Below are 57,064 nucleotides of genomic sequence, written 5' to 3'. Positions count from 1 at the left end.
CTAACTGGATCGGCAGTTTTGACAAAAACGCGCAGGTTCACGATAGCTACCGTATCCCCGGAGAAAATGGTGAACTCAGCCATGTCATCATTCCTCCCGAAGTGAAAGACGTCCTGAATTCCATTCACACGATTCCGGGCCGGCGGGTGGCCGGTAGCGAAGCGCTTTCGTTTGTTCGCAACCCTTATACCTTCCTGGGTGAGGATGCCGCCAGTGTTATTGCCCCTGAAGAACATGAACAGGCATTGTTTGATGCCCATATTTTCTTTCATCATTTCAGGCTTCATCCTCATTTGAATGATGAGAATAAGATAAAGGCTATCACGCTGGTACTGGAACCTGTCTCGCCGGTGCCGCAGCCAGACGTAACCTTCCGCTTCTGCGCCCCTTGGGAGCTGGAAAAATTTGTTCAGGCTCTGGGTGTCAGTGTTGCCGCAAAAATGCCCGCAGGCGCATGGCAAGGTTATGAACTTGAGCTGAGTCAATTTACTGAACAACAATGGCGCGATTGCCTGTCATTACTGACACGATGGCAACAGGAAATCGAAGGTAAAGAGTTCACCGATGTTCTGGATATTGCGAAATATGGCGATCGCGTTATCGGCATTGGTGAGTTTGAAAAAATAACTTCTCCCTGGCTGTCTAAAGCGCAAAGCGAAAACTGGCTTCCCGATGACATCGATTGTTCCGCATTTTCGGTGGAAACGCTGACTGGCTGGCAGCCTGAAAACTACCAACATTTCGATGAACTGCAAGAAAGAATTATCCAGGCTGAAGCTACGGGGGAAACGCATATTACCTCTCCCTGGAATGACGCTGAATTACCATTGGATGCGGCTAAAACTCTCCATAACCACTGGGAAAAACAGCAGAATACGGTAAATGAATCGAAGGGCAATGTTGCTGATAAAACAGCCCGGGCCGTACTTAAAATTGAACAGAATATTGAAGAGGCGGCTTATATCAAGCAACGTCGTGATTCGCTCCTCAATGCGCGTCACGTAGAAGCTGAAATTCCACTCAGTCTCAAGGAACACATCCGGCTTAAAGATCATCAACGCGAGGGTGTAGCCTGGCTGCAACAACTTTTTCTTCGTTCACCTCAGGAAACGGCAGGTTGCTTGCTGGCGGATGATATGGGCCTTGGGAAAACGCTACAAATTTTGAGCTTCCTGGTATGGTTTATTGAAAAATTTCCGCAAGAACCGCCAAGCCTCATTGTGGCCCCTGTCTCTCTTTTAGATAATTGGGAACGAGAGCTGGATAATTTTTTCTATACCGCGGGTATTCCGGTGTTGAAATTATATGGCGAAACCATCAAAGCGGTGAAATACCCTAAACAAGCTATTCCGGCGCAGCTACAGTCGCAGGGGATTAAAAATCTGCTCAAGCCCGGCTGGCAAGGTGACGCAAAAATTATTCTGACAACCTACGAAACGCTTCGCGATCAGGAGTTTTCACTTGCACGTCAGCCATGGTCAATCATGGTGTGCGATGAGGCACAAAAAATAAAGAACCCGGCTGCATTGATCACCCATGCGGCCAATGCAGTCCAGGCCCGGTTTAAAGTCGCCTGTACTGGTACACCTGTTGAAAATACCCTCGTAGATCTGTGGAGCCTGTTTGATTTCGCTCAGCCAGGTCTATTAGGGGCGCTTAATGAATTTGGCAAACATTATGTTCGTCCTATTGAGAACGAAGCGAGCCGTGATACGCAACGTTTGGAAAGTTTGAGGGCGTTAATTGAGCCGCAGACATTACGCCGTACTAAAGAAGAGGTCGCGCGTGATTTACCGCAAAAAATTGAAGTCGCCAGCTGTAAACAACTGCCACTTTCCGATCCTCAAAAACAGCTCTATCTTTCTTCAATTGCTAACTGGCAACAGCAGCAATCACTAAGCGAAGGAATGCAACAAGCAGGTGCGGGAATGCTGGGCTTATTACATCGGCTCAAACTCATTTGCGCGCACCCGGCAGTGATTAACCCAGATCCGCGTTATCGGGAAGCATCACCCAAGCTTAACTGGATGTTAAAAACGCTGGATGAAATTAAACATACCAGTAAAGACAAGGTGATCATCTTTACTGAATTGCGAGATCTTCAGCGCGAGATCCAGCACGCTATCCAGCAGCGATTTGGGTTTCGCCCAGTGATTATTAATGGCGATACCAGCACGAAAAGCCAGAGCCACAATAGCCGCCAGCGATTGATTGATGATTTTCAGAGCCAACCGGGATTTGGCGTGATTATTCTCTCCACGGTCGCAGTTGGTTTTGGGGTTAATGTTCAGAAAGCTAACCACGTTATTCATTACACTCGCTGCTGGAACCCGGCAAAAGAGGATCAGGCGACCGATCGTGCTTATCGTATCGGTCAGACAAAGGATGTTTATGTGTATTATCCCACGGTAAAAGACAATGCTATTACAACGTTTGAAGAAACACTGGATGCATTACTGAATCGCCGGCGCGCGCTGGCAAGAGATATGCTTTGTGCATCCCCGGATTTAAACGGCGCGGATTTTGAAGCTGTGTTCAAGGGGGCATGAGTAATATTTTTACTCTGTTTACTGCCCGGCACGATAAATTTAAAGAGGTAACATTGTGATTTATCGATACAGAAAGATCACAATTTTATCGCTTCTCTTAGCTGGCAAAGCGTTCCTGCTCGATTTATTCATTCACTCTCTTAAATTTGCCAAGCAAAAGACACAGAGTACAGCATTGAGTGGTAAAAAGATTGCGGCCCCGGACAAGGATACTGGAACGCCGCGGTTTACAGGCTGTAGCGAGGAAACGGTGAGGATAATTTCGAGTGATTGCCCGATTCTACTGGCGTTAAGCGGTCTGCGTTGTAAGCCAACTGAATCAACGAGGCTTAATTACCTGCGGTTTATCAATAACAAATCAGCGCGAGGGCAAGTCATTTAAAAAAGCGAGTATAAGAATTAAAATTCTGGTGGCCCGGTAAAGCCGGAGCCTTAATTCTGCTGCAACCATTAAAAAGATAAGTCTCAACGGTGGGAGTAGCAACCTTCATTGTTACTCCCTTTAACCAGTCTTCTTATTTCGAAATATTAGACTTCTCGAAAGCTTTAAAACCATCTTCAATAGTAGGGATAATCTCTACCATTTCAAAATAAGGTTTGGTTATAAGTTCCGAGTCCCTTAGCCGTTCAATGGCAAAATAAAATGCCTGCATATCTTCTGCCTGGAACATAGCGACATCAGTACATTTTGTGGTAAACGCCTCGGCGTCGAACATTCTTAGCGTTACGCTATTATCGGGCAAAACGGTAGATAATACGCTATCGGCAATCCGGTTTCTTTCAGCACGCTCCAGACGGAGCCATTCCTTTGTCGTCTTAAGTAAAACAAAAACGGTTATCATAAGTACCTCATGTATGGACTATTTATAACGTTATCAGGTTTTTGTTCAGGAAATTAATTTTATGTTTACCCTTTTAGTAACAAAAGCTTATTGAAAACCCAGGCGGCGCAGAAAATACCGTTCTGTTAATTGTCACACCGGGTAACGAAGTGCGGGGACCAGGCGCAGTTCATCGAACGCGCGGGACAAATTGACAGTCCGGTCCGGCTCCCCGGAGGTAACCATTAATGTCTTTATACTGACCGGCATGGTCGGTCAGTCCGAACGAACCGCATCAGAATCAAGTTATGAGCGCAGAGAACGACAAAGGCGGATAAAGCATTAACTGCTTTTTTATAAAAGACATTTGTCACGTGAGTGCGCAGGCCATCGACAAGGTCGTTCGTCGGTTTTATGCCGCGAGGATTATCCCGGAGGGCCAGGCACTGCCGGCCCTTCTCTTTTACTTCACAGGTTTAATAAGCTGCCCGGCGTAGTCTTCATAGCCGCGCTTTGTTCGTATTAATGAAGTTGCGCAGGTGGCAGACTAAATCAAACAGCAGGCCGGTGAGCCGCTTCGCCAGTTCCGGCGTTAAGGGCGGCTCAGCAGCGCCGTATTCAGCGCCCGGCAGTAGCCAGAATTGGCTCCTCGCTGCCGATGCATCAGGGCAGTTCGGGTGAAAGATCGGTGGTCAGTGACGGATAAAGGTGGACGGGAATGGGCCGATCTAGTGCCGCTGACAATGCTTCCAGCGCGCAGGCAAGCCTGCCCACAAGCGCCAGAGACAGCGTGACGTCATGGCATTCCAGCAGTTCGCTTATCAGTTTTCGCAAAGCGTGGCGAGGCTGAAAAAATCCATTTCTGAGGCGAGCGCCCTTCCAAAGCGAGGCTATTTCCAGTAAATCCTCTGCGGGCAGCGTTGCGGCCTGTGACGTCGCGTACAGATTGGGAAACGGGCGGTTAATTTCAGGGCAAGCGGGAGTGTTACTATTGATATTAGCCATAGCGTTATTCCTCTTAACGTTTGTGGTCAGAGGCCCGGAAGTGTTGCTGCACTTTCGGGCCTCGATTAATGAGCACGGTTGCTCAGATAACGTCCAGAGCACGCTTTGTGGTTATAATGGCTATTTCCAGGTTTGTCTTATTAAAGATATCGCCAGGATTAGATTAAAATTAACCCCTTCGTGAATGATTAGAAAAGCATCTCCATAACTACAGTTACACTTTAGCAATTACATCAGCATATCCAGTCCAGGCTGGATTGTAACGTTTATCAATTATAAAAGAGGGTTCTTCATGCAGGATACAGATGTTTGAAATATTTATAATATCGAACGTTCTAAACTCTGGAAAATCTTTTTCTGAATCTGTAGCACCTGATGTTTGTACAATATGAACTTTTATAGATTTAGAGGTGTCTTTTCTCGTTATAGTATAAATCGCATGGGTATTGCCATATCTTTTCCCATGGACTTTACCGGGTTTATTATATTCGAATGAGATAGGTTTTTTTTGCTCAATAGCTTGCTGTAATAGTTGCAGCTTCATACATCTTCCTTAATCGTTGCTTATCTATATTCCACAAAATAATTACATATATAGCGAAATTGAGCTTAAATGGCTATGCTAATAAAAACATTGATCTAAACACTGGAAACAAGAAAACATTCAATCCATGTTTTTAATAAAAAAACAATAATTAAGTTAAGATAAGAAAGCAGGTTTATGAAACTAAAAATCCTTCACGTCTTTGATGACCAAAGTACCAATGCTATTTACAACATTAACTTATGCATGAAAGTGCTAGCTACCTACTACTAGCTATCACGCGTAGCGATCCGGAATTAAGCTAATCCAGATTATCTTCTGATAAACTTTTAACACCGATTTTATCGATTTAAGGATGCTCACTATAAGTTGCTATAGGTTTTGAATGCCTGAATGCAAGATTACTTTATAGCATTGCAAGCCATACATGACATGAATTATTAAAATTAAAAGATAAATACAAAAAATTAGTGCTACCTCGGGAATGCTTCATTTTGTGAGAAGAATCACAAGCCATTATAAACATTGAGAAAGCGGCTTTACATAATATTAATAATGGGATTAGTCTGAATACGTACTTTTATACAGATTAATAAGTTACATTCCCAAGGAGTTCAAAGTTATGAGACTACAATTTGATATTGATATTGAAGATGAAATAGAACTAGCCAGCATAATTGGTTGTGAAAATGATGAACTGAGTACTAAAGTAAGTTCATTTGGAAAAGCCAGTATAATTGAATATCTTGAAATGATCCAGGGCGTCAAGGTATTCAAAAGAGGTAGCGATATTCTAGAATACAGATTATTCCTTTTGGTTAATCACGTTTTCGATGGAAAAATACCTGATGAGCAAGTCATAAGTAAATTATTTCAAGCTACCGCAACTGAAAGCAGAGGATATCTGAGATCTATAATTTCTAAATATCAATATCAATTAAAATCAGCCATTGATGATACAATCAAAGAAATTCTTTCTAATGCAGAAGCACAAAGTATTTCCGGCCCTTATAATATTACATTAAATAGCATGAATGTTATTGAGGAATTGAATAAAAAACTAACAGCTATAGACGGTACATTAGCCCCAGTTTCAAAGAAGCGAGGCAGTGTTTCTACTTATGAAGTAACCAAATCATCATACGAAAAATTATGCCAATCTCTAGAAGTTCAACCTGTGCAATACGTTGAAAATGAGTGATGAAATAGCAGTCGCCAGCTTATTGATGGCTATCATAGCAATCTTATATGGTGCCTGGTATCCTGAAATTGTCAAAGCTGTTAATCTGGATATTCCAAAGCACGATAAAGCCATAAATTTTGGTCTAGCCAAAAATACTCTGCGAGGTAAGTGCTTGCCTTTACTAGCTTTATCTGTACTCACTGCTGCGGTTTTTACACCTAGTTTGATATCAATAATAAGTGATTCATTATCAATAATTAGGATTTACGGTACTGACTCATTGTTCAAATATAGTGCTGTTAAAACTGCCTTTTGTTTAGTGATTGCATCATATTTTCTTATCAGTTTACAAATGATTTATCTAACCATTAGCCTGCTCAAGAAATATAAGAAGCTTAATCAAAATTAGATTTATTACGGTTTATAATATATAAGCATTTAAAATCAATGTCTTTATCATATTATTGAACATATGAGATTATAATTTTCGTCGAAAAAAGAAGGCAAAAACTTCATTGAGAAGCAAAGTAAAGATAAGCTAATTTTCACATTAACTGGTGCCGGTAATAGGAATAAATATCATCATAAATAACAACTTAAATCAACTAGTTACAGCAAAAAAGACTATAGATGCCCCCAAAAATGCCCCCATACTTACCTTTCTATAGTGGGATAGCTGGAGGCCGGGTATTTTTCAAGAAGTTATGACCTGTAATCCGATATACTCCTCAAAAATTTAGGGTTTGAATACTTTACAAAATTCTTCGTATTGCTGAAAAGCTTCACGCTCATCTCCGATTGAAATTTTTAAAATTAATTCTAGAGTCCAGACGCTCATAGGCTGTACGGAGTTGATATCAAAATTCTCAGGATATGCTTCGGGATCAATAGCCATATCTAAATTCTCAAACCACCACAATTCAATTTTATTAAGCAGCTTCAACATATCACTAAGCTTAATATTTATATTTTCAACATCCCTTGTAAGAAGCAGTTCATACATTTCATGAGCAATTTTATTTCTTGTTCCCTTAAGCTCATTAAAAAGTTCAATATCATTAGCGTCTATGGCCTCCATGGCTTGAAGCCATAATAAAGATGCATATAATTTACTTTTACTTTTAGACAAAACCTTCTTTTCATAATCAGCATTACAAGATTCATCATCGAAAGGCCCGGTAAAAAAGAACTGCGTTTTGTCTATGATTACATTTTTTAAAAGCTCAAATGCCGTAACATAGATAGAAAAAGAAATTATTTTCTCTTTAAGCTTTGTAGGATTCAAAACTCTTTCCCACGAACTAAAAAAATCATTATTACTCATTTACTTACCCCTAAAAGCATTCACGTAATTAATTAAATTTTGATCTTTAAAGTTTATTGGGGCTTTATATAAACAGACACCTTCATTAGAGTATATTTTTTGTTTTCCTGTGCTGATGGTTTTGTAAAAATTGTTTAATTTGATATACTCACTATTAACAAGGTCTGTTATATCACCCAATCCAACCTTTCTAAACTTACCAAAGAACATTAACCAAATAACATCAAAAACAGAATCCTTTTCTGAAGAATATTCTATATCGCCCTTTATTTTCTCTTTGATGAAATCTTTCAGCTCCGGATGGGACTTATGGTATTTCATATAAAGACAGTCAATTACTGATAATACAATACTCATTATCTTCTCAGACTTTCTTTTCATCAAAAACAAAAAACTGATAACCTTTTTTATTTCTTTAAACCTCTTTGACTTTAGTTTAGAAAATCTAATTTTAAGCTCATCACCGGAGAACAGCTCCGAAAGAAACTTTTCAAGTATACTAGTTCCGGGATAATTCTTATGTATATTTAGAGCAATAAGAGCTGTATTCTCAAACTGTTTAAAAGTAATTATTTTATATTCAGCCAATGAATTAGGGTAATATTTAATGCTATGCTCACGATATAGCCCCTCTGGCAGCTCCGTAACTTTGGTTTTAGATTCATTTATGCTTAGGTTAAAATTCGCCAGCTCATCTGATATTGTCTTCATAATTAATTTAGAATCTGATTCTGAATTACAAAGAACCCTATAATCATCCTTAAAACGAACACCAATAAAATCTTTTCCTTTAAGTTTTTTAGTTATTTCCCTATCAATTCTAGCAAGAACTATTTCTGCAATCAGGTCGCTCAATGCAGATCCTACTGATATCCCATTTGTCTTAGTATCATTTGAATATTGCATTAATTTGTCTATTTTATTACCCAATAAAGAATAATATTTATCTGCACGCGCTTGAGATTTCCCATGCAATGCCCAAGGAATACTATGAGTGTAAATAGAGCCATAAAAATTAGTTATATCCGTTCTAACTAAGTATTTAAAATTAACAGCATCAACTATTAAATCTTTTTCAGCCATTTCTATCCATTCATAAATCATCCTCCCCGACCTGATTGATGAGATCTCCCCTTCTTCCTGTTTTGTCAGCGGTATAGGGAAACTATAAGAATATATTTTTGTTTCCTCATTGAATATATGATTAACTACAAAGTCCCATTCATTGATAAGCCAATAAACAATATCATGATAATACTTTGGGCTTTGTATACCAAAAACCCTGTTGGTTAAATATGATTTTGGATATGAGACTGTTGTAACAAATGTAGGCTTTAGCCCCGCAATATTAGTAAAGTAGGGTTTATCCTGAAAAATAAAATTCGAAACACAAAAACAAGGGGGCAATACATATTGCTCTGGATAAAACCCATCATTCAAAAGCCAGTTTGCGACATTTTTGGAGTCGACTTTTGTTAATAAATCTTTGGTTTTTTTAAAGTGTTCATGAATAAGCATGATAAATATGCCCTGATAGTTCCCTTTTGAAAATGATGTTTTTTATTACCATATTTTTCAAGCTAAAATCTGCCAAAACACAAAAAAAGCACTACACCGCACCCGCCTGCACGTTTCGGATCGCATAAATTTTTCAGTTTTGATTTTTTACAGACGGTATCGTCAGCCGGCGCCGGTACTGGGCTTGTGCGAGAAAAACCAAACTGAAAAAGTTGAAAAGATTTTCATCTTTTTTCAGTTCGCCAGATTTGAGCGCCTGACGAAACCAAATGTAACCTATTGATTTATATAATCAATATCAACTTTTTGTGACTTACTGGCATGAGTCAGGCACGGTTGAGGATTTACAGGCTTTTGAAAACTAGCAGATTTATAAGAGGTGGTACTGAAAACCACTGACACTCAGAATGCTGTGCCGGGCATAATTTTTTAAGGCCCGGCCCTTGTTGCTAACGCTTTTCCTCAGCCGCCTGTAACAGCGCCAGCGCCTTTTTGCGTTCATTTTCTCCCAGCGAATCTATCAGCTCTTTTATCCTGCCCTGCCCGGCCAGCGCGCTGGGGCTGATGGTGTGAGAGAACGAAACATTCATTACAAAAGTGTGTCCACATTCCATATTACTGCACTGGCAGTACACATCAGCCAGCTGGGGATGTTTCCGGTTGGTCTTGCGTATCTTCGCTTCTGCCAGACATGCCGGGCAGGTCATTTTCATTATCCGCATGGTTATTCCTTTAAAAACAGGCCCGCCAGAAATAAGGCTCACGGGCATGGCGCTTTCTGTCAGGGACGTGTAACAGTGGCAACACAGGTAACATCGTTGATTTATAAAGATAAATACCGTTACCACTGCTGTATTTACTGTGGTAACACAAGGTAACAGGCTGCTTTCCGTTACCAGTGTTACCACTCATGTTTTATGACTGGTAACAGCGGCAGGCCGCATAAACACAGGCTGTTACCTCTGTTACCAGTGTTACCTCAGATAAATAAGGCTCACGCGATTTAAACCGGGTCGGCGCTGCCCAGCACCTGACTGTTAAACTGATATACCCGTTTGAGTCCTATTTCTGGCAGGCGGACGTTGGTCTGTGTACGCCCCTCGCTGCCCGGCTCCAGCCATCCGGCTGCCACGCACAGCCGCGCCACCTTACGGGCATCAAACCCCTTACAGATTTCCTTCCAGCCGGACGGCAGCACATAAAAAGTGGTTACCGGCTCGCTGTCATTACCGCCTTTATCCACCTTACGGAAACCCATCATTGCAGCAGGCCGGTTGCGCTCGTCATGCCAGTCGGCAAAGCGGCTGAACTGGTTGCGGGTCATAAAATCGCAGACCTGTTCCAGCGCGGCTTTATCCTCCTGATTGGCCGCATGGCCACGGTCTGCCATCCACGACGCCAGACAGCGTTCTGCTGCCCTGAAGGCTTCACCTTCCGGCCACCCGGTGATACCGGCACGGGTGGCCAGTTCCCCGGCCATCGCCACCAGGGCAAAGCGCGTGACTGCACGCCCGACCTGATTCCCGGCATCCTGCGGCGTCAGCCTGCGGGTGAACTCCTTCAGCATGGCTTTCGCCTGGCTGGTCATTTCCGGTAAATTTTGGGTGATGTGATGCAGCCAGTCACGGAACGGTGCGCCATGATGCTGCGTCACTGCCTGCTCAAGATGCTCCGCCAGCGCCTTACCGCCGCTGAAGCCGTGCAGCTCTTCAAAGACGCCGTACCGGCCTGAATCGCTGGGGATCTGGATCATCCTGACCTCAACACCGGCATAGGTGCGTTCTCCGGCACTGGCGGCGTGCTCAACCAGTGACAGCTCGCCGGTGGACAGAAACAGCAGGTTCCAGCGGTTGGTTTCCCGTACGGAACCGTCTGTTCTGGCTCTGGCCTTTCCCTGCCCGTTCGCCAGCATATAGGCGATGTTTCCCGCCTCGCGCCCGTCCACCTCGCGGATTTCGTCCAGCATCAGCGTGGCGTCGTTGCGGCGGCTGGCCGTGCCTTCCAGCGCGTTACCGGTGGCGCGCCACGTATGCCAGAAGTCCGTTCCCCCACAGACAGACGCGGCCACCTTCATGGTGGTGGTTTTGCCGTCCGTGGATTCGCCCTTGAGGTGATAGCCGCCCCCACTCATACCCACCAGTTGCAACAGCGGTGCGGCAAATGCCAGGCTGACGGCAAAAGCCACCCGCGCATTCCCCACGCAATAGCGGCTTATCTGTTCGCGCCATTCGTCTGCCGTGCCGTTCACCCGGAAGTCACGGCCCTGCACGCTGCTGGTCTGCAAAATCACAGACTGCGCGTCACGACCTATCACTTCATCCTGAAGCACATAGACGCCGCCGTGCCAGCCGGTTTTGTTCACGCAGGTCACTTTTCTGTCGGGTTTGCACAGTGAGATATATTCCATCAGGTGCGCACGCGCCATGCCATTGATATTGATATAGGAAAGCCCGTTAACCAGCAGCACGCGCCGCAGCTCTTCCCCGCTGCCGCCAAGTAATTCCATCGGCATGGCCCATTTGCGGCTGTTTCCGTTGGTGTCCTCCCACTCCAGCAGACGGCCATAATTACTGCCGTCTGCATCACTGGTAATGGCCGTAACACGCAGGGGGCTGCAAATCTTGATGTTGCGGATTTCCGTATCGCCGTCTGATTTGTTTACCTGCTTGTCATACCACAGGTATTCCTTTGTCAGCCGGAACCCCTGCGGCAGACGGGTAAGCCCCCTGCCGTGCAGCGTCATTTCCTCCATAAACGCTTCGCGGGCACGCCGCTCGCCCTGTTCACGACGAAAATCATCCCAGTCCGCTTTATGGCGGGTTGGCGGCAGGGTTACCCAGCCGTCAACGGCCTGCGCCGCCTTTTCCGCCTGAATGCGCCCGGTATTGTCTTTACCGTCCAGCAAATCGTTATCCCCGGCCAGAACGATGCGCACTTCAGGCCAGCGCTGGCGCACCTGCTGCGCCACTTTCAGCAGATTACCGGCAGCCACCGCCGCCAGTATCAGCCCGTCAGCCAGCCCGCTGACAGTCAGGCCTGTGGCATAACCTTCGGTGATGATGACCTGCACGGGCGGCTCTGCTGACGCGCCGGACACATGAATAAATGCCCCGGAAAGCTGGCTGCCCGGCAGCAGGCATTTTTCACCGTCAGGGCTGATAAGCTGACCGCCCGTGATATTCCCGGCCATATCCGTGAGGGGAAGCAGTACAGAGCCGGGCGCAAACGTAAGCCCCGCCACGCTGACAGGCTGCTCCAGCAGGGAAAGCGTATGCCCGTGCAGCCCCCGCGCCGTCAGATAGGCGCTTTCACCCTGTCGGGTCTGCTGCTGAAGCTGTGCGAAACGCGCCCGCCCCGCATTCCCGTCCGTGGCCTTATTTCTGGCAGGCAATACGGGCTGGTTGCTTACGTCGGGTAATGACAGCGCCCCGGCTACCATGGCAGAAACCGCTTTCACATCCTGCCCGGTAGCTAGACGAACCAGATCCAGCCCGTCACCATTTCCGCAATGGTTACAGAACCACGTGCCGCGCCCCTCCCTGTCGTCCAGACGAAAGCGATCCTTACCGCCACATACGGGGCAGGCTCCGTGCCGTTTTGCCGCCGGAACGCGGATACCCAGCGCAGAAAGAATATGTGGCCAGCGGCCACGCGCTGCTGTTGCTACAGAACTGACAGATTGTGCTTTCACAGATAAGCCTCCCCGTCTTCCGGTGACACAAAAGCATATCCCGGCGGCAGCTCGCCATCCGGCGCGCCGAAAATAATATCCCGGTACACTTCCCGCAGCTCCGTCACGCCGGTAAGGGAAAGGCGCAGGTTTTCACCTGCAAAACCCGGTGCCAGCATCTGCTCAAGCGCTTCGGCAGCCAGCCGGCTGCCTTCTTCCGCGCCAAATTCTTCCCGCCAGGGCGTTTCGATATGGAACAGAATGTTCAGCGCCACTTTTTCGGGGGTGAGCGGGATGCACTCACCCTCTTCGGCATAGACAGCCTCGCCGTTAACACGGGTCATAAGTGCAATGAAAGCATCAGCAATATAACGGCGCAGCAGCGCCGTACGGAATGACGGGGAACGGAGGGTGCTGTCATTTATCATGGCGCTCTCCCTTCATCAGACTGCTTTCCCGGATTACGCCATCAAGCTGTTCCGCAATGCAGGCAAACAGGGCGGCGGCCCCTTCCGCAGATACTTCCCTGCCGTCGGAAGCACAGGAGCCGGACAGGACCTCAGCAAGAAATTCGCTGACCATGGCCGCACGCAACAGGCGGCTTTCTCCTTTTTCGGAAAGAGTACAGGCGGGCTGCTGATACGTTTTCATGGCTGTACCTCCCCGCGCAGGCTGACGGGAAGCCTTCCGGCAAAACACAACACATAATCAGCGGTCAACTGCGCACGGGCAGCACGCTCATTGTAAGCATTAACGCGCACGGCACAGGGCTGCGCGGAGCGGTCAGCACGGTGAACGGCAAGAAAGAGAAAGGTAAATTCAGGGTGTGATAAAGCGGAGACAGTAGCCATGGCGGCAACCTCCTTCAGATAGCGGGTAACGCTACCACCGGAGTTTCCACGCTCACTGGTGGTAGCCCAGACGGGGGTGGAAATACCGGCTCTGAAGGATACCGGCCTGACCGAAGTCAGCCCCGCCTGAGCCACCATTACACGATAGCCACAACGGCAAAGAAACCGCAGTGCAAGTAACAGATGCGCAAAGGCAATGACACAAAAAAAGACGCATGGCGCGTCTCGTGTCGCCTCCAGATAACACGGGTTTCCACGCCCGGCTGCCGATTTTGCGACAGCGGGAAAACTATAGCCCGTGCCTTCGTTCAGGCGCAAGGGTTTTATAACCGAATTTTGTTGATTGATTATGCAGTTACGTCCTGCCATTCTGTAATTCCTCCGGCGTAGTGCCAGACGTTACGGGGATTTCCTGAGTAAGTTTCCATCCGGCCCGCTGAATCTCAGCGGGCTTTTTTATGCCTGTTAAACCAGGGTGATGGCGCTTTCATCAACAGCGGCATAAAGCTCAGGATTACCCAGCGCATAGCCCTCATTACGCAGACAGGAGCGCACGTATTCAGCGTTTTCCTCGTCAAATTCGGCCCGGAAATAGCGGGTATTCGCCTGCGTGTAGATATGCAGATTGCTCAGTGTGGTGACAGCCAGACGTTTACCGGGCATAAATGGCGGGACAAAGGCAAAGCGTCCGGCCACTGAACTGCCGGCCAGCTGGGCCGCGCTGATATCAGCCGGGCGGTCTGCTGCACTGAACAGCTTCAGCCGCTGCTGTGCGGCAAGTTCTGCCCCCACCAGAACAACCAGACGCGGGTTCTCGCGGAACGGCTCAGCAATCATTTCAGTAATAAGGTGATTAGCGAGCAGGTCTATATTTTTCCATTCGCCTGTATCGCCCAGCGTGAGAGGGTCAGCCATAATCTGCTTACCTTTCTCATACTCTTTCGCCAGCGCATGCCAGCCAATATTTACATCCTCCCCTTTTTTGTGTGTTTCCGGGTCGGTGGTATCAGCGATGGCCGTTCCGTTGAAACCAATACGCAGCATATCCAGCGCAAGCGCCTCAGCAAAAAAAGCATCCATTGCTTTATCAAAATCGCCCGCCTCGCCAAGGTTATAAATATCTGCCATTTCGCCGTAACTGATACTGGCGCAGGTATCCGTTTCTGACAGCCAGAATTCAGTGCCATTAATGGCAACTCTTTTGCGAAAACGTCCGCCCGCCGTCCTGCCGGTATGAAGTTCACTGGCACCAATATTAATGGCATTACCTGACTGCGCATTAATATCCCGCAGTGTGATGTTATTCATCATCCAGCCAGATTCGAGAATGGCAGCGCGCAGCATATTTTCAGCAGGCGCAGCTAAAGCAAAGCGACGGTTTTCACCCTCCCTGTAAGCGGTGTCTTTAGTCAGTTTTTTATGATAACGGGCAGCCGCATCCGGCTTCTGGAATTTAAAAGCAAACATTATTATTAACCTGATTTATTAACGGGAGAAAAGTTTATTTTTGAGTTCGTCAGCTTTGCTGTAAGCCGCCATATAATCTGCATAATCCTGGTCACTGATAATCGCACGTAAAAGCGCGTTCTCTGCCCGGTAATATTTACGGTAAGCCTCAGTGCGACTTTTTCCGCCATTATTCAGCAAATACCTGTCAGTAGGGTAAGAGCAAAGCCGGATAATTGCCCGCATTGCAGCAGTCAGGGCATTAAGGCCGTCTGTGAAATCAATAATGATATTGCGCATAACGGTATCGGTAAAAAGCTCTGTCACCCCGGACGGGATACGCAGCGTGCGCGGAAAGGTATTCAGTAAGCGGGTATTGATACCTTTCCCGATATATTCCGCCTCCGCTGATAACAGGCCGGGTAATGACCTGACCAGTTCCAGCCGGGACTGCTGCACTGTCTGGCGCGTCAGGGCTGCCTGATAACGGCGTTCTGCATCGGCCCGTTCCATACTGCTGCCTCTGCGGGTTCGCGCTTCAGACACCGTGTTACTTTTTCCGCTTGCCTGATTCATGACTGCCAGCGCCTCTGCGGCTTCGCGCTGGCGGAAAGAAAATTCATCTTCTTCCCGGCGGCAAATCTTCACGCAGCGGGCAACAAGTGCATTTATTTCTTCAGCCACCGCTTCAGTATCAGGAACCGTCAGCCCTGTAAGGGAAAAAAGCGTCTCTCCCTCTTCCCGCAGTTTATTAAGCGTGTGGATTTCAATAATACGCGCTACGCATGCCGCATCACAGCCATTCTCGGCAAAAGGAATAACTTTATATGCCTGAAGCGTTGCAACGTTATTGTTTTTTAGTGACGGAAGGGCAAGAGAATGCCCTCCCGTGATAATGGGTTTATTCATATGGTACTCCGCAATTTTATAAGACCAGAATATATATCTATTAAAACACCAGGCTTATTCCGCAGAAACTGAATGACTATCACGCCAAGCGTAATAATCCGCAGCACGCCAGCGAGACATGCGCCCAAGTTTTATCGGTTTCGGGAAACGCCCCTGCGATATTAATTTGTAAATCCATTTATTTGACAGCAGACAATCTTTAGTAATGAATTTCATATCAATCATTGCGTCAGGACTGGGACGCCCATGATCTTCATAAAGGAACTCATTGGCCATTTCACCACCTTTTATGCTAAACCATCAACTGAAGTCTATTGGGGTCAACTGGCAGGAATTAAAGCATCGAATGTGATATTGGAAAATGGCTGTAAAATAAAATTTTTTACTGCCATTTTTGTTAAAGGATTGTTAAGAACCAAATTTTAAGCTATCTGAAATTAACTTTTTTATTGTTTCATATTCAAGCGGTGGTGATTTCTCTTCCGGCCAATATATATGTGCCCTGTCGAATAAAGTATCAGTCAATTTTGTCACGGTACAATTCAGATAAGAGATATCACTGCGCATTATGGAAATAACAGCCTGAAGAATTTCGACTCTAGGCTTTGCACGCCTTTCTTGTTGAGAAAGAGATTGCGCAGATTTCATTTGCGGACTTTGAAGGTATTTTCTTTTTAGTTTATCAAAATCTCTGCCTGATAAGTCAGCAGTTCCGCTAATCATATAATCAATATCATCTTCGTAAACCGGAATAGCTTTTATAAAATTGCAATCTTCATTTGGGGCTATATCAGGAGAAAAATAAGTTGGCCACTCTTCTTCATCTCCGCCTGCGTCATATATAATAAATACATGTTTATCATCAAAATTCCAGTAGCCCTTCAAATACGCATAAAAATAGCGCCCTTCGCTATCAAATAAAATAGAATCGCTTATCACCTCGATATACGAACCACCTGAGATATGGCGATCTCCATTTATATTAGAACGAGCAGAAATCAACCAATGATTGAATTCATCTTCATTCCTTACATAAATTTTACTTTTAAATGTATAGGACTTACTTCTTTCATCAAATATTGCCCCTAATTTTATCTCTCCTTTATAAGCAAGGTAATAAATGTCTCCACTGGAAATGCCTAATAATTTCTCAACATCTGATAATGAATAAAACTCTCTTGTAATCATTTATACACTCCCCATGAAGCTATCAAGATAGTCTGCATACCATTGCATCATTTTTCTTCGGCCATCAATATATTGCGCATGATTATAAATACCGCGTATAGAGTTTTTATCAGTATGGGCTAGTTGAGTTTCAATCCAAGCGCTATCAAAACCTTGTTCATGGAGAATGGTACTCATCGTATGCCTGAAGCCGTGGCCAGTAACACGACCACCATAACCAACCCGCTTAAAAATTTGGTTGATACTGGCTTCGCTCATGCACTTATTGTGATCATTACGCCCGGGGAAAATTAAAGGGAAAGCACCAGTTAACGCTTTCAGCTTTTTAAGGTGTTCTAAGGCTTGTCTCGATAACGGTACGAGGTGAGCGCGACGCATTTTCATACGTTGTTTCGGTATTTCCCACAAAGCGTTATCGAAATCGATCTCGCGCCATTCTGCTGCGCGTAACTCTCCTGTCCTTAATCCGGTAAGGATAAGCAAATACGCTCCCATTAAAACAATTGGGCTTCCTGTATAAGATTTAAGTACAGAAAAGAATTCAGGTAGCTCATTCGCTCTAAGAAACGGGTAATGTACACTTTCGTAACCTTGCATCGCGCTGGCAAGATCTGGTGCTGGGTTATAGGTGGCGCGACCTGTCACTACTGCATACCGAAAGACTTCTCCGCACCGCTGGCGTACTTTCTTCGCCTTTTCTAGCGCTCCTCTTGCTTCTATCAGACGCAATACTTCCAATAGTTCTAATGGTTTTATATCGGCAATAGGACGCAAACCAATGTGAGGGAAGATATCTTTTTCAAAAGCCTCCATGATATCTGAAGCATACCCTGCAGACCATTTAGGCGACTTAAGACGATGCCATTCTAATGCTACTTCTTTGAATGGATTAAGCACCACACCAGCGGAATTAGAAGCCAGTTTTTTGGCTTTTTTTACCTCTCCCGGATCGTCGCCAGCAGCAAGAACCTTTTTAGCGTCATCGCGCTTTTGCCTTGCTTCAGCAAGCGTAACAGCAGGGTAAACCCCAAAGGACAAACGTTTTTCTTTACCACCGAAGCGGTATTTCATGCGCCAGTAGCGTGAGCCATTTGGTTCAACCTGAAGGTATAAACCACCGCCATCTGAGAGCTTATAGGTTTTTTCCTTTCCTTTGGCAGTGTCAACCTTTTTGGCGTTAAGCATCATGGGGGCACATTTCCTAGACCGAACGAACATGCCCCTGATTGTGCCCCCAACAGCTTGTTGATTTCAAGCGATATGGGTTGACGTCAAATGACTAAGGATGGGATTTTATAGTTGATAATTAAGGCTTTTATTGACTTGTGTTGACTTGAGATTACTTGCTGATGGTGCCGGTAATAGGAGTCGAACCTACGACCTTCGCATTACGAATGCGCTGCTCTACCAACTGAGCTATACCGGCCCTGAGAGAGGTGTTCACGAACGTGAAGCACGGTGTAAAAGGGTAAGCAAAAGCGGGTGATGCGTCAATACGGTATGGTTTCAACCGCCTGTTTTTGCATCACCCTGCCCTTAGTTAAGCACGAATGGTATCGTCGCCAAAGCCAATCCACTTGTAGGTGGTCAGCGCTTCCAGGCCCATCGGGCCGCGGGCGTGCAGCTTCTGCGTGCTCACCGCCACCTCGGCGCCCAGGCCAAACTGCGCGCCGTCGGTAAAGCGGGTGGAGGCGTTCACATACACCGCCGAGGAATCCACTTCGTTCACAAAGCGGTTGGCGTTGCGCAGCGTGCGGGTGAGGATGGCGTCCGAATGCTGGGTGCCGTGCTCGCGAATATGCTCAATCGCCCCGTCAATATCGCTCACCAGCTTCACGTTCAGGTCCAGCGAAAGCCATTCGTCGTCGAAGTTCTCCGCCTGCACCGCCACCGCTTTTGCCGGGCCATTGCTTAACAGCGCGAGTGAACGCTCGTCCGCGTGCAGCGTTACGCCGCGCTCGCTCATCGCGTTGCTGAGTTCCGGCAGGAAACGATCCGCAATCGCTTCGTGCACCAGCAGCGTCTCAACGGTGTTGCAGGTGCTCGGGCGCTGGGTTTTAGCGTTAGCGATAATGTCCAGCGCCGGGGCGAACTCCGCTGTATCGTCGACAAAAATATGGCACACGCCTATGCCGCCGGTGATCACCGGAATGGTGGACTGTTCGCGGCACAGCTTGTGCAGCCCTGCCCCGCCGCGCGGGATCAGCATGTCGATGTACTTGTCCATGCGCAGCATCTCGTTCACCAGCGCGCGGTCCGGGCTTTCAATCGCCTGTACGGCGGCGGCGGGCAAGCCGCACTCTTCCAGCGCGCGTTGAATCACTTTTACCGTGGCGGCGTTGGTGCGCCAGGTCTCTTTGCCGCCTCTGAGAATGGCGGCGTTGCCGGTTTTCAGGCACAGGGAAGCAACATCGACCGTCACGTTCGGGCGCGCTTCGTAAATCACCCCTACTACGCCCAGCGGCACGCGGCGGCGTTCAATGCGCAGGCCGCTCTCCAGCAGCCCGCCGTCTATCACCTGCCCTACCGGGTCGGCCAGGTTGCAGACCTGGCGCACGTCGCTCGCGATGGCGTGCAGGCGCTGCGGGTTAAGGGCCAGGCGATCCAGTAACGCCTCGCTCAGGCCGTTGCGGCGCGCTTCCAGCAGATCCTGCTCGTTGGCAAGCAGGATTTCTTGCGCCTGCGCTTCTAAATAATCGGCGATTTTCTCCAGCACGCGGTTTTTCTCGCGCGAGGAAAGCAGCGCCATCTGGTAAGAAGCCGCTTTGGCGGCTTTGCCCATCTGTTCAAGCATTGCTGGCTCCTTAGCTGATGATCATGTCGTCGCGATGGACGGCTACCGGGCCATACTCATAGCCAAGAATAGCGTCAATCTGTTGTGAGTGATGCCCGGCAATGCGGCGTAATGCGTCGCTGTTGTAGCGGCTCACGCCGTGGGCGATGTCGCGCCCGTCGAGGCTGCGAATGCGGATCACTTCGCCGCGCGAAAAGTTGCCGGAAACGCTCTTAATGCCTTTGGGCAGCAGCGAGCTGCCGCGCGCCTGAATGGCCGCCTGCGCCCCTTCGTCCACGGTAATTTCGCCTGCGGGCGGCGCGCCGAAGATCCAGCGCTTGCGGTTCTCCAGCGGCGACTGTTGCGGGTGGAAGCGCGTGCCCACCGGCAACCCTTCCATCACATCGCCAATCACGCCCGGCTTGCTGCCCGCGGCGATAACGGTCTCGATGCCTGCGCGGCCTGCCACATCGGCGGCCTGAAGCTTGGTGCCCATGCCGCCGGTGCCAAGGCCGGAGATGCTGTCGCCCGCGATGGCGCGAAGCGCGTCGTCAATGCCGTAGACGTCCTGAATCAGCTCTGCCTCCGGGTTGCTGCGCGGGTCGGCGGTGAACAGCCCCTGCTGGTCGGTGAGCAGCAGCAGTTTGTCGGCGCCCGCAAGAATAGCCGCCAGCGCCGAGAGGTTGTCGTTGTCGCCTACTTTAATTTCGGCAGTGGCGACAGCGTCGTTTTCGTTGATGACCGGCACGATGCGGTTATCGAGCAGCGCGGTGAGCGTGTCGCGGGCGTTGAGGAAGCGCTCGCGGTCTTCCATATCGGCGCGCGTCAGCAGCATCTGCCCGATGTGAATGCCGTAAATTGAGAAAAGCTGTTCCCAGAGCTGGATTAAACGGCTCTGCCCTACCGCCGCCAGCAGCTGCTTGGAGGCGATGGTCGCCGGGAGTTCCGGGTAGCCCAGGTGCTCGCGTCCGGCGGCAATCGCCCCGGAGGTGACGATAACAATACGGTGCCCGGCGGCGTGAAGCTGGGCGCACTGGCGCACCAGTTCGACAATGTGGGCGCGGTTCAGGCGGCGCGATCCGCCGGTTAAGACACTGGTCCCCAGTTTGACCACCAGGGTCTGGCTGTCACTCATGATTCTCTGCCGTTTCAACGAAAATGGAAAAATTCAACCCAAAGAGACGTTGTAACAGGCGCGGCCTCTCTTGCCAACTGCTGCCCCGGAAAAGCGCACCGGAAGTTGCGCGGGATCGGCAAGCGTAACGGTGCCGATTGACATTTTTATGACGTTTACATTTTTTTAAGCGAATTTAAAATTTTTCTTAATCTGTAATAAATCTTTCATTTTGAACCGTTAAAACGCTCCTTGTTTTTTCACAGGTCTTCGGGCCCGCGAATATTAGCGCGTTTTACTTATCGGGATTTCAAAATGAAAAAGAGTACTCTGGCATTAGTGATCACTGGCGTAATGGCTGCCGCCTCTGCACAGGCTGCTGAAGTTTATAACAAGAACGGAAATAAACTGGATTTATACGGCCGCGTAAAAGCTGAACATTATTTCACCGATAATGATTCTTCTGACGGCGACCAGTCTTATATTCGTTTAGGTTTTAAAGGCGCCACGCAAATTACTGACCAGTTGACCGGTTATGGCCAGTGGGAATATCAGGTTGCCGCTAACCGTGCGGAAGGCGATAACTCTTCTGGCGTGACCAAAACCCGTCTGGCCTTTGCCGGCCTGAAATTCCAGGATCTCGGCTCCATCGACTACGGCCGTAACTACGGCATCCTGTACGATGTCGGCGCTTACACCGATATGATCCCGGAATTCGGCGACGACGCTTACATCAAAACCGATAACTTCATGACCGGGCGCACCACCGGCGTGGCCACCTACCGCAATACCGACTTCTTCGGCCTGGTTGATGGTCTGAAATTCGGCCTGCAATACCAGGGCAAAAACGAAAACGATGGCCGCGCCGCGAACAAAGGCAATGGCGACGGCTTCGGCGCTTCTGTGAACTACGCTATCGGCGACAGCGGCGTGAGCATTGGCGGCGCGTACACCAAATCCAACCGTCTGCAAACCCAGCGCGCCGCCGCGCTTGGCAAAGGCGATAACGCTGAAGCCTGGGCAACCGGCCTGAAGTATGACGCTAACAACCTTTACCTCGCTGCGACGTATGCCGAAACCCGCAACATGACCCCGATTACGGGCGGCTACGCGAACAAAAACCAGGGCTTTGAAGTGGTCGCGCAGTACCAGTTCGACTTCGGCCTGCGCCCGTCCATCGGCTACGTGCAGTCCAAAGCCAAAGATGTTGAAAACGGCATCGGCGACGTGGATCTGGTGAAATATGTCGACGTGGCGGCAACCTACTATTTCAACAAAAACATGTCTGCGTTTGTTGATTACAAAATTAACCAGCTGGACGATGACAACGCGCTTAATATCAACAACGATGACGTTGTGGCTTTAGGCGTGGTTTACCAGTTCTGATTACTACCCCGAACGTCCTTCATAAAGGGCGTTCAAAATAAATCGTGTGGCTACGATAAAAAATTAACCCCGCTCAGTGGCGGGGTTAGTGTTTTATTCGGGCGCGTATTATGCAGTTCTTTTCAGCAGTTGCTCGCTGAAATTCTCGGCAGGCTCCAGCGTTAATTCCAGAGAAGCTAACAGCTGATGCAGCCTTTCATGGAAATTCTGCAACGTCTGCTCAAGCTTCGCGTTCACTTCCGTGTCTTTAATCACACCAGGAACCCATTTGCCTTCTTTATCAAACAGCCCGAAATGCCAGCTGTAGGTAAAGCCGGTTTCATGGCCTTCCAGCTCCATCCACCATCCCCAGAACTCACGCTTCTCCGGCGCAGGCTTCACGTTAACGCAAACGGCCAGGCAGTCAAAAAAGAAGCGGTTACCTTCACACTGCTCTTCCCGGATGTACGGCCCCAGGGCAGTAAATTTCTTAACCAATCGGCTTCTCGGGTGTCCACTCGGTAACGTCATTGCGATCTCCTTTTGTGAAGCAACTGTTTTACCAAACTAATGGAATTTAGCAATCAATTAACGCAGTTTATGAATTATCCACCCGGTAATTTCCGTGAGCGCCTTGTCAAAGTTGCTATACACCGGCCGGGAGGCAATCTCCAGCAGTTTGCCCTCAGCAGATGACGAGGCGATTAAACGTGATTCCTCTTCCGGGCTGAACGGATCGTTTTTCCAGAAGCCGGAGAGCATCGGCGTTGGGCAGCGGCGGCCGAGCAGTCCCTGGGTTTTCAGCGAATAGCGGTTAAGCTCCACGCGCAGCGCGCTGTCAGAGGCGTCATACATGCCAAGGCGGCTTGCCAGCACATCCATATACATCTCCGGCACCTGCCCCTGGCGCGACGGGTCGCTTAACAGCTGGTGCACCACCGGCCCAAGACAGGCCACCGCTTTAAGGCGCGACGCCTCAAGGTAGGCCAGCCGCACCGCCACATTCGCGCCAAAGCGAAAGCCAAACGCCGCCACCCGGGTGTGATCGACCCAGGGCAGCTCCTCAAGCTTTTTCAGCACGTGTTGATGCAGCAGGCTGGAATCCTGGGTGAGCTTCCATTTAGAAGAGAAGCCGACGGAAGGCATGTCGATGGTGAGCATGGCGAGGCCGCGCGGCGCCAGATAGTGTTCAAAGAGGTGATAATAGTCGCTTTGCAGCGAATCGAGCCCGCCGCAGATAAGCACCGTCGGGAACGGGCCGCTGCCGCCTTTGGGCAGATGCAAAAAGCCGTTTATCGGCGCGCCGCCAGGAATAGCGAACTCCAGCTCGCGCAGCTCGCCGGAAAGGCGCGTGGCGGCCTCTTCGTAAGCGCGGTTCGCCAGCACCTGCGCCTGCTCCGCCAGCTCATCGCCTTTCAGGTGCGGGTAAGCGGCGATGCTGTAAAGGTTCGCGGCTTTCAGCCAGGCTTTGCCGATAAGCGCTTCGTCGGTCTCCTGCGCGGCGCGCTGCTGCCAGTTCATCGCCTGCTTCGACCACTCGTAGATCCAGTTGCCGCCGCGATAGCCGATAACCGTGTCGTACTGCGCCGGATCGGTACGCTCGGCGTCGCTCAGCACAATGCGCGACTGCACATCGAGAATTTCCAGCGGGTCGACGCCGCGCCAGACCCACATCACGCGGTTTATCATGCGATACCAGTGCGGCACCGTATTGCCTTCGAGCATGGATTCAATGTGCGGCGCGGGGGCGTGCTGAACGCGGCGCACCAGCGTAGAGGTTTCGGGGTGTTTAAAACGCGGCTTAAACAGGGTTTCGCTAAGGTTGGCCTGCGGCATAGCTTTCTGGCTCCATGAAAACAACAGGAACCCTAATTGTACTCGCCCGCCCGTCAAAAAAACAAAACGCCCGGCAATGCCGGGCGTAAAACATCGTAAGGATGGCGATTAACGGCCAGACAGCGGCGGCACAAACACCACGCCCATGTCCCACGGCTGCTCAATCCAGGTGTCCTGCGGAATGTCGATCACGTAGTCATCCACCAGCGGCTTGCCAGCCGGCTTGGCGAAAATAGTGACGAAACGCGCTTTCGGGTACATTTCGCGGATAGCTACCGCGGTGCCGCCGGTGTCCACCAGGTCATCAACCACGATAAAGCCTTCACCGTCGCCTTCGGCGCGCTTGAGCACTTTCATTTCACGCTGGTTGTCGTGGTCGTAGCTGGAGATGCAAACGGTGTCGACATGGCGAATACCCAGTTCACGCGCCAGCAGCGCGCCCGGCACCAGACCGCCGCGGCTGACAGCAATTATGCCTTTCCACTGTTCAGCAGGCAGCAGGCGGCTCGCCAGCTTGCGCGCGTGGATCTGCAACATATCCCAGGTGACAACGTATTTTTCGCTCATGTGAAGTGTCCCGGCCAGTTAAAAAAATGGCTTAAAAAGTGTTCAGGGGGGAAATAGGTTGCGCGAGATTATAGAGATCTGGCGCACTAAAAACCAGTCTTGCGCGGCTATGGCCCGGTTTTTACTCGCGCTGGTCTGCATGGCGCAGCATAAAGTGGTATTCTCGGGCCATTGCCCAGGCAAGGCTTGCGGCACATACCAATGATAACCTGTGACCCGCCAGCGAGGTTTCGCCGGGTCGTCGTCAAGGAGACTTAACGTGTCTGAACTGTCTCAGCTTTCTCCCCAACCGCTGTGGGATATTTTCGCTAAGATCTGCTCTATTCCCCACCCTTCCTACCATGAAGAACAACTCGCCGAACACATCATGGGTTGGGCGAAGGAAAAGGGCTTGTTTGCTGAGCGCGACCAGGTGGGCAATATCCTGATCCGCAAACCGGCCACCGCCGGGATGGAAAACCGCAAGCCGGTCGTGTTGCAGGCGCACCTCGACATGGTGCCGCAGAAAAACAACGACACCGTTCACGACTTCACCAAAGATCCTATCCAGCCTTACGTTGACGGCGAATGGGTGAAGGCGCGCGGCACCACTCTTGGCGCGGATAACGGCATAGGCATGGCCTCTGCGCTGGCTGTGCTGGCGGACGACGCGGTACAGCATGGCCCGCTGGAAGTGCTGCTGACCATGACCGAAGAAGCGGGCATGGATGGCGCGTTCGGTTTGCAGGCGAACTGGCTTCAGGGCGACATCCTTATCAACACCGACTCCGAAGAAGAAGGTGAAATCTACATGGGCTGCGCAGGCGGCATCGATTTCATCACTACTCTTGCGCTCACTCGCGAAGCGGTGCCGGCAGGCTACCAGACGCTGAAGCTGACGGTAAAAGGGCTGAAAGGCGGCCACTCCGGCGCGGATATTCATCTTGGCCTCGGCAACGCTAACAAGCTGCTGGCCCGCTTCCTGTTTGCTCACGCGAAAGAGGTGGACGCGCGCCTGATCGACCTCAACGGCGGCACCCTGCGCAACGCCATTCCGCGTGAAGCCTTCGCCACCCTGGCGGTGCCGGCGGATAAAGTCGACGCGCTGAAAACCCTCGCCGCGGCTTACCTCGACGTGCTGAACAACGAGCTGTCCGCAAAAGAGAAGAACATTACCGTGCTGGTGGAGCAGTCTGCCTCTGAGCTGGGCGCGCTGACCGCACAAAGCCGCGACGCGTTCATCGGCCTGCTGAACGCCACGCCGAACGGCGTTATTCGTAACTCCGACGTGGCGAAAGGCGTGGTGGAAACCTCCCTGAACCTCGGCGTGGTGACCACCGATGCCGACAAAGCGCAAATCATCTGCCTTATCCGCTCGCTTATCGACAGCGGTAAAGATTATGTGGTGCAGACGCTGGAAGCGCTGGGCCAGTTGGCGGGCGCCGAAACCGTCGCCAAAGGCAGCTACCCGGGCTGGCAGCCAGACGCCTCTTCCCCGGTAATGGCGCTGGTGCGCGAAACCTACCAGAAGCTCTTTAACAAGACGCCGAACATTCAGGTTATTCACGCCGGCCTGGAATGCGGCCTGTTCAAGAAGCCGTACCCGGAGATGGACATGGTCTCCATCGGGCCGACCATCACCGGCCCGCACTCCCCGGACGAACAGGTTCACATCGAAAGCGTGGGCCAGTACTGGACGCTGCTGACCGAGCTGCTGAAAGCCATTCCGGCTAAGTAAGCGAAAACAGGTAAGAAAATACGTCAAAGGCGGCCAGCGGGCCGCCTTTTTTGTTTTTACGTTTCAGAGATAAACGTCGCCGCAGACCGATGCGCTTTTCCCCTCTTCCTTCCAGAGTAAGGATGACAGGCGCAGCAACGCTGGCTATTTCGCCTCTCGCCCGCCTTACAGCCCCAGCACCAGCTGGCGCTCAATTTGCGGGTCGAGCAGCGTGACGTGCAGCCCCACCAGCCGTACGCCGCGCCCGCCCCGGCGCTCCTCCCAGGTTTTGCGGGCGGTAGCGAGCAAATCCTCTTTGTTGAGCATCGGCCAGACGTGCTCCTGCGTCGTAAGCTGGAAATCGTTGAACTTGAGCTTCACCCCCTGGCGGGCGATGCGCAGATCCGGCTGTACGGCGGCGAGACGACGCTCCAGCTCCGGGTAAAGCCGCTCTATTATCGCCTCGCACTCAGGCCACGCGTGAATATCTTCCGCCAGCGTGCGCTCCACGCCCACCGACTTACGCTGCCGGTCGCTGCTTATCTCGCGGTCGTCGATTCCCTGGCTGCGCTCCCAGAGCACGCGGCCAAATTTGCCAAAACGCTTAAGCAGCACGGCAAGATCGCTGTTCTGCACATCCTCGCAGGTACGAAGACCGAGGCTTTCAAGTTTCGCCGCCGTCACCTTGCCGACGCCCGGGATCTTGCCAAGCGGCAACGTGCGCAGAAATGCCGGCACCTCATCAGGCGTTATCACATACTGCCCGTTGGGTTTGTTAAGGTCAGAGGCGATTTTGGCGAGAAACTTCACCGGCGCGACGCCCGCCGAGGCGGTGAGCTGTAACTCGTCGAAAATGGTCTGGCGGATCGCTTTCGCCATTAACGTGGCGGAGCCGTAGCAGTGCGGGCTGTGGGTAACGTCTAAATAGGCTTCGTCAAGCGACAGCGGTTCAATCAGCGAGGTGTAGCGCGAGAAGATCTCCCGGATATGCGCGGAAGCTTCTTTATAAGCCTCAAAGCGCCCCGGCAGCAGCGTCAGGTGCGGGCAAAGTTTTAGCGCCATGGCGGTAGGCATGGCGCTGCGCACGCCATATTTTCGCGCCGGATAATTCGCGGTGCTGATAACGCCGCGCCGCTCGCGGCTGCCGCCGATGGCGAGCGGAATATCGCGCAGGGCCGGATTGTCGCGCATCTCGACAGCCGCAAAAAAGCAGTCCATATCGACATGAATGATTTTACGCATCGCGAAGCCCCACACTGTATGTGCATACAGTCTGGCAAAAAATGGGCGCGGCGGCAACCGCCCGCCATTCGCTGTCATAAAACTGTGATAACAAGGATCGTCGTTAGCGTTATGAATCTAAAGGATTAAGGGAGAAAAGTATGATTCGCGTTTCACTTACCGGGCTGTTGCTCGCCGCCGCGTTTAGCGCCTGCGCCAGCCCGCAGTTGATAGCCCACCGGGGCGGCACCGGCGACGCGCCGGAAAACACCCTGCCCGCCATCGAACTGGCGCTGAAAAACCGCGCCGACGCGATATGGGTGACGGTGCAGCTCAGCAAAGACGGCGTGCCGGTGCTTTACCGGCCGAGCGATTTAAGCACGCTGACCAACAGCAGCGGTCCGGTTTCCCGCTTCACCGCTGCGCAGCTTGCCCGCATCGACGCAGGCTGGAAATGGGGCGACGTCGCGCACCCGTGGCGCGACAAAGGCGCGACCATCCCAACGCTTGAAGCCGTGCTGCAAAAATGGCCGCAGACGCCTTTTTACCTCGACATTAAATCGCCGGACGCCGCGCCGGATGAGATGGGGAAACGGCTGCTGGCGGTGCTGGAGAAAACCCAAAGCCTCGGGCGCGTGCGGGTTTACTCCACCGAGGATCGCTATATCAGCGCCCTGCCCGCCGCTGTGCCGCGCTTTGTCACCCGCAGCGAAACCCGCACCCGGCTGGCTAACGTTTCGCTTTCGCACCAGTGTCCGCCGCCTGCCGCCGCCGAGCAGCCGCGCTGGTACGGCCTTGAGCTGAACCGCAAGGTCGAAGTGGTGGAAAAATTCACGCTGGGCGAAGGCGTTTCGCCCGCCACGCTCACCTGGGATAAAGAAGCAGTGGACTGTTTCCGCTCGCATGGCGACGCGCACATTATCTTTTTTGGCGTCAACTCGCCGCAGGATTACCAGAAAGCGGCGGAGCTGAATGCCGATGGCGTGATGGTGGATGCGCCGAGCCAGTTCAGCGCCCGGAAAAGCTAAAAATAACGCGCCGCCGCCCCGCTCCGGCGGCGTGATGTATCCGCTTCAGCCAGACGTATTGCAGAACCTTCAGAGAAACTTTCGGTCACATTACGAAGCGCGTTAGGGGCTTAAGTAAAACTTAAATGTAAACGCTGAAGTCAGCGCTTGCGAAAAATAACAGCGGTGCTAATGTGAGCGCTCCCGAGACAGAATAGTCTTATTTTGGGTACTCTCGCCGTCCTGGCATAGTTACAGATTTATCAAGGAAATAAGCAGTATGCGTAAAATTGCATTGTTTCTTGCAATGCTCCTGATGCCGTGCATGTCATTTGCCAGTTTGCTCAGCAGCGACAGTAATACCCCCATCAAATCAGAACTAAAACAGCAGTTAATGGGTTCGCCAGTGTATATCCAGATCTTCAAAGAAGAGCGCACGCTGGATCTCTACGTGAAGATGGGCGAACAGTATCAACTGCTCGACAGCTACAAAATCTGTAATTACTCCGGCGGCCTGGGCCCGAAACAGCGCCAGGGCGATTTTAAAAGCCCGGAAGGGTTTTATACCGTTGAACGTCCGCAGCTTAAGCCAGACAGCCGCTTCTATAAGGCTATCAACATCGGCTTTCCGAACGCCTTTGACCGCGCTCACGGTTATGAAGGGAAATATTTAATGATCCACGGCGCCTGCGTGTCTGTGGGTTGCTACGCCATGACCGACAAGAACATCGACGAGATTTTCCAGTTCGTGACCGGCGCGCTGGTGTTCGGCCAGCCTCGCGTGCAGATAAGCATCTACCCGTTCCGCATGACCGACGCCAACATGGAGCGCCACAAGTACTCGTACTACATCAACTTCTGGAAGCAGTTAAAGCCGGGCTACGATTACTTCGCCATGACTCGTCAGCCGCCGGTGGTTTCCGTCTCTAACGGCAATTACGTGGTCAGCAAGCCTATCAGCAGCCAGATTGTTCACCCGCAGCTGGCGTCAAACTATACGCTCCCCAAGGCAGAATAACGCCCACTCGCCTGGCATGATCTTGTGCCAGGTTTCATTGCCCGTCAGCGGCTGCGTGGCGATAACCGTGACCACATCGTTCGGTGTGGTCTCTCTCTGAAAGTCTATTTCCACATCCTGATCCAGCAGCTTCGCCACGCCAAACGGCGCGCGCCTTGTTATCCAGAACAGGTTGGTGGAGCAGAACGCCATTACGTAGCGCCCGTCTGAAAGCAGCATATTAAAAACGCCCTTCTCGCGAAGCTCGCTGGCAAGCGTGGCGATATAGCGAAACACCGCTTCCATATTGCCCGGCGTGCGCGGATAGCGCTGGGTCAGCTTGTGCAGCAACCAGCAGAACGCCTTTTCGCTGTCCGTTTCGCCGATGGGGCGAAACTGGCCGGTTTGCAGCGTTTTGTAGCCTTTAAGCTGGCCATTATGGGCGTAAGTCCAGTTGCGGCCCCACAGCTCGCGGGTGAAAGGGTGCGTGTTTTCCAGCGCCACCTCGCCGCGATTGGCCTGGCGGATGTGCGCGACGACAGAGCAGGATTTTATCGGGTAGTCCTGGACTAATTTCGCGATGGGAGAGTTATAGCTCGGCTGCGGATCTTTAAAGGTGCGACAGCCTTTGCCTTCGTAGAAGGTAATGCCCCAGCCGTCTTTATGCGGCCCCGTGCCGCCGCCGCGCTGCACCAGCCCGGTAAAGCTAAAGCAGATATCCGTCGGCACATTGGCGCTCATCCCGAGCAATTCACACATTTCTACCTCCCGCCACGCAAAAGGGGGCCGCGGCCCCCGACAGCCTTACGCCTTCACCATCTCTTTTTCGATAAGCTGGATCAGGATATGGATGACCTTGATATGAATTTCCTGAATACGGTCAGCATAGCCAAAGTGCGGCACGCGAATTTCGATATCCGCCGAGCCCGCCATTTTCCCGCCGTCTTTACCGGTCAGGGCAATCACCTTCATGCCTTTCTCACGCGCCGCTTCAATCGCCTTGATGACGTTGGCGGAGTTGCCGGAGGTAGAGATGCCAAGCAGCACGTCGCCCTCGCGCCCTACCGCTTCTACATAGCGGGAGAAGATATGGTCGTAACCGAAATCGTTGCCGACGCAGGAGATATGGCTGACGTCGGAAATGGCGATGGCCGGGTAGCCCGGGCGATTTTCACGGTAGCGCCCGGTCAGCTCTTCCGCGAAGTGCATGGCGTCGCAGTGGGAGCCGCCGTTGCCGCAGGAGAGCACTTTGCCGCCCGCCTTGAAGCTGTCCGCCAGCAGCACTGCCGCGCGCTGAATGGCGTGAATATTGGCGTCTTCTTTCAGGAAATTCGCCAGCGTTTCCGCCGCTTCGTTCAGTTCGTTACGAATCAGATCCTGGTACATGAGGATGTCCTTCAGCATTTAGGAAAATAACATCACGCAGTGTACCGGATAGCGCCGAAAGCGAGAAGCGCCGCGGGGCGGGCGCAGCGGCGGATTTGCTTTTCCGTGCGGCAACAATGTGAGCCAGGTTGTAATTATTTTGTGAACACATTGCTAAAAAAGATTACATCCTCTACAACCATAACATCACAAGTGGTCAGACCTCCTACAAGCCAGGGAGCTTTTCTCTATGATGATTTTGAGTATTGTTGCAACCGTCGTGCTGCTCGGCGCGCTCTTCTACCACCGGGTAAGCCTTCTGCTCAGCAGCGTTATCCTGCTGGCGTGGACGGCGGCGCTCGGCGCGGCGGGCCTGTGGTCCGTCTGGGTGCTGGTGCCGCTGGCGATTATCCTTGTTCCGTTCCTCTTTACGCCGATGCGCAAAGCCCTGATCTCCGCGCCGGTGTTCCGCGGCTTTCGTAAAGTGATGCCGCCAATGTCCCGCACCGAAAAAGAAGCCATCGACGCAGGCACCACCTGGTGGGAAGGCGATCTCTTTCGCGGCGCCCCGGACTGGCAGAAGCTGCACAACTACCCTAAACCGCAGCTGACCGCCGAAGAGCAGGCGTTCCTCGACGGCCCGGTGGAAGAAGCGTGCCGCATGGCCAATGACTTCCAGATAACCCATGAAATGGCCGATCTGCCGCCAGAGCTGTGGGCTTACCTGAAAGAACACCGCTTCTTCGCGATGATCATCAAGAAAGAGTACGGCGGGCTGGAGTTTTCGGCCTACGCCCAGTCTCGCGTACTGCAAAAACTCTCCGGCGTTTCCGGCATTCTTGCCATCACCGTCGGCGTGCCAAACTCTCTCGGCCCGGGCGAACTGCTGCAACACTACGGCACCGATGAGCAGAAAAACCACTACCTGCCCCGCCTGGCGCGCGGCCTGGAGATCCCCTGCTTCGCGCTGACCAGCCCGGAAGCAGGCTCCGACGCGGGCGCCATTCCTGATACCGGCGTCGTCTGCATGGGCGAATGGCAGGGCGAGCAGGTGCTTGGCATGCGTCTGACCTGGAACAAGCGCTACATTACCCTTGCGCCTGTCGCCACCGTGCTGGGCCTTGCGTTCAAACTCTCCGACCCGGACCGTCTGCTGGGCGGCGAACAAGAGCCAGGCATTACCTGTGCGCTTATCCCAACCAACACGCCGGGCGTGGAAATCGGCCAGCGCCACTTCCCGCTGAACGTGCCGTTCCAGAACGGCCCGACCCGCGGCAAAGACATTTTCGTGCCGATCGACTACATCATCGGCGGGCCGAAAATGGCCGGTCAGGGCTGGCGCATGCTGGTGGAATGCCTCTCTGTGGGTCGCGGCATCACCCTGCCGTCTAACTCTACCGGCGGGCTGAAATCAGTAGCGCTGGCGACGGGCGCTTATGCCCATATTCGTCGCCAGTTCAAAATCTCCATCGGCAAGATGGAAGGGATTGAAGAGCCGCTGGCGCGCATCGCGGGCAACGCTTACGTGATGGACGCCGCCGCGTCGCTGATTACCTACGGCATTATGCTGGGCGAAAAACCGGCGGTGCTGTCGGCGATTGTGAAATATCACTGCACCCACCGCGGCCAGCGCGCCATCATTGACGCCATGGATATCGCGGGCGGCAAAGGCATTATGCTTGGCGAAAGCAACTTCCTGGCGCGGGCTTACCAGGGGGCGCCTATCGCCATTACCGTGGAAGGGGCTAACATCCTGACCCGCAGCATGATGATCTTCGGCCAGGGCGCTATCCGCTGCCATCCGTATGTGCTGGATGAAATGGCCGCCGCGCAGAACAACGACGTGAACGCGTTCGACAAACTGCTCTTCCGCCATATCGGCCATGTGGGCAGCAACACCGTACGCAGCTTCTGGCTCGGCCTGACCAACGGCCTGACCAGCGCCACGCCGACCAAAGACGCCACGAAACGTTACTACCAGCACCTCAACCGCCTGAGCGCAAGCCTGGCGATGCTGGCGGATGTCTCCATGGCGGTGCTGGGCGGCAGCCTGAAACGCCGCGAGCGCATCTCTGCCCGTCTGGGCGATGTGCTGAGCCAGCTTTATCTCGCCTCGGCGGTGCTTAAGCGCTATGACGACGAAGGCCGCCACGAGGCCGATCTGCCGCTGGTGCACTGGGGCGTGCAGGATGCGCTGTACCAGGCCGAACAGGCGATTGACGACCTGCTGCGCAACTTCCCGAACGGCGCGGTGGCAGGCCTGCTGCGCCTGGCTATCTTCCCGCTGGGCCGCCGTTACGACGCCCCTTCGGACAAGCTTGACCATAAAGTGGCGAAGATCCTGCAAGTGCCGTCGGAAACCCGCTCCCGCATCGGTCGTGGTCAGTATCTGACGCCGAGCGAGCATAACCCGGCGGGCCTGCTGGAAGCGGCGCTGGCGGATGTGATGGCCGCCGAGCCGATTCACCTGCGCCTGTGCAAAGAGCTGGGCAAAAACATGCCGTTTACCCGTCTGGACGAACTGGCGACGTTGATGCTCAAAGAAGGCCGCATCAACCCGCAGGAAGCGGAGATCCTGACCCGCGCCGAAGCGAGCCGTCTGCGCAGCATTAACGTAGACGAGTTCGATCCGCAAGCGCTGGCGACGCAGCCGGTAAAGCTGCCGGAGAACGTGCGAAACGTTGAAGCCGCTTAACCTTCAGCCCCGCTACGGCGGGGCTTTTTCTTGCCTGTTTCGCCTCTCACATCCCTTGCCTGTTTGTTCGCCTCTCGTGCTACAGTGAAGCCATCGCCCTTTTACAGAGAGCTTATCGTGCCAGGTTTAAAACTCACCCTGTTACAGCAGCCGCTGGTCTGGATGGACGGCCCTGCCAATTTGCGACATTTCGATATTCAACTGGAAGCCATTACCGGGCGCGATCTCATCGTGCTGCCGGAGATGTTCACTACCGGCTTCGCCATGGAAGCGGCGCAGCAATCCATGCCGCAAGCGGAAGTGGTGGCATGGATGCAGGAGAAAGCGCAGCAGACCGGCGCGATGGTGGCGGGCAGCGCGGCGCTGCAAACCGAGCGCGGCCCGGTGAACCGCTTTTTGCTGGTGGAGCCGGAAGGCCAGGTGCATTTTTACGACAAGCGCCATCTTTTTCGCATGGCTGATGAGCATCATCATTACGTGGCGGGAGAAGCGCGCCAGGTGATTGAATGGCGCGGCTGGCGCATTCTGCCGCTGGTTTGCTACGACTTACGCTTTCCGGTCTGGTCGCGCAACCGCAATGACTACGATCTGGCGCTGTATGTCGCCAACTGGCCCGCGCCGCGCTCGCTGCACTGGCAGGCTTTGCTGGTGGCGCGCGCCATAGAAAACCAGGCTTATGTTGCAGGCTGCAACCGTGTCGGCAGCGACGGCAACGGGCATCACTACCGGGGCGACAGCCGCATCATCAACCCGCAAGGCGAAATTCTGGCGGAAGGGGTGGCGCACCAGGCGATGCGCCTCGACGCGGAACTCTCGCTCAGCGCCCTGCGCGAATACCGCGAGAAATTCCCCGCCTGGCAGGACGCCGACCCGTTTACGCTCAGCTAACGGTCTTCGCCCTCCCCCGCGCGGCGAGGGCGACAAATTTACCGTTGAAGAGAATATTCAGCACGAAAGCGACGAGGCAGGTGGCGCTGATCCCGGAGTGGAACAGCGTGCGCACCCAGCCGGGGAACTGGTCGTAAAAAGCGGGCATGACGATAGGGATCATGCCGAACGCCAGCGACGTCGCCACCACCACCAGATTCATATTCTCTTTGTAATCCACCTTCGCCAGCGTACGAATGCCGCTTGCCGCCACGGAACCAAACAGCACCACGCCCGCCCCGCCCAGCACCGGCATGGGGATGGCGGCAATAACGCGGCCCAACACCGGCAACAGGCCGAGTATCAGTAAAATCGCCCCGCCTGCGCTCACCACAAAGCGGCTTTTGATGCCGGTTAACGCCACCAGCCCGATGTTCTGCGCAAACGCGCTTTGCGGAAACGAGTTAAACACCGGCGCCAGCGCGCTGGTGAGCATATCGGCGCGCAGGCCGTTGGCGATGCGCCGCCCGTTTACGTCGGTGCCGACAATCTCCCCCACCGCCATCAGCCCGGCGGTGGTTTCGGTCAGCAATACCAGCACGATTAAAAACATCGACAAAATAGCGGCGCTGTCAAACACCGGCATGCCGAAGGCGAACAGCGTCGGCATCGCCAGCCAGTCGCCCTGAAACACGCCGCTGAAGTCCGCCTTGCCGGCGACGACGCCCGCCAGCGTGCCGATAACCATGGCCGCCAGCACCGCGATGCGGGTGACGCTGCCGCGCCCGAGGCGGTTAAGCAGCAGGATGACGCCAAGCGTCAGCGCCGCAAGACCAATGTTGGAAGGCGCCCCCCAGTCCGGCGCTTTAGCGTTGCCGCCCATCGCCCAGCGCGCCGCCACCGGCATCAGCGACAGGCCGATCACGGTGATGACGCACCCTGTCACTACCGGCGGAAAGAAGCGAATAATGTGCGCGAAGAAAGGGGTGATCAGCAGCCCCAGCAGCGAGGAGGCGATAACCGCGCCAAACACCACCGGCAGCCCGCCGCCGCCGGAAACAAGCGTCACCATCGTCGCGACGCCGGCAAACGAGACGCCCTGCACCAGCGGCAGCTTCGAGCCGAAAAACGGTATGCCGAACGATTGCAGCAGCGTGGAAAGGCCGCTAATGAAGAGCGCGGCGGTCACCAGCAGCCCGATATCGTCGCCAGATAGCCCGGCGGCGGAGCCGATGATAAGCGGCGGCGCGATAATGCCGCCATACATGGTCAGCACATGCTGTAAGCCCCAGGCGAAGGTTTTTACCGCCGGGTAACGCTGGTCTTCCGGGCGCGCGCAGGCGCTTTCTCTCTTCATAGTGCCCTTCCGTTAGGTAGTGTTAATCAGCTGCCGCGGTAGGTGGACCACGACCAGGGGGAGATCAAAAACGGCAGGTGGTAATGCCCGCCGTCGGGGGCGACGACAAAATCTATCTGCGCCGTGGGGTAAAGGGTTTCACGCAGGGTCTGGGCGAAATAAAGCCCGATCTCCGCGGTCAGCCGGTAGCGGCCCGCCGCCAGCGGCGCGGTTGAAAAACCGTTATAGCGGCCATCCGCGTCGGTCAACGCTTCGCAAAGCACTTCCCAGCCCTGCGCGGTCTGCTGCTCCAGGCGCAGCGTTACGCCGCTGGCGGGTTTGCCAAGCGAGGCATCCAGAATGTGGGTTGAGAGCGAACTCATGGGTGTAAGACTCCTTCCAGCCGTAACAGGGTGATTTGCCGCAGCTGATCCAGCGCTTCCGCCGCTTCCTGCTCAGCCTCGTTTTCCATGCGGCGCGACAGCTGGCTTAAGATCTCTTCGCCGCTGCGCCCGCTGGCGCGGATCAGAAAAACGCGTCCGAAGCGCGTCTCATAGGCGGCATTGCCTGCGGCCAGCGCGTCGGCAAGCAGGATATCCTGCGCGTTAACCGCGGCCTGCTCGCCGCGGGAAAGCGCCGCTTCTTTGCTCTCGCCCCGCGCTTTTTCGCCGATGCGCGGGTGCGCGCTTAACGCCGCGTCCAGATCTTCACGGCTCCAGCCGCGCGCCAGCGCATCGGCTTTGTTCAGCAACTCGTCGCACGAGGCGTAAGGCCGCCCCTGCACCAGCGCCGCCGTCCAGTGCGCCAGCGCCACGCAGGGTGAAAGCAGCGCTGTCGCCTGCGCTTCGCTCGCGCCGTTAAAGCGGGCAAGCGGCGACGTTTGCTGCGCAAGCGTCGTTACCGTCTGGCTCAGGGCGACCAACGCCTGCGCCACGTCGGTTTCCTGCACCGCTTCCGCCGGATGATGGCTGACGCCGCCCGCGCAGCGGACAAACAGCATGCCCACCGGCCAGCGTTCGGCGATGGCGATGGCGTCATGCCCCGCGCCGCTTGGCAGCCGGAGCGCCTGCCCTTGCGTCGCCTCCAGCGCGCCGGCGATCGTCTCCTGCAAGGTTTGATCGCACAGCGTGGCCGGGATCGCGTAATAGGTATCCTGTGAAAAGGTTAATCCCCGGCGCAGCGCTATCTGCTCCGCTTCCTCCAGCAGGCGCGCCAGCAGGGTTTCAAGCTGCGCATCGCTGGGGCTGCGAATATCCAGCGTCAGGTTCACTACGCCAGGGATCACATTCACCGCCCCCGGCTCGCAGCGTAACGTGCCGACGGTCGCCACCAGCTCCGGCCCCCAGCTGCGGGTCGTTTGCTCAATGAACAGCATCCATTCGGCGCTCGCCGCCAGCGCGTCGTGGCGATGACTCATCGGCACCGTGCCCGCATGCCCCGCCTCGCCGGTAAAGCGGCAGTTAAGGCGCTTCGCGCCATTGATGGCGGTGACCACGCCCAGCGCCAGGTTTTCGCGCTCCAGCACCGGGCCTTGCTCAATATGCAGCTCCAGATACGCGCTGAAATCTTCGGGCGCCCGCGCCGCTTCGCCGATGCGCGAAGGATCCAGCCCGGCTTTGACCAGCGCCTGCGCCACCGTCACTCCCTGCGCGTCCCGCTCTTCAAGCCAGCCTGCGGGCCATGTACCGGTAAGCCCACGGCTGCCGAGCAGCGTTACGCCAAAACGGGTGCCTTCTTCATCGGCGAAACCGACAATTTCAATCGCCTGCGCCAGCCGGATAGCATGGCGGTTAAGCCAGTCGACCAGCTCAATGGCGCTCACCACCCCCAGCATGCCGTCGTAGCGCCCGGCGTTGCGCACCGTATCAAGATGCGAGCCGAGCAGCACCGCGCTCACCCCCTCTTCAGCCCCTTCGTAGCGCCCGCAGATATTGCCCACCGCATCCTGCCAGGTGAGCATGCCCGCCTCGTGCATCCATTGCGCCACCAGCGTATTGGCGCGCAAATGCTCCGGCGATAAATAGACGCGGGTGAGCTGCCCCGGCGTTTCGCTAATGGCGGCGAGCTGGTCGCAGCGCTGCATCACGCGCGCGGCGCCGAGGCTCGCCTCATGGCTCGTCATTAGCGCATTCATACGTCGCTCCGCGCGTAAACGTCCCACGCCGCCTGCATCGCCGCGCCCTGGGTGGTTTTAAAGCCAAGGCGGTTGAGCACCGCTTCCAGCGCCGTCAGGGTTTGCAGCACGCAGTCTTTGCGGGCGTTGTAGCCCATGGTGCCGATGCGCCAGATTTTCCCCTGTAGCGGGCCGAAGGAGGTGCCAATCTCAATGTGGAAATCCTCCAGCAGCAGTTTGCGCACCGCCTCGCCATGCACCTGCGAAGGAATAACTACGCCGAGCACGTTGTTCATTTTGTGGCGAAGATCGCCAAACGGCTCCAGCCCCATGCCCTGGATCCCCGCCAGCAGCGCGTCGCCGTGCAGCGCATGGCGGGCGATAAGATTATCCATTCCCTCTTCCAGCATGATGCGCGCGCATTCGCGGGCGGCGAACAGCATGCTGGTCGCTTCGGTGTGGTGGTTAAGACGCTCCGGCCCCCAGTAGTCCATCACCATGCCAAGGTCGAAATAGTTGGAGTAGATCATCTCTTCGTCGCCATCTTCATGGGCGGCGGTGCGGATCCCCTCCTCCACGCATTTACGGCGGCGAATAGCCTCTTCCATTTGCGGGCTTAAGGTGATGGGGGCGCTGCCGGACGGGCCGCCCAGGCACTTTTGCAAGCCAGCGGAGACGGCATCCAGCCCCCAGGCGTCGGTTTGCAGGTCGTTGCCGCCAAGCGACGCGGTGGCGTCGGTATAAAACAGTACGCCGTGGCGGCGGCAGATGTCGCCAAGCTCCGCCAGCGGCTGCAACATGGTCGTGGACGTGTCGCCCTGGACGGTAAGCAGCAGACGCGGCTTCACTTTTTTAATGGCCTCTTCAATCTGGTCGGGGGTGAACACTTCCCCCCAGGGCGCTTCAATGCTGTGCACTTCGGCGCGACAGCGGCGGGCGATTTCGCACAGCAGATGGCCGAAGCGGCCAAACACGGGCACCAGGACTTTGTCGCCCGGGCGAATAGCGGAGACCAGAATCGCCTCAATGCCCGCGCGCGACGTGCCGTCCACCAGCATCGTCCAGCGGTTTTGCGTGCGAAAAACGTCGCGGTAAAGCGCCATCACTTCATTCATGTAGCCGGTCATGACCGGGTCGTACTGGCCGACAAGCTGGCTTGCCATGGCGCGCAGCACGCGCGGGTCGGCGTTAATCGGCCCCGGCCCCATCAGCAGGCGGTGCGGCGGATTGATTTGCGGGTAGTATGCATTCGCTGACATGAGAAATTCCTTTATGGTCTGGCCCGGCAACATGAAACAAAAGATTCGTTAATCGTCTTTTTGCAACTAATGTGCCAAGGGCAAAAACAATGAATCGGGCGAGAAAAGTCGCGACATTCGTGCGCGAGGTGAAGCGGTCCGGCATAGCGCGCTGAACCAAAGCGGAACATCAGGGTGGTGCAGACGCACCACCACGGCGCATTAACGTTGCTCCAGTTCCTCCAGGTCGCCATAGAGCGCGGCGATATGGTGGATGCGCTGACGGCCTTCGCTCAGCGTGCTGTGCAACACAGCGTTAGCGAGCAAATTGACGAGGCTCATCGCCCCGCTGTAGCTGTCGAAAGCCGAGACGCTGTCGAGCGGCGTGGTAAAGTGCCAGCGCGCCAGCCCCACGAGGCCGCTGGCCTGCGGTTCGCTAATTAACAGCACCGGCACGTTCTGTTTTTTGAGCTGCGCCAGCAGCGGACGAATGACGCGGGGCCGACGGCGAAACGCTACCACCACCACGCAATCCTCCGGCGCTAAATCCACCACCTCTTCCGCCAGCGTCTGGCCGGGCTGCGGAATAAGCGACACGCCGCCCCGGCTTTGCAACAGCTGCTGGCGCAGATGCAGGGCCACCGGCGCACTGTTGCGCAGGCCGAGAATAACGACCCGGCGGGCGCTGCCGAGGGCGCTGACTACGTCGGCAAACGGCTGCGCCTCCAGGGTGTTTACCCACTGCGTCAGGTTTGCCATCTCCTGCTTATAGTGGCGCGCCAGCAGGGTATTGCCCTGCACTGCGTCGCGGTTCTCCGCCAGCGGCATGCCGCTCTGGCGCAGCTCGCGCAGCTCTTCGCGCATCTCCTTATAACGATCGTAGCCTAAACGCTTAAACAGGCGGCTTACCGTCGCTTTGGAGACACCGCTCAGGCGCGCCAGCTCAACGCTGTTGTAGCTAATCAGATCGTCGAAATGATCCATAATAAAGGCCGCCACGCGCTGCTCCTGCACGGAAAGCTGGCTGTAGCAGGCGCGCAGGCGCTCATCTAACTGTTGCATGGCTGCTCCTGTAACTTTCGTTTCATCTTACCCTCGCACAGTGAAACGAATGCGGTCAACCTGGAACGGTTTTTGCCTGATCCCGCTTCTCATTTGCTTAAGAGAGCAAGACGATGCAAAGCAATATGGCTCCTTCCGGCATGGCGGTCACGCCGCACCATCTCGCCAGCGAAAGCGCCCTTTCGGTGCTGCGCCACGGCGGCGACGCGATAGAAGCGATGGTGGCCGCCGCCGCGACCATCGCTGTGGTTTACCCGCATATGAACGGCATTGGCGGCGACGGCTTCTGGCTGATTGTACCGCCGGAGGGCGAACCGGTGGCGATAGACGCCAGCGGCGCGGCGGGGTCGCTCGCCACCCTTGAGTGGTACGCGGGTCATGCCGCCATTCCCCACCGCGGCCCCCGCGCGGCGCTGACGGTGCCTGGCACGGTCAGCGGCTGGGACGAAGCGCTGAGGCTTTCCGCCCGCTGGGGCGGCGGGCGTTTGCCGCTTTCGCGTCTGCTGGCGGACGCCATCCGCTACGCCGCCGATGGCATTCCCGTTACCCACTCCCAGGCACACGCTACGCAAAGTAAATATGCCGAACTGGCTGAGATGCCAGGCTTTGCCGACACGTTTCTGACACGGGGCGAAACGCCGCGCCCCGGCTCGCGCTTCTGCCAGCCGAAGCTTGCGCAGACCCTGACGCGCCTGACCACCGAGGGACTGGAGAGTTTTTATCGCGGGCCGCTTGCGAAGCTGATGGCGCAGGAGCTGGCGGAGCTTGGCATGCCGGTGACGTATCAGGATCTCGCCGCTCACCGCGCCCGGCAGCGGGTGCCGCTGCGCCTGCAACACTCCCACGGCGAGATCTACAACATGACGCCGCCGACGCAAGGGCTGGTGTCGCTCGCCATTCTCGGTATTACCGACAACCTTGATATGGCCCACGCCGATGAAGAGCAAACCGTGCATCGCATTGTCGAGGCGACCAAAAAAGCCTTCGCGCTGCGCGATCGATACATCACCGACCCGCGCCACGTCACGCTGCCGGTCCAGAGCCTGCTGGAAGCAGATAAGCTGGCGGCGATGGCGGCGGAAGTGGACGACAACCGCGCAGCCAAATGGGGCGCCGGCAAAGGGCCGGGCGACACGGTGTGGATGGGCGTTGTCGACAGCAACGGCATGGCGGTGTCGTTTATCCAGAGCATCTATCACGAGTTCGGCAGCGGCGTGGTGCTGCCGCAAAGCGGCGTGCTGTGGCAGAACCGCGGCGCCGCTTTTAGCCTCGACCCCACGCATTTGCTGGCGCTCGCCCCCGGCAAACAGCCTTTTCACACGCTCAACCCCGCCGCCGCCCGGCTGGCGGATGGCCGCACGCTGGTTTACGGCTCGATGGGCGGCGACGGCCAGCCGCAGACCCAGGCTGCGATATTCACTCGCCATGTGATTCAGGGTATGGATTTGCAGGCGGCGGTTTGCGCCCCGCGCTGGCTGCTTGGCCGCACCTGGGGCCAGGCGAGCGACAGCCTGAAGCTGGAAGGACGCTTTAGCGCCCGGACTTTCCAGCGGCTGCGCGAATCAGGACACGAAGTGGAAGCGCTGCCCGATTTCAGCGAGGCGGTGGGTCATGCGGGGGCGATTGTTCGCCACACCAATGGCATGCTGGAGGGGGCGTTCGACCCGCGCAGCAACGGCAGCGCCGCCGGTTTTTAAGGAGAGAAGATGAACGAGACTTTCGACTGGCCGGCTTATATCCGGCTGATGGAGCAACTGCTGGCGATGCCGCTGGACGACGCCCGCCGCGCCGAGCTGGAAATACAGCTAACGCGCATCGCGGCCATGGCAGCGCCGCTGCTCGCCTTTCCGCTCGATAATCGACAGGATGTCGCAGGGGTCTACCGGCTATGAGTTTATCCATTAAGGCGATTCGCGAAGGGCTGGCGCGGGGCGAATTTTCTGCGCGCGAACTGGCGCAGCAGTCCCTTGCCGCCATCGAGCGGGACAACCCGGCGGTGAACGCGTTTACTCACGTCACGCAGGAAAGAATGCTGCGGGAGGCGGCGCGCATCGATGCGCTTCGCGCGCAGAGCCAGCCTCTTCCGCCGCTGGCGGGCGTGCCTTACGCGGTGAAAAACCTGTTTGATATTGAAGGCGTGACAACCCTTGCGGGGGCGGAGCTGTTCAGCCAGCAGCCGCCCGCCGCCAGGGACGCTTTCGCGGTGAAGAAGCTTGCTCATGCCGGCGCGCTGCTCGGCGGCGCGCTGAATATGGACGCCTACGCTTATGGCTTCACCACCGAAAACAGCCATTACGGCGCGACGCGTAACCCGCACGATCTGACGCGCGTGGCGGGCGGCTCTTCCGGCGGTTCTGCGGCGGCTGTGGTGGCGGGGTTAGTTAACTTTACGCTTGGCACCGACACCAACGGCTCTATCCGCGTGCCCGCTTCGCTGTGCGGCGTGCTGGGGTTAAAACCGACTTTTGGGCGGCTTTCACGCAGCGGCAGCCAGCCATTTGTGGCAAGCCTCGATCATATCGGGCCGCTGGCCCGCTCGGCAGAGGATCTGGCGCAGGTGTATGACGCGTTGCAGGGGGCGGATGCGGCGGACCGCTTTCAGTCGCCCCGCCCGGCGGAACCGGTGGCGGAGCGGCTTGAGAGCGACAGGCCGCTGCGTTGCGCCGTACTGACGGGCTATTTTGAAACCTGGTGCGACGAAGCAGCGCGGGCGGCGGTGGCGCAGGTAGCGAAAGCGCTGGGCGCGCAGCAGACCATTGCGCTGGCGCAAGCGGAGCTGGCGCGTCAGGCGGCGTTTTTACTGACCGCCGCGGAAGGCGGCAACCATTATCTGCCGCTGCTTCGAACCGATCCGCACCGCTTTGAGCCGAACTCCCGCGAGCGGCTGCTGGCGGGGGCGATGACGCCTTCGGCCTGGTATATCCAGGCGCAGCGCTTTCGCGGCTGGTTCCGCGACCAGACGCTGGCGCTGTTCGATAGCGTTGACCTGCTGCTCGCCCCGGCCACGCCTTGCTGCGCGACGGAAATCGGCGCGGCGACGATGCGCATCAACCATACCGACCTGCCGGTGAAAGCCAGCATGGGCATGCTGGCGCAGCCCATTTCGTTTCTCGGCCTGCCGGTGGTCACGGTGCCGGTGATGACGCAAAAAGGGCTGCCCATCGGCGTGCAGATTATTGGCGCGCCGTGGCAGGAAGAGAAATGTTTGCAGGCCGCAAGGCAGCTTGAACAGCAGGGCGTGATAAAAGCAGAGGTGAAAAGAGTATGACGAGGGATAACATCGACAGGCCGGCGATTTTAAACGAGGTGCGCGCTGCGTTTTACCGCTATGAAGAGGCGCTTATCAGCAATGACGTGGCGGTGCTGGATGAACTTTTCTGGGTGGACGAGCGCACGGTGCGCTACGGCGCAACGGAGAATCTTTACGGCATTGAGGCGATCCGCGCCTTTCGCGCCGCCAGGCCGTCGCAAGGGTTAGCGCGAACGCTGCGAAATACCACTATCACCACCTTCGGTGATGACATGGCTATCGCCAGCACCGAGTTTACCCGCGAGGGCAGCGAGCGCATCGGCCGCCAGATGCAGACGTGGGTGAAGTTCCCGTTCGGCTGGCGCATCGTGGCGGCGCACGTCAGTTTGATGGGGTAGCGCCCAGGCTCTTTTCAGGAAAGCTGGCCTGCGCCCTCTCCCGGCGGTGGAGAGGGCCGGGGCGGGGAATTATTTTACCCAGGGGTGCGTTTTCAGCCAGTGGTCGGCGATATCCTGGCGGCGGCACACCCACACGCGATCGTGGCTTTGCACATAATCCAGAAAGCGTTGCAGCGCCCGGAAACGCCCCGGGCGACCCAGCAGGCGGCAGTGCATGCCTACCGACATCATCTTCGGCGCCGATTCCCCTTCCTCATACAGCACATCGAAACTGTCTTTCAGATAGGTGTAAAACTGCTCGGCGGTGTTGAAGCCCTGGGCGGTGGCGAAACGCATATCGTTGGCGTCCAGCGTGTAGGGGATAACCAGGTGCGGTTTACGGTTGCCGTCGCCGCACTCCACTTCCGTCCAGAACGGCAGATCGTCGCCGTAATAGTCGCTGTCGTACTGAAAACCGCCCTGCTCCACCACCAGCCGCCGGGTATTAGGGCTGTCGCGCCCGGTGTACCAGCCGAGCGGCTTCTTGCCAAACAGCGTCTCCAGCGTGTCGATGGCCTGGCGCAGGTGCGCCCGCTCCTCTTCCACGCTCATATTCTGGTAGTGGATCCAGCGCCAGCCATGGCTCACCACGTCGTAATCCGCTTTTTTTATCGCCTCGACAATCGCCGGGTTGCGGGCCAGCGCCATGCCCACGCCGAAAATGGTCATCGGCAGGCCGCGGCGCTGGAACTCTTCATGGATACGCCAGAAGCCGGCGCGGGAGCCATATTCATAAAGTGAATCCATCGACATGTGGCGATCCGGGTAGCTCGCCGCGCCGATGATATCGGAAAGAAACTGCTCCGAACCGCTGTCGCCATGCAGCACGTGGTTCTCGCCGCCCTCTTCGTAATTAAGTACAAACTGCACGGCAATGCGCGCCTCCCCCGGCCAGCGTGCATGGGGCGGTTTGCCTGCATAGCCCAGCATATCGCGCGGGTACGTTTGATTCAGGTCGTGGCGAGGGTGCGGTACAGTTTGCATGGTTCATATCCTTTTAGCTCAGCATTTCAAAACAGCCGGTAAGCGGCTTTTTGTTGGGATACGCGAGGTCGCCGTGTTTACTGGTGCCAAGACCGAGAGCCAGCAGGGATTCCACCATTTTTACCGCCGCCGTTACGCCGTCGATAACCGGAATGCCCAGCTCGGCGGTCAGCTCACGGGCGAGGTTCGCCATACCGCCGCAGCCGAGCACAATCGCTCCGCTGTTGTCTTCGTTCTTCGCTTGTATACAACGCTCGCGTACCTTTTGCTGAGCAAGTCCCGTGCCATCTTCAAGCGCCAGCACCGGTAAGTCGATAGCATGCAGCCCCGCGCAGTGGTGCTCAAAGCCATACTGGCGCAATAAATGCCGGGCGATGATAAGCGTGCGGGGCAGCGTGGTGACGATGGAAAAGCGCGTCGCCACCAGCGTCGCCATGTGCATAGCCGCTTCGGCAATGCCGATAACCGGCCCGCTCGCCAGCTCCCGCGCCGCCAGCAGCCCCGGGTCGCCAAAGCAGGCAATAACATGCCCCTGCGCGCCCAGGGCTTGTCCGCGCTTTATCTGTTCAAGCACGCCGATGGCGGCGATGGCTTCGTCGAAATGCCCTTCAATGGAATCCACGCCCTGTGACGGGCAAACCGCCAGTATCTCCGTGCCCGGCATCGCGACGGCGCGGGCCGCCTCGCCGATGGTCTGCGTCATCGCAACGCTGGTGTTGGGGTTGATTACCTGTATACGAAAACCGTTCATGATGGCTCCTGCGCCTTACCAAACAGGCGGGCAAAATCCGCCAGCGTTTCGCCGCTGCGCTCAAAGCAGAGGCTTTCCACAATGTGGGTGAAATGGTGCGCCAGCGCGTCCGTCAGCGCAGCGAGATCTTTGTTACGCAGCAGTTCGATAAGCTTTTCATGATCGTCGCAGCGGCAGCCGCGCTGCCAGGGCGAGCCCCAGGCGGCTATGACTAATGAGGAGCGCTGCGCCAGGCTTGTCACCATTTCCGTTAACACTGCGTTGCCGGAAATCGCCTGTAGCTGAATATGAAAAGCGGCGGAATGGCGGATAGCCGCCGGGCCGTCGCCGTCGCGGCTGGCCTGCTCTTCGAGCGCGACATGCTTCTCCAGCCCCGCCAGATGCGGCGGTTGCAGGCGGGCAAGCACATGCGGCAGGTTCGCGCACTCAATAACGCTTCGGGTTTGAAAGATAGCTTTTGACTCTTCCACCGTGGGACTGGCGACAAATGCACCACGTCTGGGCGTCATTTCGATCATTTGCACCGCCGCAAGGCGCGTCAGTACCTTACGGATACCGGTACGGCTGACGCCAAACACTTCCGCCAGCGCCTCTTCCGGCAGCTTGCAGCCCGGCGGCAACTGATGTTCGACAATCGCGTTCAGCAACGACTGCCAGATGTGCGCTTCTTTATCCGGTATCTCCTGCGGGTCGATTAGGCCCGTTACACGCTTCATTTCCTGCTCCCGTTTATGGTCTGCCCCTGCTTTTTGTATACAGCAAATAAATACCTTGTATACAAAAAAAGAAAAACTGGCCTGGTTCCTGCAAGTTCCTGCTCAGAGAGTGACAGACATTTCGTCGCCATTCGTTCAGAGGAGCAGATTCCATGCCAAACCATGAGCACGCAGCAGTGAACCCGAATGCCGGCTATAGTCCCCGGCTCTGTAATGACGACCTGGCGCCGACCCGCAACCAGACCTGGTCCTGGTACAATATTTTTTCTTTCTGGATGTCGGATGTGCACAGCATGGGCGGCTATGTGGTAGCCGCCAGCTTCTTTACGCTCGGGCTGGCGAGCTGGCAGGTGCTGCTCTGCCTGCTGGTGGGCATTTGCATTGTGCAGCTGTGCGCAAACCTGGTGGCGAAGCCGAGCCAGATGGCGGGCGTGCCTTATGCCGTTATCTGCCGCCAGGCGTTCGGCGTATTCGGCGCGAATATCCCGGCGGTCATTCGCGGGCTTATCGCTTTCGCCTGGTACGGCATTCAGACTTACCTCGCCGCTAACGCGCTAATGCTGGTGGCGCTGAAGTTCTGGCCTTCGCTTGCGCCGATGACGGAAGGCCATTTCCTCGGGCTTTCTCACTTAGGCTGGGTTTGCTTCGCCATTATGTGGGTGTTGCAGGCGATGGTGTTCTGGCACGGGATGAACGCGATTAAGCGTTTTATTGATGTCGCCGGACCGGCGGTTTATGTGGTGATGATGGCGCTGGCGGGCTGGATTTTGTATCAGACCGGTTTTGACGGCATCTCCTTTACGCTTGCCAGCAAATCGCTCTCTGCTGGCGAACAGACCTGGCAGATGATTACCGCGACGGCGCTGGTGGTTTCTTACTTCTCCGGCCCGCTGCTTAACTTCGGCGATTTCTCCCGCTACGGCAAAAGCATGGGTGAGATTAAGCGCGGCAACCGCTGGGGGCTGCCGTTTAACTTCCTGCTTTTCTCCATCGTGACGGTGGTGATTGTCTCCGGCACGCAGTCGCTGTTCGGCCAGATGATCACCGACCCGATTGAAACCGTCAGCCGCGTGGGCAACAGCCTCGCCATGGCGATTGGGCTGCTGACGATGATCACCGCCACCATCGGCATTAATATCGTGGCGAATTTCGTTTCGCCGGCCTTTGATTTCTCTAACTGTTCGCCGCAGAAGATCAGTTTTCGCACCGGCGGGATGATTGCGGCGGTAGGCTCTGTGCTGCTGACGCCCTGGAACCTGTTCCAGTCGCCGGAGCTGATTCACTATACGCTGGACGTGCTGGGGGCGTTTATCGGGCCGCTGTTCGGCATTTTGCTGACGGATTTTTACCTGATTAAGCGCGGCAAGGTGTTTGTGGACGATCTCTTCGACGACACGCCAAAAGGTCGCTACTGGTACAAGAATGGTTTTAATCCGAAAGCGATTGTCTCGCTTATTCCTTCCGTGGCGGTGGGCCTGATTATCAGCTTTATCCCTGCGCTGCATGAGGTGGCGAACTTTAGCTGGTTTATCGGCGCGGCGCTGGGCGCAGGTTGTTACCGTTGGGTGGCGCGGCATGAACGCGCGGCTGACGTCGCGGGCTACAGCGTTCAGGTGGCGATGTCGAAGGAGTAAAACGACGAAGGCCTGAATCATTGCTGATTCAGGCCTTCTGAATAGTGGCGGAACGGACGGGACTCGAACCCGCGACCCCCTGCGTGACAGGCAGGTATTCTAACCGACTGAACTACCGCTCCGCATTGTTCCCGTTGGGGAACGAGGCGCATATTACGTATTGCCCTCTGGGCCGTCAACGCTTTTTCTCACACATTTAATCGTTTGCTGCAATTTTCGCCCAGACGATGATTTTCTCTACATTATAGCCCGCGTATAGCCCATGGTCAGGCGCGCCACAGGCAGCTTCCGCCTTTTTTCTCCACCAGATCCAGACGCGATTCGTGCGCCATTATCTCTTCATCGCTGGCTTTTATCACCCGCAGCGCCGTCGCCTGGCGAACAACGCGCTGAATGGCCGCTTCGCCGCCCTGCTGCTGTTGCCCTTCGCCTTCCATTGAAAATTTCAGCGATGTCTGGCCGCCGGTCATCGCCAGGTAGACGTCGGCAAGAATTTGGGAGTCGAGCAGCGCGCCGTGCAGGGTACGCTTGGTGTTGTCGATTTCGTAGCGGGAACAGAGCGCGTCGAGGCTGTTGCGCTTGCCCGGGAACATCCGGCGCGCCATTGCCAGGCTGTCGGTCACCTTGCAGAAGGTCTCGGTCTTCGGAATGCCCCGGTTGAGCATGCCAAATTCGTAATCCATAAAGCCGATATCGAACGACGCGTTATGGATAATAAGCTCGGCGCCGCGAATGTAGTCGAGGAAATCCTCAACCACATCGCCGAACGTGGGTTTATCCATCAGGAATTCGTCGGCGATGCCGTGAACGCCGAAAGCTTCCGGGTCCACCAGCCGGTCGGGCTTAAGATAGACGTGGAAATTATTGCCGGTCAGGCGGCGGTTTATTACCTCGACGGCACCAATCTCGATAATACGGTGCCCCTCATAGTGAGCGCCGATCTGGTTCATACCGGTGGTTTCTGTATCGAGGACAATCTGTCGTGTAATAGCTGTGCTCATAGCGCTCGTTGTGTCAGACTTGGGCTTTTAATCACAGGAAGTCTACCAGAGATGCGTAAAGAGGTAGAAATTTTCACCGATGGATCCTGCCTTGGCAACCCGGGCCCCGGCGGTTACGGCGCGATACTGCGCTATAAGCAGCACGAAAAAACCTTCAGTGCGGGCTACCGCCTTACCACAAACAACCGCATGGAGCTGATGGCCGCCATCGTGGCGCTGGAGGCGCTGCGCGAGCATTGCATTATCACACTCAGCACCGACAGCCAGTATGTGCGCCAGGGGATCACCCAGTGGATCCACAACTGGAAAAAACGCGGCTGGAAAACCGCCGAGAAAAAGCCGGTAAAAAATGTCGACCTCTGGCAGCGGCTGGATGCGGCGCTCAGCCAGCATGAGATCAAATGGGAATGGGTAAAGGGCCACGCAGGCCACCCTGAAAACGAGCGCTGCGACGAGCTTGCCCGCGAGGCGGCGAATCACCCTACGCTTGAAGATGTCGGCTATTTGCCCGAAGCGCCTGCGCTTTAAGGTTTCCGGTATTGCCTGGTCGCGCCCACGGCCGGGCGAAGCTGCGTTCTGGCCTTTCTTGCTTTCAGCGGGTTAATCGTCAGGGGAATGGTTCGCTTGCGGGCCACGATAAGCTGCATGCAGCCCAGCGCCGGCAGATGCGTGCTCAACAGCCTGCCGCCCTGGCGGTGCCAGGGCAACACCTGAAAATTCCCGTGATGCATCACTTCAAAGTTCAGCAGGGTAAGCCAGTCGAGCTGGCGCATCAGGGTGAACATCCGGCTGTTATAAGGCGCCCGGCGGCGCACAAAAGGCACGATTTTCCCGATGCCGAGCAGGCTCAGCGGGCTAAAACTGCTGAGGATAAGCCAGCCGTCGTCAATTAACACCCGGTCAACCTCCCGCAGCAGCCGGTGAGGATCCGGGCACCAGGGCAGCGTGTGCGCCAGCAGGCAGGCATCCACCGACTTTTCTGCAAAAGGTAAATGAAGCGGGTCTGCTTTGACCTGCAACGTTTCTCCTTGCAGCGCAATGTTGACCTGATGTGAAATGGCGCAGGCTTCCGTGCTGACCTCCGCGCTCAGGTTGCCTATTTTAAGCAGGTGAAAACCATACAGCTTCCCAAGCCATGGCGTGAGCTGTTGCTCCAGCGCCGCGCGGTAAAAGTCGCCCCAGGGCAACTGGCTCCAGTGCGTGGGCGCGGTGAATGCCGCAGGGGTCCTTGCTGGTTTCATCACTACCTTCCGTAACGCAATGTGAGGTGTTTTATGAATCTTAACAGTATTCCCGCTTTTCAGGACAACTACATCTGGGTGCTGAATGATGAACAGGGAAAGTGCCTGATTGTCGATCCAGGCGAAGCCGCGCCGGTGCTAAAAGCGATTGAGGAACAGCAGTGGCAACCGGTCGCTATTCTGCTTACGCATCACCATAACGACCATGTCGGCGGAGTGAAAACGCTGCTTGAACATTATCCGGAAGTTGTGGTGTACGGGCCGCAGGAGACGGCTGGCAAAGGAACCAATAAGGTAGTAAAGGAAGGCGATAAGGCTGTCATACTGGGGCATGAATTCACCGTTATTGCTACGCCGGGTCACACTTCCGGACATATTTCTTATTTCAGTTTTCCTTATCTTTTCTGTGGGGACACAATGTTCTCGGCAGGCTGCGGACGTCTGTTTGAGGGCACGCCAGCCCAGATGTACCAATCTTTTCAGAAATTAAATGCGCTTCCGGAAGATACTCTGATTTGCTGCGCGCACGAATATACGTTAAGTAATTTAACCTTTTCTCTTTCTGTCCTGCCCGAGGATGTGCACTTAACCCATTATTATCGGGAAGTGAAAGAGTTACGCGCGAAAAATCAAAAATCACTCCCCTCAATTCTGAAAAAAGAGCGACAAATTAACTTATTTCTCCGCGTAAATGATATTGATTTAATTAATAAAATTAACGCAGAAACAACTTTGCAACACCCTGAAGAGAGATTCGCATGGTTACGGGCTAAGAAAGATAGTTTCTAAAAATTTCTGCTTGTGCTCTGTTGCCTTCAAAGTTATCATCGCTCGTCTTTTAAGCAACTATTGACACACACATGAAGGCAAAAGCGATATTACTCGCCTCTGTCCTGCTTGTGGGGTGCCAGGCGACGAAGCAAGACGCCGGCGTTCAACAGCATGCACAGAGCCTTTCTGCAGCTGGTCAAGGGGAAGCAGGAAAGTTTGCTGGTCAGACTGCGCGGTGGATGGACGATGGAACCTTCCTCGCGCAAGATCAGGACCTGTGGTCTTTCATTGGCGACGAGCTAAAGATGGGGATTCCGGAAAATGACCGGATCCGCGAACAGAAACAGAAGTATTTGAGAAACAAGAGCTATCTCCACGATGTAACTTTACGGGCAGAGCCGTATATGTACTGGATAGCCGGGCAGGTTAAGAAACGTAACATGCCGATGGAGCTGGTACTCCTACCCATAGTGGAGAGCGCTTTTGACCCCCACGCCACATCTGCGGCGAATGCCGCTGGCATCTGGCAGATTGTGCCGAGCACGGGGCGTAATTATGGTTTAAAACAGACCCGCAATTACGATGCGCGTCGCGACGTGGTGGCTTCTACAACCGCCGCGCTCAACATGATGCAGCGTCTTAACCGCATGTTTGACGGCGACTGGCTACTGACCGTGGCAGCCTATAACAGCGGCGAGGGTCGTGTATTGAAGGCAATGAAAGCGAATAAAGCACGAGGAAAATCCACGGATTTTTGGTCGCTTTCACTGCCACAGGAAACCAAAATCTACGTGCCTAAAATGCTGGCTTTGAGTGATATTCTCAAAAACAGCAAGCGTTACGGGGTACGTTTGCCGTCGACCGACGAAAGTCGTGCGCTGGCGCGCGTGAAGGTGAACAACCCGGTTGATATGGATCAGCTGGCGGACATGGCAGGCATGCCGGTCAGTAAGCTGAAAACGTTCAATGCGGGCGTTAAAGGCGAAACGCTGGGCAAGAGCGGACCAAAATATGTGATGGTGCCGAAAAAGCATGCTGAACAGCTGAGAAACTCGCTGGCGGCAGGCGAAATCGAAGCCATCCAGCCGGAAATGCTGGCGGACGTCAGTCCTGCTGAAAGCCGTACTTATAAAGTGCGCTCCGGCGATACGCTCTCGACTATTGCGGCGCGTATGAACGTCTCGACGAAGGATTTGCAGCGCTGGAATAACCTGCGCGGCGCGAATCTGAAAATCGGCCAGACGTTAACGGTAGGCAGCGCCAGCGGCGCGACGCGTCTCGCCAGTAACAGCGACAGCATCACTTACCGCGTACGCAAAGGCGATTCGTTGTCGAGCATAGCGAAGCGTCACGGCGTCAATATCAAGGATGTGGTGCGCTGGAACAGCGATACCGATAAATTGCGGCCGGGCGACCAGCTCACGCTCTTCGTGAAAGAGAGTTCCACGCCGGACTCCTGATCGCAGCGCGAAACAAATAAGGCACCGATTCCCCCGGTGCCTTTTTTATTACCTGTATCAGGCCTGTTTTACTTCTTCTCCGGCTTGCCGGGAGCAAACTCCACCAGCAGCGGGTTATGATCGGAAGCGCGGGTGACCAGCACAGAGGCTTCACTAACCGCCAACCCACGGTAAAAGACGAAATCAAGGGGACGACCAAAGGCCCGACGCCGCTGGTCATCGGTAAAACGTACTTCACGAAGCGCCATTTCACGCGCAAAGCGATACAGCGCGTTCTTACGAGGCCTGCTCCAGGCGTTAAAATCTCCCGCCATAATCACAGGGCCATTGTGGTGGACGAGCTGATCGCCTATCGGCCCCAACTGTTTACTGTACACATCCACCCCCAGGCTGAAATTAACCGCATGGACGTTAACTACCATCAACATGCGCCCGTCCGGCAAGGGATAAACCGTGACCAGCGCGGATTTAGCCAGCCGAAGAATAGGCTCGCGCTCGCGCAAAGGGCAACAGTAAACCGGGTGGGCTGCGGACAATGTCATAACGCCGGAAGGGTGTTGCGGCAGCACAAAAGCGGGAACCTGATCGGCCGCCAGATAATTTTTCGTAGCGAAAGAGATAAGCTCAGGCGTGGTCTGCGCTTCCTGGAGCAACACCAGGTGGGCATCTTTGCCAAAGGTTTGCAAAACGGACAACCATTCGGCCCGCTGTTGTTTGAAGATGTTCCATACCAGCACACGTAATACATCATGGCCGGGCAACGGTTCGCCTGCGGGCAGCGCTTGTCCAATGCCCGAGAAAGAGCCTGGCGGTAAAATTCGTTCTGCTGGCTGGCCGGCAATGTAGCGCATGGCATAAGTTGTTTTTCGCACGTCTCGCTGTATGCCTCCGTTGAGATTGCCGCCACAATGACGTGACGGCTTATCAGTTATAGGGATTTTAGCTCACAGTTTCAACGCAAGGCAGTAAGGAAATGTACGAACTGGCTTTAGCAGAGGTTAACTCAGGGCAGCACGCAGCTTGCTATCCAGTCGGCCGCTCAGCATTACCAGCCCCAGCGCCACGGCGACAATGACCGCGCCTATCCACGGTGTCTGGGCAAGACCGATATGCGCTACCGTCTGGCCGCCTGTAATCGATCCTAAAGCAATGCCGACGTTAAATGCTGCAATATTTAACCCGGAAGCGACATCGACAGCGTCAGGCGCATATTGCTCTGCTTTCTGAACGACATAAACCTGTAAACCGGGCACATTGCCAAAGGCGAAAATGCCCATCACCAGCACCGTAACCAGAGCAGCATAATGAAGGGATGCGGTGAACTGGAAAATCAGCAGTAAGGCAGCAAGGGCGGCAAAAATAAACTTAAGCGCAGGCACCGCGCCATGGCGATCCGCAAGTTTTCCTCCCCAGATGTTGCCAATGGCAACGGCAACGCCATATCCCAGCAGGATCCAGCTGACCGCCGCAGGGCTAAAGCCCGCCAGGTCTTGCATCATCGGCGCAAGGAAAGTGAATGCCGTAAATACGCCGCCATAACCCAACGCGGTAATAGCGTAGATCATTAGCAAACGCGGATGCGTCAATACCTTGAGCTGCGCTTTTAGCCCGGCGACAGCGCGGCCGGGAATATCGTTCGGCACCAGAATCAGGCTGCTAATAAGCGCAATAACACCAAGCGCCGAAACCGCAAGGAAGGTTTCACGCCAGCCAAAGTGCTGACCGATAAAAGTACCCAGCGGCACGCCAGTCACCAGCGCTACCGTAAGACCGCCAAACATAACGGCGATGGCAGAGGCCGCTTTTTCTTTCGGCACCAGGCTTGTAGCGATGGTGGAACCGATCGAAAAGAAAACGCCATGCGCAAGACCTGTCATCACTCGCGCTACGACTAATGTTTCATAACCCGGCGACAACCAGGCCAGTAAATTACCGGCGGTAAAAAGCGCCATCAGCCCAACCAGCAATTGCTTTCGCGGCACATTGCCTGTTAATGCCGTCAGCACGGGCGCGCCAACCGCCACGCCCAGCGCGTAGAGTGAAACCAGTAGCCCGGCAGAAGGCAGCGAGACGCCAAGCTGTTCAGCGATAGTCGGCACCAGGCCGACAATAACGAATTCCGTCGTGCCTATCGCGAAGGCACTGATGGTCAAAGCAAGTAATGCCAGCGGCATAAGTTATCTCCATAACAGATGTTCAGTGTTGGCATGCAGTATGGAGAAGTGCTTAAATAACAAAAACAGTCAAAATCACAATAAAATTTTGCCGGAGAAGCAATAATGAAGGCGACCTCTGAAGAACTCGCGATCTTCGTTGCGGTAGTGGAAAGCGGCAGCTTTAGCCGGGCGGCGGAACAGCTGCGGCTGGCAAATTCGGCAGTAAGCCGCTCGGTAAAAAAACTGGAGATGAAGCTTGGCGTTAGCCTGCTTAATCGTACGACTCGCCAGCTTAGCCTTACAGAAGAGGGCGAACGCTATTTTCGTCGCGTTCAACAAGTTTTACAGGAAATGGCCGCGGCCGAGAATGAACTCATGGAGACCCGCCTTACGCCGCGTGGTTTGCTGAGAATAGATGCCGCTACGCCAGTGGTATTGCATTTTCTGATGCCGTTTATCAAACCCTTCCGGGAGCGTTACCCGGAGGTTACGCTTTCCTTAGTCTCATCTGAAACGTTCATCAATCTTATTGAGCGTAAAGTGGATGTGGCGATTCGCGCCGGCAATCTCACGGATTCCAGCCTGCGCGCCCGTCCCTTGTTCAGTAGCTACCGGAAACTGGTTGCCTCACCGGACTATCTGGATCGCTATGGAATACCGCTGAAGGCAGAGGATCTTGACGATCATGTTTGTCTTGGCTTTACCGAGCCTGTGTCGCTGAACACCTGGCCAGTCGCGCGTCAGGATGGGCAATTGCATGAAATACAGGTGGGCTTGTCTTCAAACAGCGGGGAAACCATCAAACAACTTTGTCTCACGGGCAATGGCATCGCCTGTTTGTCGGATTATATGATCGATAAAGAGATTGCAAATGGCGAAGTAGTAGAGCTGCTTTCAGAGCATCGCTTACCCGTTGAAATGCCGTTCAGCGCCGTTTATTACAGCGATCGCGCTGTTAGCACACGGATCCGGGCGTTTATTGATTTCTTAAGCGAGCAAATGAAACAGCCCCGCCAGGGGCTGTAAAACGAGGGTTAGTCCCACTGCGGGGCTAAACCTTCCGGGCTTACGAGACGCTGGTTACGATCGAGCGCTGCGATCGCGGCCATGTCATCGTTATCCAGCGTAAGCTGCTGCGCTCGCAGGTTACTTTCCAGATTTTCTCGTTTGGTTGAGGAAGGAATAACTGCATAACCCTGAGCCAGAGCCCAGGCGAGGATAACCTGGGCTGGGGTTGCCTGATGCTTTGTCGCAATACCGGCAATGGTTTCATCTTTTAACGCTTCGCCGTAAGCAAGCGTCATATAAGAAGTAATATGAATGCCGTGGGATTTTGCCCATGCCGCAACGTTGCTGTTCTGAAGATAAGGTGAAAGCTCAATCTGATTGGTCGCGATGTGCTCCGCCCCTACTGCCGCTATCGCCCTTTCCATTAGCGGGATGGTGAAGTTGGAGATCCCGATTTCACGCGTTAATCCCTCTTTTTTTGCTTCGAGTAAAGCGTGCATGAACTCTTCAACGGCGACGGCATCGCCAGGCGATGGCCAGTGGATCAGCGTCAAATCTACATAGCCGGTACGCAGCTTTTTCAGGCTTTCTTTCAGACTGGGAATAAGCTTCTCCCGGCTTAAATTTTCCGTCCAGATTTTTGTCGTAATAAAGATGTCGTTGCGGGCAATGCCGCTCTCTTCAAGCGCCTGGCCGATAGCCGCTTCGTTATCGTAGATCTGCGCGGTATCAATTGCGCGATAACCCAGCTCAAGCGCGGTTTTAACAGATGCGATAACGACATCATCTTTCAGGCGGAAGGTGCCAAGACCAAATGCAGGTAGTGTCATAAATCCTCTTTTGACTGTTTTTACCAGGAAAGAGGATTATCGCGAAGCGACTTAAAGAGAAAAAGGTAATGAAATGCAGAGGATTATTGTCAAAAGAGCAATAGTCTGGGGGCTGATACAAAAAAAGCCCTGAGCATTTGCTCAGGGCTTCATAATAAGTGGCGGAACGGACGGGACTCGAACCCGCGACCCCCTGCGTGACAGGCAGGTATTCTAACCGACTGAACTACCGCTCCACCGAATTTTTTCACAACCACCGGTTTGTTGCCCCGGTTTGACCTGCTAATTTGATGCCTGGCAGTTCCCTACTCTCGCATGGGGAGGCCCCACACTACCATCGGCGCTACGGCGTTTCACTTCTGAGTTCGGCATGGGGTCAGGTGGGACCACCGCGCTACGGCCGCCAGGCAAATTCTGTTCACCTGCCGCCACTTCCGGCCACAGGCTCTGTCCGTCACAAGCTGAATTTCTCTCAAATCACGCCAAAACAACTTCGGCGTTGTAAGGTTAAGCCTCACGGTTCATTAGTACCGGTTAGCTCAACGCATCGCTGCGCTTACACACC

At 54.6% G+C, this 57,064-nt stretch carries 53 protein-coding genes, 3 tRNA genes, 1 rRNA gene and 2 pseudogenes (1 of these 59 cut by a window edge); 18 read left to right on the top strand and 41 right to left on the bottom strand.

Going from position 1 to position 57,064, the window contains the following annotated elements; translation table 11 throughout:
- Positions 1–2,549 carry the 3' portion of a type I Zorya anti-phage system protein ZorD gene (gene zorD / locus DW56_RS17575; protein ID WP_024553889.1) on the top strand. 694 nt of this gene lie to the left of the window's left edge, so only the last 2,549 of its 3,243 coding nucleotides appear in the window; the start codon falls outside the window, past its left edge; the stop codon is at positions 2,547–2,549.
- 515 nt (positions 2,550–3,064) lie between these two features.
- Here zorD and DW56_RS17570 read toward each other — a convergent pair.
- The 3 genes from DW56_RS17570 to DW56_RS17560 form a co-directional block, all read right to left on the bottom strand.
- Positions 3,065–3,391: a darcynin family protein gene (locus DW56_RS17570; RefSeq protein ID WP_024553890.1), complete on the bottom strand. Its 327-nt coding sequence runs from the start codon at positions 3,389–3,391 to the stop codon at positions 3,065–3,067.
- Positions 3,392–4,033: 642 nt separating this feature from the next.
- Positions 4,034–4,375, bottom strand: a complete 342-nt coding sequence (locus DW56_RS22940) for a hypothetical protein (RefSeq protein WP_234409218.1) — start codon at positions 4,373–4,375, stop codon at positions 4,034–4,036.
- A 214-nt stretch (positions 4,376–4,589) separates the two neighbouring features.
- A complete protein-coding gene (locus tag DW56_RS17560) occupies positions 4,590–4,919 on the bottom strand; it encodes a hypothetical protein (protein WP_024553891.1) in 330 nt (109 codons plus the stop codon).
- Between the two features lie 622 nt (positions 4,920–5,541).
- On the opposite strand from DW56_RS17560, the gene DW56_RS17555 reads away from it, so the two are divergent.
- Positions 5,542–6,120 carry a hypothetical protein gene (locus tag DW56_RS17555; RefSeq protein ID WP_024553892.1) on the top strand — a complete coding sequence of 193 codons (579 nt, stop codon included), beginning with the start codon at positions 5,542–5,544 and terminating at the stop codon, positions 6,118–6,120.
- Positions 6,113–6,511, top strand: a complete 399-nt coding sequence (locus DW56_RS17550; RefSeq protein ID WP_024553893.1) for a hypothetical protein — start codon at positions 6,113–6,115, stop codon at positions 6,509–6,511. Before DW56_RS17555 ends, DW56_RS17550 begins: the two co-directional genes overlap by 8 nt.
- A 327-nt stretch (positions 6,512–6,838) precedes the next feature.
- Here DW56_RS17550 and DW56_RS17545 read toward each other — a convergent pair whose 3' ends face one another.
- The 15 genes from DW56_RS17545 to proB all read right to left on the bottom strand — a co-directional run bounded on the left by DW56_RS17545 (position 6,839) and on the right by proB (position 20,916).
- Positions 6,839–7,426: a hypothetical protein gene (locus tag DW56_RS17545; protein WP_029590102.1), complete on the bottom strand. Its 588-nt coding sequence runs from the start codon at positions 7,424–7,426 to the stop codon at positions 6,839–6,841.
- Complete coding sequence (locus DW56_RS17540) at positions 7,427–8,944, bottom strand: RNA-directed DNA polymerase (RefSeq protein WP_035890230.1); 1,518 nt, start codon at positions 8,942–8,944, stop codon at positions 7,427–7,429.
- A 449-nt stretch (positions 8,945–9,393) separates the two neighbouring features.
- The gene (locus DW56_RS17535) at positions 9,394–9,666 is read right to left on the bottom strand and encodes an Ogr/Delta-like zinc finger protein (RefSeq protein ID WP_029590097.1); all 273 of its coding nucleotides are present in this window, start codon (positions 9,664–9,666) and stop codon (positions 9,394–9,396) included.
- 281 nt (positions 9,667–9,947) lie between these two features.
- Entirely contained in the window at positions 9,948–12,635 is a 2,688-nt protein-coding gene (locus DW56_RS17530; RefSeq protein WP_029590095.1) for a DUF927 domain-containing protein, read from the bottom strand.
- Positions 12,632–13,042 carry a hypothetical protein gene (locus tag DW56_RS17525; protein ID WP_029590093.1) on the bottom strand — a complete coding sequence of 137 codons (411 nt, stop codon included), beginning with the start codon at positions 13,040–13,042 and terminating at the stop codon, positions 12,632–12,634. Before DW56_RS17525 ends, DW56_RS17530 begins: the two co-directional genes overlap by 4 nt.
- A complete protein-coding gene (locus DW56_RS17520; RefSeq protein ID WP_029590091.1) occupies positions 13,032–13,265 on the bottom strand; it encodes a hypothetical protein in 234 nt (77 codons plus the stop codon). Before DW56_RS17520 ends, DW56_RS17525 begins: the two co-directional genes overlap by 11 nt.
- Positions 13,262–13,834 (bottom strand): host cell division inhibitor Icd-like protein, encoded by a 573-nt coding sequence (locus tag DW56_RS17515; RefSeq protein WP_082456571.1) that lies wholly within the window; start codon positions 13,832–13,834, stop codon positions 13,262–13,264. The genes DW56_RS17520 and DW56_RS17515 overlap by 4 nt, the downstream gene beginning before the upstream one ends.
- 96 nt (positions 13,835–13,930) lie before the next feature.
- Positions 13,931–14,932 (bottom strand): P2 family phage major capsid protein, encoded by a 1,002-nt coding sequence (locus tag DW56_RS17510; protein ID WP_029590087.1) that lies wholly within the window; start codon positions 14,930–14,932, stop codon positions 13,931–13,933.
- A gap of 18 nt (positions 14,933–14,950) precedes the next feature.
- Positions 14,951–15,820: a hypothetical protein gene (locus DW56_RS17505; RefSeq protein WP_029590085.1), complete on the bottom strand. Its 870-nt coding sequence runs from the start codon at positions 15,818–15,820 to the stop codon at positions 14,951–14,953.
- 54 nt (positions 15,821–15,874) lie between these two features.
- Complete coding sequence (locus tag DW56_RS17500) at positions 15,875–16,096, bottom strand: helix-turn-helix transcriptional regulator (RefSeq protein WP_029590083.1); 222 nt, start codon at positions 16,094–16,096, stop codon at positions 15,875–15,877.
- Positions 16,097–16,228: 132 nt separating this feature from the next.
- Positions 16,229–17,008 carry a hypothetical protein gene (locus DW56_RS17495; RefSeq protein WP_029590081.1) on the bottom strand — a complete coding sequence of 260 codons (780 nt, stop codon included), beginning with the start codon at positions 17,006–17,008 and terminating at the stop codon, positions 16,229–16,231.
- On the bottom strand, positions 17,009–18,196 hold the full coding sequence (locus DW56_RS17490; RefSeq protein ID WP_029590079.1) for a tyrosine-type recombinase/integrase: 1,188 nt from the start codon (positions 18,194–18,196) through the stop codon (positions 17,009–17,011).
- 162 nt (positions 18,197–18,358) lie between these two features.
- Positions 18,359–18,434 (bottom strand) — tRNA-Thr (locus DW56_RS17485).
- 114 nt (positions 18,435–18,548) lie between these two features.
- Positions 18,549–19,802 (bottom strand): glutamate-5-semialdehyde dehydrogenase, encoded by a 1,254-nt coding sequence (proA, locus tag DW56_RS17480; RefSeq protein WP_024553894.1) that lies wholly within the window; start codon positions 19,800–19,802, stop codon positions 18,549–18,551.
- 10 nt (positions 19,803–19,812) lie between these two features.
- Complete coding sequence (proB, locus tag DW56_RS17475) at positions 19,813–20,916, bottom strand: glutamate 5-kinase (RefSeq protein ID WP_024562094.1); 1,104 nt, start codon at positions 20,914–20,916, stop codon at positions 19,813–19,815.
- Between the two features lie 294 nt (positions 20,917–21,210).
- Between proB and ompC the strand changes: the two genes are divergently transcribed.
- Positions 21,211–22,281 (top strand): porin OmpC, encoded by a 1,071-nt coding sequence (ompC, locus tag DW56_RS17470; RefSeq protein ID WP_024554758.1) that lies wholly within the window; start codon positions 21,211–21,213, stop codon positions 22,279–22,281.
- Positions 22,282–22,389: 108 nt separating this feature from the next.
- On the opposite strand, the gene crl is transcribed toward ompC, so the two are convergent.
- From crl to gpt, 3 genes are all read right to left on the bottom strand, one after another.
- Complete coding sequence (gene crl / locus DW56_RS17465; RefSeq protein WP_024554757.1) at positions 22,390–22,791, bottom strand: sigma factor-binding protein Crl; 402 nt, start codon at positions 22,789–22,791, stop codon at positions 22,390–22,392.
- Positions 22,792–22,848: 57 nt separating this feature from the next.
- Positions 22,849–24,096 (bottom strand): esterase FrsA, encoded by a 1,248-nt coding sequence (frsA, locus tag DW56_RS17460; RefSeq protein WP_024554756.1) that lies wholly within the window; start codon positions 24,094–24,096, stop codon positions 22,849–22,851.
- 108 nt (positions 24,097–24,204) lie between these two features.
- Complete coding sequence (gpt, locus tag DW56_RS17455; protein WP_024554755.1) at positions 24,205–24,663, bottom strand: xanthine phosphoribosyltransferase; 459 nt, start codon at positions 24,661–24,663, stop codon at positions 24,205–24,207.
- Between the two features lie 259 nt (positions 24,664–24,922).
- Between gpt and pepD the strand changes: the two genes are divergently transcribed.
- Entirely contained in the window at positions 24,923–26,380 is a 1,458-nt protein-coding gene (gene pepD / locus DW56_RS17450) for a beta-Ala-His dipeptidase (protein WP_024554754.1), read from the top strand.
- 165 nt (positions 26,381–26,545) lie between these two features.
- Here the strand turns inward: pepD and dinB are convergent, their stop codons facing one another.
- Positions 26,546–27,601, bottom strand: a complete 1,056-nt coding sequence (gene dinB / locus DW56_RS17445) for a DNA polymerase IV (RefSeq protein ID WP_024554753.1) — start codon at positions 27,599–27,601, stop codon at positions 26,546–26,548.
- Between the two features lie 140 nt (positions 27,602–27,741).
- Here dinB and DW56_RS17440 point away from each other — a divergent pair, with 140 nt between their 5' ends.
- Positions 27,742–28,608, top strand: coding sequence for a glycerophosphodiester phosphodiesterase family protein (locus tag DW56_RS17440; protein ID WP_035890228.1), 867 nt, complete (start codon positions 27,742–27,744; stop codon positions 28,606–28,608).
- A 259-nt stretch (positions 28,609–28,867) separates the two neighbouring features.
- Positions 28,868–29,605, top strand: coding sequence for a peptidoglycan meso-diaminopimelic acid protein amidase (gene dpaA / locus DW56_RS17435; protein ID WP_024554751.1), 738 nt, complete (start codon positions 28,868–28,870; stop codon positions 29,603–29,605).
- Here dpaA and DW56_RS17430 read toward each other — a convergent pair.
- Positions 29,576–30,343 carry a class II glutamine amidotransferase gene (locus DW56_RS17430; protein ID WP_024554750.1) on the bottom strand — a complete coding sequence of 256 codons (768 nt, stop codon included), beginning with the start codon at positions 30,341–30,343 and terminating at the stop codon, positions 29,576–29,578. The two genes, dpaA and DW56_RS17430, sit on opposite strands and share 30 nt — an antisense overlap.
- Before the next feature lie 45 nt (positions 30,344–30,388).
- Positions 30,389–30,970 carry a D-sedoheptulose 7-phosphate isomerase gene (gene lpcA / locus DW56_RS17425; RefSeq protein ID WP_024555167.1) on the bottom strand — a complete coding sequence of 194 codons (582 nt, stop codon included), beginning with the start codon at positions 30,968–30,970 and terminating at the stop codon, positions 30,389–30,391.
- Between the two features lie 229 nt (positions 30,971–31,199).
- On the opposite strand from lpcA, the gene fadE reads away from it, so the two are divergent.
- Both fadE and DW56_RS17415 read left to right on the top strand, forming a co-directional pair.
- Complete coding sequence (fadE, locus tag DW56_RS17420; protein WP_024555166.1) at positions 31,200–33,644, top strand: acyl-CoA dehydrogenase FadE; 2,445 nt, start codon at positions 31,200–31,202, stop codon at positions 33,642–33,644.
- Between the two features lie 117 nt (positions 33,645–33,761).
- Positions 33,762–34,532, top strand: a complete 771-nt coding sequence (locus DW56_RS17415; protein WP_024562239.1) for an amidohydrolase — start codon at positions 33,762–33,764, stop codon at positions 34,530–34,532.
- Here the strand turns inward: DW56_RS17415 and DW56_RS17410 are convergent.
- The 6 genes and pseudogenes from DW56_RS17410 to DW56_RS17390 form a co-directional block, all read right to left on the bottom strand.
- Complete coding sequence (locus tag DW56_RS17410) at positions 34,525–35,868, bottom strand: nucleobase:cation symporter-2 family protein (protein ID WP_024552318.1); 1,344 nt, start codon at positions 35,866–35,868, stop codon at positions 34,525–34,527. The genes DW56_RS17415 and DW56_RS17410 overlap by 8 nt on opposite strands.
- Before the next feature lie 26 nt (positions 35,869–35,894).
- Positions 35,895–36,230 carry a hydroxyisourate hydrolase gene (uraH, locus tag DW56_RS17405; RefSeq protein WP_024552317.1) on the bottom strand — a complete coding sequence of 112 codons (336 nt, stop codon included), beginning with the start codon at positions 36,228–36,230 and terminating at the stop codon, positions 35,895–35,897.
- The gene (gene uraD / locus DW56_RS22935; RefSeq protein ID WP_267879863.1) at positions 36,227–36,760 is read right to left on the bottom strand and encodes a 2-oxo-4-hydroxy-4-carboxy-5-ureidoimidazoline decarboxylase; all 534 of its coding nucleotides are present in this window, start codon (positions 36,758–36,760) and stop codon (positions 36,227–36,229) included. The genes uraH and uraD overlap by 4 nt, the downstream gene beginning before the upstream one ends.
- A pseudogene (hpxK, locus tag DW56_RS17400) lies at positions 36,734–37,981 on the bottom strand (allantoate amidohydrolase); the annotation flags it as partial. The pseudogene hpxK and the gene uraD, both read right to left, overlap by 27 nt.
- A complete protein-coding gene (locus tag DW56_RS17395; RefSeq protein ID WP_024552315.1) occupies positions 37,978–39,219 on the bottom strand; it encodes a pyridoxal-phosphate-dependent aminotransferase family protein in 1,242 nt (413 codons plus the stop codon). The gene DW56_RS17395 and the pseudogene hpxK, both read right to left, overlap by 4 nt.
- A gap of 201 nt (positions 39,220–39,420) precedes the next feature.
- A complete protein-coding gene (locus DW56_RS17390; protein ID WP_024552314.1) occupies positions 39,421–40,260 on the bottom strand; it encodes a MurR/RpiR family transcriptional regulator in 840 nt (279 codons plus the stop codon).
- Between the two features lie 113 nt (positions 40,261–40,373).
- On the opposite strand from DW56_RS17390, the gene DW56_RS17385 reads away from it, so the two are divergent.
- Genes DW56_RS17385 through hpxZ form a run of 4 tightly spaced genes read left to right on the top strand, consistent with a single transcriptional unit; the run spans position 40,374 to position 43,908 of the window.
- Positions 40,374–41,957 (top strand): gamma-glutamyltransferase family protein, encoded by a 1,584-nt coding sequence (locus DW56_RS17385; RefSeq protein ID WP_024562238.1) that lies wholly within the window; start codon positions 40,374–40,376, stop codon positions 41,955–41,957.
- Positions 41,958–41,966: 9 nt separating this feature from the next.
- Complete coding sequence (gene hpxX / locus DW56_RS17380) at positions 41,967–42,152, top strand: oxalurate catabolism protein HpxX (protein ID WP_024555213.1); 186 nt, start codon at positions 41,967–41,969, stop codon at positions 42,150–42,152.
- A complete protein-coding gene (locus DW56_RS17375; RefSeq protein ID WP_024555212.1) occupies positions 42,149–43,528 on the top strand; it encodes an AtzE family amidohydrolase in 1,380 nt (459 codons plus the stop codon). The genes hpxX and DW56_RS17375 overlap by 4 nt, the downstream gene beginning before the upstream one ends.
- On the top strand, positions 43,525–43,908 hold the full coding sequence (gene hpxZ, locus DW56_RS17370; protein WP_024555211.1) for an oxalurate catabolism protein HpxZ: 384 nt from the start codon (positions 43,525–43,527) through the stop codon (positions 43,906–43,908). The genes DW56_RS17375 and hpxZ overlap by 4 nt, the downstream gene beginning before the upstream one ends.
- Positions 43,909–43,977: 69 nt before the next feature.
- Here hpxZ and puuE read toward each other — a convergent pair whose 3' ends face one another.
- The 3 genes from puuE to DW56_RS17355 are packed head-to-tail and all read right to left on the bottom strand — an operon-like array spanning position 43,978 to position 46,398.
- Positions 43,978–44,931, bottom strand: a complete 954-nt coding sequence (gene puuE, locus DW56_RS17365) for an allantoinase PuuE (RefSeq protein WP_024562174.1) — start codon at positions 44,929–44,931, stop codon at positions 43,978–43,980.
- Between the two features lie 13 nt (positions 44,932–44,944).
- Positions 44,945–45,682 carry an allantoin racemase gene (gene hpxA, locus DW56_RS17360; RefSeq protein WP_024562175.1) on the bottom strand — a complete coding sequence of 246 codons (738 nt, stop codon included), beginning with the start codon at positions 45,680–45,682 and terminating at the stop codon, positions 44,945–44,947.
- Positions 45,679–46,398: a GntR family transcriptional regulator gene (locus DW56_RS17355; protein ID WP_024552091.1), complete on the bottom strand. Its 720-nt coding sequence runs from the start codon at positions 46,396–46,398 to the stop codon at positions 45,679–45,681. Before DW56_RS17355 ends, hpxA begins: the two co-directional genes overlap by 4 nt.
- Before the next feature lie 152 nt (positions 46,399–46,550).
- Between DW56_RS17355 and DW56_RS17350 the strand changes: the two genes are divergently transcribed.
- Positions 46,551–48,032, top strand: coding sequence for an NCS1 family nucleobase:cation symporter-1 (locus DW56_RS17350; protein ID WP_024552092.1), 1,482 nt, complete (start codon positions 46,551–46,553; stop codon positions 48,030–48,032).
- A gap of 45 nt (positions 48,033–48,077) precedes the next feature.
- On the opposite strand, the gene DW56_RS17345 is transcribed toward DW56_RS17350, so the two are convergent.
- Positions 48,078–48,154 (bottom strand) — tRNA-Asp (locus DW56_RS17345).
- A 144-nt stretch (positions 48,155–48,298) separates the two neighbouring features.
- Positions 48,299–49,033 (bottom strand): DNA polymerase III subunit epsilon, encoded by a 735-nt coding sequence (gene dnaQ, locus DW56_RS17340; RefSeq protein WP_024552093.1) that lies wholly within the window; start codon positions 49,031–49,033, stop codon positions 48,299–48,301.
- Between the two features lie 51 nt (positions 49,034–49,084).
- On the opposite strand from dnaQ, the gene rnhA reads away from it, so the two are divergent.
- A complete protein-coding gene (rnhA, locus tag DW56_RS17335; RefSeq protein ID WP_024552094.1) occupies positions 49,085–49,561 on the top strand; it encodes a ribonuclease HI in 477 nt (158 codons plus the stop codon).
- On the opposite strand, the gene DW56_RS17330 is transcribed toward rnhA, so the two are convergent.
- The gene (locus DW56_RS17330; protein ID WP_024552095.1) at positions 49,558–50,274 is read right to left on the bottom strand and encodes a class I SAM-dependent methyltransferase; all 717 of its coding nucleotides are present in this window, start codon (positions 50,272–50,274) and stop codon (positions 49,558–49,560) included. The genes rnhA and DW56_RS17330 overlap by 4 nt on opposite strands.
- A 33-nt stretch (positions 50,275–50,307) precedes the next feature.
- Between DW56_RS17330 and gloB the strand changes: the two genes are divergently transcribed.
- The gene (gene gloB, locus DW56_RS17325; RefSeq protein ID WP_024552096.1) at positions 50,308–51,063 is read left to right on the top strand and encodes a hydroxyacylglutathione hydrolase; all 756 of its coding nucleotides are present in this window, start codon (positions 50,308–50,310) and stop codon (positions 51,061–51,063) included.
- Positions 51,064–51,134: 71 nt separating this feature from the next.
- Entirely contained in the window at positions 51,135–52,505 is a 1,371-nt protein-coding gene (gene mltD / locus DW56_RS17320; protein WP_024552097.1) for a murein transglycosylase D, read from the top strand.
- A 68-nt stretch (positions 52,506–52,573) separates the two neighbouring features.
- On the opposite strand, the gene DW56_RS17315 is transcribed toward mltD, so the two are convergent.
- A complete protein-coding gene (locus tag DW56_RS17315; RefSeq protein ID WP_024552098.1) occupies positions 52,574–53,377 on the bottom strand; it encodes an endonuclease/exonuclease/phosphatase family protein in 804 nt (267 codons plus the stop codon).
- 126 nt (positions 53,378–53,503) lie between these two features.
- Positions 53,504–54,679 (bottom strand): MFS transporter, encoded by a 1,176-nt coding sequence (locus DW56_RS17310; RefSeq protein WP_024552099.1) that lies wholly within the window; start codon positions 54,677–54,679, stop codon positions 53,504–53,506.
- A gap of 105 nt (positions 54,680–54,784) precedes the next feature.
- On the opposite strand from DW56_RS17310, the pseudogene yafC reads away from it, so the two are divergent.
- A pseudogene (yafC, locus tag DW56_RS17305) lies at positions 54,785–55,716 on the top strand (DNA-binding transcriptional regulator YafC).
- Here yafC and dkgB read toward each other — a convergent pair.
- From dkgB to rrf, 3 genes are all read right to left on the bottom strand, one after another.
- Positions 55,696–56,499, bottom strand: a complete 804-nt coding sequence (gene dkgB, locus DW56_RS17300; RefSeq protein ID WP_024552100.1) for a 2,5-didehydrogluconate reductase DkgB — start codon at positions 56,497–56,499, stop codon at positions 55,696–55,698. The pseudogene yafC and the gene dkgB sit on opposite strands and share 21 nt — an antisense overlap.
- Positions 56,500–56,658: 159 nt before the next feature.
- Positions 56,659–56,735: transfer RNA gene (locus tag DW56_RS17295), tRNA-Asp, on the bottom strand.
- A gap of 56 nt (positions 56,736–56,791) precedes the next feature.
- Positions 56,792–56,907 (bottom strand): 5S ribosomal RNA (gene rrf / locus DW56_RS17290).
- Positions 56,908–57,064 lie beyond the last annotated feature (157 nt).

It is taken from the genome of Franconibacter helveticus LMG 23732, assembly GCF_000463115.2.
Classification (GTDB): domain Bacteria; phylum Pseudomonadota; class Gammaproteobacteria; order Enterobacterales; family Enterobacteriaceae; genus Franconibacter; species Franconibacter helveticus.
Note: the sequence above shows the minus strand (reverse complement) of the source record. Positions and strands in the feature narration are given on the sequence as shown.

Coding starts and splice junctions, on each gene's coding strand:
- DW56_RS17570 (WP_024553890.1), bottom strand. CDS start 3,391: ATGATAACCGTTTTTGTTTTACTTAAGACGACAAAGGAATGGCTCCGT.
- DW56_RS22940 (WP_234409218.1), bottom strand. CDS start 4,375: ATGGCTAATATCAATAGTAACACTCCCGCTTGCCCTGAAATTAACCGC.
- DW56_RS17560 (WP_024553891.1), bottom strand. CDS start 4,919: ATGAAGCTGCAACTATTACAGCAAGCTATTGAGCAAAAAAAACCTATC.
- DW56_RS17555 (WP_024553892.1), top strand. CDS start 5,542: ATGAGACTACAATTTGATATTGATATTGAAGATGAAATAGAACTAGCC.
- DW56_RS17550 (WP_024553893.1), top strand. CDS start 6,113: ATGAGTGATGAAATAGCAGTCGCCAGCTTATTGATGGCTATCATAGCA.
- DW56_RS17545 (WP_029590102.1), bottom strand. CDS start 7,426: ATGAGTAATAATGATTTTTTTAGTTCGTGGGAAAGAGTTTTGAATCCT.
- DW56_RS17540 (WP_035890230.1), bottom strand. CDS start 8,944: ATGCTTATTCATGAACACTTTAAAAAAACCAAAGATTTATTAACAAAA.
- DW56_RS17535 (WP_029590097.1), bottom strand. CDS start 9,666: ATGCGGATAATGAAAATGACCTGCCCGGCATGTCTGGCAGAAGCGAAG.
- DW56_RS17525 (WP_029590093.1), bottom strand. CDS start 13,042: ATGATAAATGACAGCACCCTCCGTTCCCCGTCATTCCGTACGGCGCTG.
- DW56_RS17520 (WP_029590091.1), bottom strand. CDS start 13,265: ATGAAAACGTATCAGCAGCCCGCCTGTACTCTTTCCGAAAAAGGAGAA.
- DW56_RS17515 (WP_082456571.1), bottom strand. CDS start 13,834: ATGGCAGGACGTAACTGCATAATCAATCAACAAAATTCGGTTATAAAA.
- DW56_RS17510 (WP_029590087.1), bottom strand. CDS start 14,932: ATGTTTGCTTTTAAATTCCAGAAGCCGGATGCGGCTGCCCGTTATCAT.
- DW56_RS17505 (WP_029590085.1), bottom strand. CDS start 15,820: ATGAATAAACCCATTATCACGGGAGGGCATTCTCTTGCCCTTCCGTCA.
- DW56_RS17500 (WP_029590083.1), bottom strand. CDS start 16,096: ATGGCCAATGAGTTCCTTTATGAAGATCATGGGCGTCCCAGTCCTGAC.
- DW56_RS17495 (WP_029590081.1), bottom strand. CDS start 17,008: ATGATTACAAGAGAGTTTTATTCATTATCAGATGTTGAGAAATTATTA.
- DW56_RS17490 (WP_029590079.1), bottom strand. CDS start 18,196: ATGATGCTTAACGCCAAAAAGGTTGACACTGCCAAAGGAAAGGAAAAA.
- proA (WP_024553894.1), bottom strand. CDS start 19,802: ATGCTTGAACAGATGGGCAAAGCCGCCAAAGCGGCTTCTTACCAGATG.
- proB (WP_024562094.1), bottom strand. CDS start 20,916: ATGAGTGACAGCCAGACCCTGGTGGTCAAACTGGGGACCAGTGTCTTA.
- ompC (WP_024554758.1), top strand. CDS start 21,211: ATGAAAAAGAGTACTCTGGCATTAGTGATCACTGGCGTAATGGCTGCC.
- crl (WP_024554757.1), bottom strand. CDS start 22,791: ATGACGTTACCGAGTGGACACCCGAGAAGCCGATTGGTTAAGAAATTT.
- frsA (WP_024554756.1), bottom strand. CDS start 24,096: ATGCCGCAGGCCAACCTTAGCGAAACCCTGTTTAAGCCGCGTTTTAAA.
- gpt (WP_024554755.1), bottom strand. CDS start 24,663: ATGAGCGAAAAATACGTTGTCACCTGGGATATGTTGCAGATCCACGCG.
- dinB (WP_024554753.1), bottom strand. CDS start 27,601: ATGCGTAAAATCATTCATGTCGATATGGACTGCTTTTTTGCGGCTGTC.
- DW56_RS17440 (WP_035890228.1), top strand. CDS start 27,742: ATGATTCGCGTTTCACTTACCGGGCTGTTGCTCGCCGCCGCGTTTAGC.
- dpaA (WP_024554751.1), top strand. CDS start 28,868: ATGCGTAAAATTGCATTGTTTCTTGCAATGCTCCTGATGCCGTGCATG.
- DW56_RS17430 (WP_024554750.1), bottom strand. CDS start 30,343: ATGTGTGAATTGCTCGGGATGAGCGCCAATGTGCCGACGGATATCTGC.
- lpcA (WP_024555167.1), bottom strand. CDS start 30,970: ATGTACCAGGATCTGATTCGTAACGAACTGAACGAAGCGGCGGAAACG.
- fadE (WP_024555166.1), top strand. CDS start 31,200: ATGATGATTTTGAGTATTGTTGCAACCGTCGTGCTGCTCGGCGCGCTC.
- DW56_RS17410 (WP_024552318.1), bottom strand. CDS start 35,868: ATGAAGAGAGAAAGCGCCTGCGCGCGCCCGGAAGACCAGCGTTACCCG.
- uraH (WP_024552317.1), bottom strand. CDS start 36,230: ATGAGTTCGCTCTCAACCCACATTCTGGATGCCTCGCTTGGCAAACCC.
- DW56_RS17395 (WP_024552315.1), bottom strand. CDS start 39,219: ATGTCAGCGAATGCATACTACCCGCAAATCAATCCGCCGCACCGCCTG.
- DW56_RS17390 (WP_024552314.1), bottom strand. CDS start 40,260: ATGCAACAGTTAGATGAGCGCCTGCGCGCCTGCTACAGCCAGCTTTCC.
- DW56_RS17385 (WP_024562238.1), top strand. CDS start 40,374: ATGCAAAGCAATATGGCTCCTTCCGGCATGGCGGTCACGCCGCACCAT.
- hpxX (WP_024555213.1), top strand. CDS start 41,967: ATGAACGAGACTTTCGACTGGCCGGCTTATATCCGGCTGATGGAGCAA.
- DW56_RS17375 (WP_024555212.1), top strand. CDS start 42,149: ATGAGTTTATCCATTAAGGCGATTCGCGAAGGGCTGGCGCGGGGCGAA.
- hpxZ (WP_024555211.1), top strand. CDS start 43,525: ATGACGAGGGATAACATCGACAGGCCGGCGATTTTAAACGAGGTGCGC.
- puuE (WP_024562174.1), bottom strand. CDS start 44,931: ATGCAAACTGTACCGCACCCTCGCCACGACCTGAATCAAACGTACCCG.
- hpxA (WP_024562175.1), bottom strand. CDS start 45,682: ATGAACGGTTTTCGTATACAGGTAATCAACCCCAACACCAGCGTTGCG.
- DW56_RS17355 (WP_024552091.1), bottom strand. CDS start 46,398: ATGAAGCGTGTAACGGGCCTAATCGACCCGCAGGAGATACCGGATAAA.
- DW56_RS17350 (WP_024552092.1), top strand. CDS start 46,551: ATGCCAAACCATGAGCACGCAGCAGTGAACCCGAATGCCGGCTATAGT.
- dnaQ (WP_024552093.1), bottom strand. CDS start 49,033: ATGAGCACAGCTATTACACGACAGATTGTCCTCGATACAGAAACCACC.
- rnhA (WP_024552094.1), top strand. CDS start 49,085: ATGCGTAAAGAGGTAGAAATTTTCACCGATGGATCCTGCCTTGGCAAC.
- DW56_RS17330 (WP_024552095.1), bottom strand. CDS start 50,274: ATGAAACCAGCAAGGACCCCTGCGGCATTCACCGCGCCCACGCACTGG.
- gloB (WP_024552096.1), top strand. CDS start 50,308: ATGAATCTTAACAGTATTCCCGCTTTTCAGGACAACTACATCTGGGTG.
- mltD (WP_024552097.1), top strand. CDS start 51,135: ATGAAGGCAAAAGCGATATTACTCGCCTCTGTCCTGCTTGTGGGGTGC.
- DW56_RS17310 (WP_024552099.1), bottom strand. CDS start 54,679: ATGCCGCTGGCATTACTTGCTTTGACCATCAGTGCCTTCGCGATAGGC.
- dkgB (WP_024552100.1), bottom strand. CDS start 56,499: ATGACACTACCTGCATTTGGTCTTGGCACCTTCCGCCTGAAAGATGAT.